General features: G+C 60.3%; 46 protein-coding genes (2 of these 46 cut by a window edge). 19 read left to right on the plus strand and 27 right to left on the minus strand.

Features of this window, described 5'->3' with window-relative positions:
- From ASG68_RS13890 to ydiK, 5 genes are all read right to left on the minus strand, one after another.
- Window positions 1–425: the 5' portion of a VIT1/CCC1 transporter family protein gene (locus ASG68_RS13890; protein WP_162243582.1), read on the minus strand. It extends 181 nt beyond the left edge of the window; only the first 425 of its 606 coding nucleotides appear in the window; its start codon is at window positions 423–425; its stop codon lies off the left edge, out of view.
- A gap of 92 nt (window positions 426–517) precedes the next feature.
- Window positions 518–3070, minus strand: a complete 2553-nt coding sequence (locus ASG68_RS13895; RefSeq protein WP_244484234.1) for an SH3 domain-containing protein — start codon at window positions 3068–3070, stop codon at window positions 518–520.
- Window positions 3071–3187: 117 nt separating this feature from the next.
- A complete protein-coding gene (locus ASG68_RS13900) occupies window positions 3188–4414 on the minus strand; it encodes an HlyD family secretion protein (RefSeq protein ID WP_062583773.1) in 1227 nt (408 codons plus the stop codon).
- Between the two features lie 2 nt (window positions 4415–4416).
- A complete protein-coding gene (locus tag ASG68_RS13905) occupies window positions 4417–4872 on the minus strand; it encodes a hypothetical protein (protein WP_062583774.1) in 456 nt (151 codons plus the stop codon).
- A gap of 92 nt (window positions 4873–4964) precedes the next feature.
- A complete protein-coding gene (gene ydiK / locus ASG68_RS13910) occupies window positions 4965–6053 on the minus strand; it encodes an AI-2E family transporter YdiK (protein WP_062583775.1) in 1089 nt (362 codons plus the stop codon).
- A gap of 818 nt (window positions 6054–6871) precedes the next feature.
- Between ydiK and ASG68_RS13915 the strand changes: the two genes are divergently transcribed.
- Together ASG68_RS13915 and ASG68_RS13920 are read left to right on the plus strand one after the other, a co-directional pair.
- Window positions 6872–8536, plus strand: coding sequence for a SulP family inorganic anion transporter (locus tag ASG68_RS13915; RefSeq protein ID WP_062583776.1), 1665 nt, complete (start codon window positions 6872–6874; stop codon window positions 8534–8536).
- Window positions 8537–8624: 88 nt separating this feature from the next.
- Window positions 8625–10298: a SulP family inorganic anion transporter gene (locus ASG68_RS13920; RefSeq protein ID WP_062583777.1), complete on the plus strand. Its 1674-nt coding sequence runs from the start codon at window positions 8625–8627 to the stop codon at window positions 10296–10298.
- A gap of 99 nt (window positions 10299–10397) precedes the next feature.
- On the opposite strand, the gene ASG68_RS13925 is transcribed toward ASG68_RS13920, so the two are convergent.
- Window positions 10398–10835, minus strand: coding sequence for a hypothetical protein (locus ASG68_RS13925; protein WP_244484236.1), 438 nt, complete (start codon window positions 10833–10835; stop codon window positions 10398–10400).
- Between the two features lie 229 nt (window positions 10836–11064).
- On the opposite strand from ASG68_RS13925, the gene ASG68_RS13930 reads away from it, so the two are divergent.
- The 10 genes from ASG68_RS13930 to ASG68_RS13975 all read left to right on the plus strand — a co-directional run bounded on the left by ASG68_RS13930 (window position 11065) and on the right by ASG68_RS13975 (window position 26115).
- Entirely contained in the window at window positions 11065–12003 is a 939-nt protein-coding gene (locus ASG68_RS13930) for a polyphosphate kinase 2 family protein (protein ID WP_082478430.1), read from the plus strand.
- 127 nt (window positions 12004–12130) lie between these two features.
- Window positions 12131–12580: a potassium channel family protein gene (locus ASG68_RS13935; RefSeq protein ID WP_062583779.1), complete on the plus strand. Its 450-nt coding sequence runs from the start codon at window positions 12131–12133 to the stop codon at window positions 12578–12580.
- 895 nt (window positions 12581–13475) lie between these two features.
- Window positions 13476–15683, plus strand: a complete 2208-nt coding sequence (locus ASG68_RS13940; protein ID WP_156373855.1) for a sensor histidine kinase — start codon at window positions 13476–13478, stop codon at window positions 15681–15683.
- A complete protein-coding gene (locus ASG68_RS13945; protein ID WP_062583781.1) occupies window positions 15680–16372 on the plus strand; it encodes a response regulator in 693 nt (230 codons plus the stop codon). The genes ASG68_RS13940 and ASG68_RS13945 overlap by 4 nt, the downstream gene beginning before the upstream one ends.
- 315 nt (window positions 16373–16687) lie before the next feature.
- Window positions 16688–19765 carry a calcium-binding protein gene (locus ASG68_RS32770; protein ID WP_082478431.1) on the plus strand — a complete coding sequence of 1026 codons (3078 nt, stop codon included), beginning with the start codon at window positions 16688–16690 and terminating at the stop codon, window positions 19763–19765.
- Between the two features lie 231 nt (window positions 19766–19996).
- Window positions 19997–21010, plus strand: coding sequence for a sugar ABC transporter substrate-binding protein (locus tag ASG68_RS13955; RefSeq protein ID WP_062583782.1), 1014 nt, complete (start codon window positions 19997–19999; stop codon window positions 21008–21010).
- A gap of 86 nt (window positions 21011–21096) precedes the next feature.
- Window positions 21097–22650 (plus strand): sugar ABC transporter ATP-binding protein, encoded by a 1554-nt coding sequence (locus ASG68_RS13960; protein ID WP_062583783.1) that lies wholly within the window; start codon window positions 21097–21099, stop codon window positions 22648–22650.
- On the plus strand, window positions 22640–23668 hold the full coding sequence (locus ASG68_RS13965) for an ABC transporter permease (protein ID WP_062583784.1): 1029 nt from the start codon (window positions 22640–22642) through the stop codon (window positions 23666–23668). Before ASG68_RS13960 ends, ASG68_RS13965 begins: the two co-directional genes overlap by 11 nt.
- A gap of 3 nt (window positions 23669–23671) precedes the next feature.
- Window positions 23672–24670 carry an ABC transporter permease gene (locus ASG68_RS13970; protein WP_062583785.1) on the plus strand — a complete coding sequence of 333 codons (999 nt, stop codon included), beginning with the start codon at window positions 23672–23674 and terminating at the stop codon, window positions 24668–24670.
- 83 nt (window positions 24671–24753) lie between these two features.
- Complete coding sequence (locus ASG68_RS13975) at window positions 24754–26115, plus strand: LLM class flavin-dependent oxidoreductase (protein WP_274534217.1); 1362 nt, start codon at window positions 24754–24756, stop codon at window positions 26113–26115.
- A gap of 18 nt (window positions 26116–26133) precedes the next feature.
- Here ASG68_RS13975 and ASG68_RS13980 read toward each other — a convergent pair whose 3' ends face one another.
- The 6 genes from ASG68_RS13980 to ASG68_RS31415 all read right to left on the minus strand — a co-directional run bounded on the left by ASG68_RS13980 (window position 26134) and on the right by ASG68_RS31415 (window position 31847).
- Window positions 26134–26790: a methionine ABC transporter permease gene (locus ASG68_RS13980; protein ID WP_062583786.1), complete on the minus strand. Its 657-nt coding sequence runs from the start codon at window positions 26788–26790 to the stop codon at window positions 26134–26136.
- Window positions 26771–27853: a methionine ABC transporter ATP-binding protein gene (locus tag ASG68_RS13985; RefSeq protein ID WP_062583787.1), complete on the minus strand. Its 1083-nt coding sequence runs from the start codon at window positions 27851–27853 to the stop codon at window positions 26771–26773. Before ASG68_RS13985 ends, ASG68_RS13980 begins: the two co-directional genes overlap by 20 nt.
- A gap of 100 nt (window positions 27854–27953) precedes the next feature.
- Window positions 27954–28802, minus strand: a complete 849-nt coding sequence (locus ASG68_RS13990) for a MetQ/NlpA family ABC transporter substrate-binding protein (RefSeq protein ID WP_062583788.1) — start codon at window positions 28800–28802, stop codon at window positions 27954–27956.
- A 194-nt stretch (window positions 28803–28996) separates the two neighbouring features.
- Complete coding sequence (locus ASG68_RS13995) at window positions 28997–30037, minus strand: ABC transporter permease (protein WP_062583789.1); 1041 nt, start codon at window positions 30035–30037, stop codon at window positions 28997–28999.
- Entirely contained in the window at window positions 30037–31512 is a 1476-nt protein-coding gene (locus ASG68_RS14000; protein ID WP_062603245.1) for a sugar ABC transporter ATP-binding protein, read from the minus strand. Before ASG68_RS14000 ends, ASG68_RS13995 begins: the two co-directional genes overlap by 1 nt.
- Window positions 31500–31847 (minus strand): hypothetical protein, encoded by a 348-nt coding sequence (locus tag ASG68_RS31415; protein ID WP_156373856.1) that lies wholly within the window; start codon window positions 31845–31847, stop codon window positions 31500–31502. The genes ASG68_RS14000 and ASG68_RS31415 overlap by 13 nt, the downstream gene beginning before the upstream one ends.
- On the opposite strand from ASG68_RS31415, the gene ASG68_RS14010 reads away from it, so the two are divergent.
- The 3 genes from ASG68_RS14010 to ASG68_RS14020 all read left to right on the plus strand — a co-directional run bounded on the left by ASG68_RS14010 (window position 31847) and on the right by ASG68_RS14020 (window position 34818).
- Window positions 31847–32893, plus strand: a complete 1047-nt coding sequence (locus ASG68_RS14010) for a substrate-binding domain-containing protein (protein WP_062583792.1) — start codon at window positions 31847–31849, stop codon at window positions 32891–32893. The genes ASG68_RS31415 and ASG68_RS14010 overlap by 1 nt on opposite strands.
- A gap of 87 nt (window positions 32894–32980) precedes the next feature.
- Window positions 32981–34192 (plus strand): acyl-CoA dehydrogenase family protein, encoded by a 1212-nt coding sequence (locus ASG68_RS14015; RefSeq protein ID WP_062583793.1) that lies wholly within the window; start codon window positions 32981–32983, stop codon window positions 34190–34192.
- A 236-nt stretch (window positions 34193–34428) separates the two neighbouring features.
- Window positions 34429–34818 carry a DUF5071 domain-containing protein gene (locus tag ASG68_RS14020; protein WP_162243583.1) on the plus strand — a complete coding sequence of 130 codons (390 nt, stop codon included), beginning with the start codon at window positions 34429–34431 and terminating at the stop codon, window positions 34816–34818.
- 58 nt (window positions 34819–34876) lie between these two features.
- On the opposite strand, the gene ASG68_RS14025 is transcribed toward ASG68_RS14020, so the two are convergent.
- Together ASG68_RS14025 and ASG68_RS14030 are read right to left on the minus strand one after the other, a co-directional pair.
- Complete coding sequence (locus ASG68_RS14025) at window positions 34877–36277, minus strand: LLM class flavin-dependent oxidoreductase (RefSeq protein WP_062583795.1); 1401 nt, start codon at window positions 36275–36277, stop codon at window positions 34877–34879.
- Between the two features lie 32 nt (window positions 36278–36309).
- Window positions 36310–37527, minus strand: a complete 1218-nt coding sequence (locus ASG68_RS14030) for an SfnB family sulfur acquisition oxidoreductase (protein ID WP_062583796.1) — start codon at window positions 37525–37527, stop codon at window positions 36310–36312.
- A gap of 223 nt (window positions 37528–37750) precedes the next feature.
- Here ASG68_RS14030 and ASG68_RS14035 point away from each other — a divergent pair, with 223 nt between their 5' ends.
- Complete coding sequence (locus ASG68_RS14035) at window positions 37751–38371, plus strand: RBBP9/YdeN family alpha/beta hydrolase (RefSeq protein WP_062603282.1); 621 nt, start codon at window positions 37751–37753, stop codon at window positions 38369–38371.
- A 35-nt stretch (window positions 38372–38406) separates the two neighbouring features.
- Here ASG68_RS14035 and ASG68_RS14040 read toward each other — a convergent pair whose 3' ends face one another.
- The 4 genes from ASG68_RS14040 to ASG68_RS14055 form a co-directional block, all read right to left on the minus strand.
- Window positions 38407–39249: an ABC transporter permease subunit gene (locus ASG68_RS14040; protein ID WP_082478432.1), complete on the minus strand. Its 843-nt coding sequence runs from the start codon at window positions 39247–39249 to the stop codon at window positions 38407–38409.
- On the minus strand, window positions 39246–40031 hold the full coding sequence (locus ASG68_RS14045; protein ID WP_062583797.1) for a taurine ABC transporter ATP-binding protein: 786 nt from the start codon (window positions 40029–40031) through the stop codon (window positions 39246–39248). The genes ASG68_RS14040 and ASG68_RS14045 overlap by 4 nt, the downstream gene beginning before the upstream one ends.
- Before the next feature lie 57 nt (window positions 40032–40088).
- Window positions 40089–41096 (minus strand): taurine ABC transporter substrate-binding protein, encoded by a 1008-nt coding sequence (tauA, locus tag ASG68_RS14050; RefSeq protein ID WP_062583798.1) that lies wholly within the window; start codon window positions 41094–41096, stop codon window positions 40089–40091.
- 194 nt (window positions 41097–41290) lie between these two features.
- Window positions 41291–41833: a flavin reductase family protein gene (locus ASG68_RS14055; RefSeq protein ID WP_062583799.1), complete on the minus strand. Its 543-nt coding sequence runs from the start codon at window positions 41831–41833 to the stop codon at window positions 41291–41293.
- A 208-nt stretch (window positions 41834–42041) separates the two neighbouring features.
- Here ASG68_RS14055 and ssuD point away from each other — a divergent pair, with 208 nt between their 5' ends.
- Both ssuD and ASG68_RS14065 read left to right on the plus strand, forming a co-directional pair.
- Window positions 42042–43211, plus strand: coding sequence for an FMNH2-dependent alkanesulfonate monooxygenase (ssuD, locus tag ASG68_RS14060; protein ID WP_062583800.1), 1170 nt, complete (start codon window positions 42042–42044; stop codon window positions 43209–43211).
- Window positions 43212–43244: 33 nt separating this feature from the next.
- Window positions 43245–44720, plus strand: coding sequence for an FAD/NAD(P)-binding protein (locus tag ASG68_RS14065; RefSeq protein WP_082478433.1), 1476 nt, complete (start codon window positions 43245–43247; stop codon window positions 44718–44720).
- A gap of 138 nt (window positions 44721–44858) precedes the next feature.
- Here ASG68_RS14065 and ASG68_RS31420 read toward each other — a convergent pair whose 3' ends face one another.
- Window positions 44859–48341, minus strand: coding sequence for a beta strand repeat-containing protein (locus ASG68_RS31420; RefSeq protein ID WP_062609875.1), 3483 nt, complete (start codon window positions 48339–48341; stop codon window positions 44859–44861).
- A 630-nt stretch (window positions 48342–48971) separates the two neighbouring features.
- Window positions 48972–50306, minus strand: coding sequence for an aspartate aminotransferase family protein (locus ASG68_RS14075; RefSeq protein ID WP_062583802.1), 1335 nt, complete (start codon window positions 50304–50306; stop codon window positions 48972–48974).
- A 142-nt stretch (window positions 50307–50448) separates the two neighbouring features.
- Between ASG68_RS14075 and ASG68_RS14080 the strand changes: the two genes are divergently transcribed.
- Window positions 50449–50997 (plus strand): cupin domain-containing protein, encoded by a 549-nt coding sequence (locus ASG68_RS14080; protein WP_062583803.1) that lies wholly within the window; start codon window positions 50449–50451, stop codon window positions 50995–50997.
- A gap of 58 nt (window positions 50998–51055) precedes the next feature.
- Here the strand turns inward: ASG68_RS14080 and ASG68_RS14085 are convergent, their stop codons facing one another.
- The 7 genes from ASG68_RS14085 to ASG68_RS14115 form a co-directional block, all read right to left on the minus strand.
- Window positions 51056–52864 carry an ABC transporter ATP-binding protein/permease gene (locus ASG68_RS14085; RefSeq protein ID WP_082478434.1) on the minus strand — a complete coding sequence of 603 codons (1809 nt, stop codon included), beginning with the start codon at window positions 52862–52864 and terminating at the stop codon, window positions 51056–51058.
- Between the two features lie 192 nt (window positions 52865–53056).
- Window positions 53057–53785: an esterase family protein gene (locus tag ASG68_RS14090; protein WP_062583804.1), complete on the minus strand. Its 729-nt coding sequence runs from the start codon at window positions 53783–53785 to the stop codon at window positions 53057–53059.
- On the minus strand, window positions 53782–54747 hold the full coding sequence (locus ASG68_RS14095; protein ID WP_062583805.1) for an acetylxylan esterase: 966 nt from the start codon (window positions 54745–54747) through the stop codon (window positions 53782–53784). Before ASG68_RS14095 ends, ASG68_RS14090 begins: the two co-directional genes overlap by 4 nt.
- Window positions 54748–54804: 57 nt before the next feature.
- The gene (locus ASG68_RS14100) at window positions 54805–55563 is read right to left on the minus strand and encodes an ABC transporter ATP-binding protein (RefSeq protein WP_062583806.1); all 759 of its coding nucleotides are present in this window, start codon (window positions 55561–55563) and stop codon (window positions 54805–54807) included.
- Window positions 55560–56501 carry an iron chelate uptake ABC transporter family permease subunit gene (locus tag ASG68_RS14105; protein WP_062583807.1) on the minus strand — a complete coding sequence of 314 codons (942 nt, stop codon included), beginning with the start codon at window positions 56499–56501 and terminating at the stop codon, window positions 55560–55562. Before ASG68_RS14105 ends, ASG68_RS14100 begins: the two co-directional genes overlap by 4 nt.
- Window positions 56494–57471: an ABC transporter permease gene (locus tag ASG68_RS14110; protein ID WP_062583808.1), complete on the minus strand. Its 978-nt coding sequence runs from the start codon at window positions 57469–57471 to the stop codon at window positions 56494–56496. Before ASG68_RS14110 ends, ASG68_RS14105 begins: the two co-directional genes overlap by 8 nt.
- Window positions 57468–57671 carry the end of a siderophore ABC transporter substrate-binding protein gene (locus ASG68_RS14115; RefSeq protein WP_062583809.1) on the minus strand. 702 nt of this gene lie beyond the right edge of the window, so the window shows 204 of its 906 coding nt (coding positions 703–906); the start codon falls outside the window, past its right edge; its stop codon occupies window positions 57468–57470. Before ASG68_RS14115 ends, ASG68_RS14110 begins: the two co-directional genes overlap by 4 nt.

Genomic DNA, 57671 nt, shown 5'->3' on the forward strand with positions numbered 1-57671 from the left:
AAGGGTAGGCTGGGTGGCAACGTCGAGAGGACGACCAATGCGAAAATCAACAGTGCCGCCTTCAGGTCATGAACAACGAAAAGCTGCTTATTCGGCTGCACCCGTTGGTCGCGGAGGCGCGCCAGAAGAGACCCGGCTTCTTCCTCGGAGAATACGTTACGAACCTCCTCCGGCAGGTTTTCGCGAATGGCGGCCTGCGCCTGAGGCGCCGGCAAGCTTCGAACGGCGGCCATGAAGTTGAAATGCCGCCGCCGTTCGATCACAGTCGCGAGCACATACATGACAGCGTCGACGATCCCCCAAGCGATATTGCATCCCAATGCAGCGGCGAGCACACTGCGAACCTCATCGCCCCCGGCTACCGAGGCACTCATCGTTCCGGTAAACGACAAGGCCATCAGTAGCCCGAAGATGATCTCCGACATCCGGTCTATCGGCTCCAGCACGGGTTTCTTGGAGGCCTGTAACGTCATGCTGTGCCTTTTAACTGCAGCCGTCTGAAGTCTTCACTCCATCATCAGCGCCCGCGCCCGCCGCCACCACGACCGCCACCACCGCGTCCACCGCCGCCGCCATGGAATCTAGGACCTCCACCTCCTCCTCCCTGGAAGCTTCTTCCGCCGTAACCGCCGCCGCGATTATAGTTCTGGAAGTTGCCGTAGTTTTGCGGAACGCGTTGGCCATAGTAGCGCCCGATGTCGCCGCGGTTGCCGTATTGGCGCGCAGCGCGGTCAATGGCGAGGTGATCCGGTGCGCGCTGGCGGGTTTTCGCACGTTGCTGAGGACGCTGCTTCTGCGCCGGCCGGTTCTGTATGCGCTGGACAGCCTTGTCCTTGTTGCCGGCGCTGCGGGCCTTCGCCTTCAGGTTTTCACCGTCCGGCTTCTGCACGGGCTGCCAGCCGTCCTCGCCGCGTTTTTCCCATTGGCCGTCATTGCGGCGATAGACGTTGCCGTCCCGCCCGGCGTAGATATCGCCACCCTTGCTGCCGGCGATGAAGCCCTTGTCGCCACCGGTATTGCTCCAGCGCAATCCGCCACCATTCTCAGTCTTTCCCCCACTGATGCGTGTGAGTTCTCCCCCGTGCTTGACGACGGCCTTGCCCCAGGAGCCATAGACATTTCGTCCGCCTCGCGCGGCAAGTGCATTGCCGGTGCGTGGATTGTAGGCGGCGACGAAACCACGCGCACCATCAGGCCCAACTGCCACGGCGCCGCGGGCACGGGCACCCGTCTCCGGATTGTACGCGCCTCCGCCGATCAGTCCGCGCTCGGGGCCGTAGACGTAACCATAGCGCCCATATGTCCCACGGGCCGGATTGTAATATGCGCCAACGCCATAGCTGATCGGGTTGGGATAATAGTCGTCATCATCCCAATAATCGTCGTCGTCATACCAGTAGGGCGGATAATACCAGCCGCTGCCCCAAACAAGGCAATCCCAGGCGAGGTAGGCGCCCAGATAACCATCGGTATATCCGTACCAGACGCCTTCCGGCTCGCTGTCATAGGCTCGAACATAGGTTGCGTTGTAGACCGGCGACGACGGCGGAATGCTGTAGATTTCCTCCGCAACCGACGTGGCCACGACAAATGGGCCTGTCGGCGTATCGCCGACGAACCAGACACCGTCCTTGAGAACGAAATACTTCTCACCGACCTTGATGACCTGTTCGCTGGCATTGACGGCATAGGAAAGCGAGGTGCCTTGGATCGGCTCGAACTTGGGTTCTCCGTTGTAGCTGACTTGAACTTTCACGGACCCGTCGGTCGGAACGAGTGCCATTTTCGGAATGCTTGCCTTCAGCCGGGCTTCGGCTGCTTCCGATGTCCCGGGGATTGAAGCCCGCACCGCGTAATAGGGCGAGTCATCGGGGATGTTCAGGAAGTCTTCTGGAAGGTTCGGCGTTGCGAAAACCCAGGGGCCGTCCAGTGAAGCTGACGAGAACCAGCGGCCCGAGAACAGCACGTACCAGGTTTTCGTTGCCGTGTGGAAGAACACGGCGCCCGTCGTGTTGGATGCCCATTCGAGACCCGTGTCTTCGACCCGCTCAAGAGCAGGCTTTCCCTCGAATACCATCAGTTCCGACGGTTTGTGGGAATAGAACACCTTTGGCACGATATTGTCGGTGAAGGGCTTAGGCGGGATCGCTGTTTTCACGTCCTTCCAGTTGCCTTCGTCCGGAAGTTTGGAAATGAGATCCGGAAGCGTATCGGCCTTCGCCCAGCCGCTTTCCAGAGCTTTCGACGTCAGCCAGCTTCCGTCGTCGCGCAGATAATAATCGCCGCTCGCGTCGACCTTCAGGATATCCCAGTTGGTGTTGATCACGGAGGAAAGGCCAGGGACGCCTTTCACAGAGGAAAGCACGGCTTTGCCATCGGTCTGAACCAGCACCGCCGGAACTTCGCTGTGAAAGATTGGCGGCGGATCCGCCTTGATGTCGCTGACATCGGCGAGCCGTTTGAAATCGGACAGGCTGGCGGTCAACCGTTCCTGGGAAACGGTCAACGGATCGGTCGGCAAGATCTTGCCGACACCAATGGCAAGCTTGTTCAACTGCTCGCGATTAAGCGTGGAGAATTCAACCCGAGTGAGGGTGATGTCACTCAGGGCGACGTTGTCGGTTTCATCCTCTGCAACGGTTTTCGCGGCAATGCCGATCACACCGTAGATCGGCTTGGCATCGGCCGAGGTCTTCAGTTCGCTGGCGACCAATGCCTCGATCCGGGAAAAATCGATCCAGTCCGTGACCTGAGGCTGGAACATCGTCAGCGTCGCTCCATTCTCCCCGGTAAAGACACGCGGCCAGGCGGGTGTCTGTTCGCTGGACTGGGAGAGATATTTACCGCTGACGAAGCCGTTTTTACCGTCGTAGGTGACGGCACACCATGTGCCGCCGGCATCGCATTGCTGGATATCGACCTGCTCATTCTGCTTGATCTGACCGAACGCCGGGAAACCCGTTCCGGGGCCTTCACGGAAATTGACGTTGGCCGTCAGGATGGCTGGATCGGCCAGGGCCGATGTCGAGACGAAAGAGGCTATCGTCAGATAGGCAAGAATTTTACGCATTGTCGTGATCCTCCGAATTTTGATATTCTCTCGATCCGTGACGGTGGGCATACATCTTGTCTAGCCGCCGGGTATTCCCGGCCGCGGTTCGATATGACCGCGGCCGCATTCTCCTTCTTAATGTCCCGTCAGGACGAGGGTCTGGACGGGAAGCAGCATGGCCTGCAGGCGCAGGATCATCGCATGCACGAGCCCGACCGTATCGACGACATGCAGGTAGGCCCATTTCAGGGTGCCAATGTTGGGATCGGCAAGCGCGTCGTGGTTATTCGTGTAGGCATTGGCGATGCAACTGCTACCCGGCGGAACGTCATCCAGCCCGCCGGGAAAAAGTGGCTGCAGGAAGACGGTGAGCGTGCCCGGCTTTGCCAGTTGCTGGACGTCGATCAACTGGTCGGTCGGACGCAATTGCCCGGCGGCGATGACGTCCTGAACCTCGGTGACAACGAGCGGAATGATGGTGAACGGCTTACCGATGCAGGTCGCCTCCGCGATCATTCCGGGTTTCATCACCTGTGCTTCGATTTGGCCGAAACCGGCGATCAGCGTTCCGCGCCCCGCCTGCTCGGGCACGAGAATCCCGGCCGGACGTATCATCGTATTGACGACGTCACCGACGCGAAGGGTGAATTGCTGGACAGTGCCGGCAACACCGGCGCGCACCGTGGTCTTGTCCAGATCGACCTGCGCCTGGGCAAGAGCCGCTTCGGCACTGGCCTTTTGTGCCGGCAGGAGCGTGGAGATCTTGGTTTCCAGCGTGGTCTTGTTGGCTTTGACCGCCGCGACAGCCCCTCGGCGGCCTTCGATGGTCGTTTCGAGACGCTCGACTTCCCGTCTGGCCACCGCATCTGTTTTCAGAAGCTGGGCCTTCATCTCGTATTCTTCCACGGCATTCTGATAGGCGCTTTCGGCCTCCTGGATCTGACCGTCGACAGTTATCAGTTCGGTCTTGGCGACTTCCAATTCCGCATCGACCTCCGAGATACGGCGGCGGGCCGTTACGATTGCGGCATCCTGTTCTGCGCTGTCGAGCCTGAAGAGCGGATCGCCGGCCGCGACCTTCTGATTGATGCCGACATAGACTTCGTCAACCCGGCCGACGGCTTCCGGCAGGATCGTCACCGTGCGGAACACCGCCGTTACGCTTTTGGTCGACGGATGGAAGTAGAAGATCAGGGTGATCAGCGAAATCGTCAGCACGAGGCAGGCGGTAATCCCCCATCGCAACTCGTACCACATCGTGTAGAGATTGATTTCATAACCGATCCGCTTGCCCTGGGCATATCTGCGGAAAAGATAGTCCGGCAGGACCGTCAGCATGGAGCACAAGATCAACTCGAGCATTGTCAGATACCTCCACCATGCGTATCTGGGCGGGCTTCCGGTTGTGGTTCCGGCTTGACCCTCGGTTCCTCATGTTTCGGGTGGGAAGGGTCTTCAATCTCGGTATCGACCGGCGGCCGACCGGAGAGCTTCGCCAGTGAATCCGCGATGGAATAAAGCGGTGTCGAAAAATCCGGGATGTGCACGAAGGCCAGCAGCAGGCCTGCGATCCAGAACAGATGGTTGTGGGTAAAAAGTGAAATCAGCGCGAGGACAGCGACGATCTCCATCTGCACCTTGCTCGTCCGGTGCGCCATGCGCTCCGGCACGGCGTGCAACTGAAAATAGAGGTTGCCGAGGATCAGAACGAAGGCGATCAAAAAAATGATGACCCCGACCATAAGATAGTCTGTCTGCCCGGGGGCCGTGACAAATGGAGGTAAGTGTTCAATCGCTGCCGGATGTGTTGCGTCTGCCATCCAATCGTTCCTTCAAACTGTTTTCTTCTTATGCTTGAGCCGGACCTGCAAGACGTCGGGGGGCCGATGATCCATCAGACCCGACCAAATTGTCATGAGGCGGGATCGGCCCCCGTCGGCATTTCGGACGTGGTTTGCTCGGAGTCCTCGTCCATCCAGGCGTTCAGCAATGTGTAGGCCGTGGCGAGAATGACCGGGCCTAGAAAGATACCGAGAACACCGAACGCGATCAGCCCGCCGATGACACCGGCGAGGATCAGCAGAAGAGGCAGGTCCGCGCCCCGGCGGATGAGAACCGGCCGCAGAAATCCATCCAGCGTCACCGCCAGTACGGTAAACAGCAGAAGCACCGTTCCCCAGAGATTCTCACCGGAATAGTAGAGCCAGATCACCGCAGGGAAGAGCACCAGTCCCGGGCCGATCTGGATGAGGCATAGAACGAACATCAATGCGGTGAGCAGCGCCGCGAAGGGCATGCCTGCCACGGAGAGGCCGATGCCACCCAGGGCACTTTGGGCAACTGCGGTAACCATGACGCCGAGCGCAACGCCGCGGATCGCCTTGGCCCCCAGACTGACGGCCATTTCGCCGCGATCACCGCCGAGGCGACGCCCGAAGCGCAGTGCTGTCGCCGCTCCCGTTTCGCCGCTCGAATACATGACGGCCGCAATTGCAGCCGTCAGGACGAATTGCAGAAACATGCCTGAGAGATTGCCGGCGGCAAGCGCGAACCATTGCACCGTGGCGCCGGCATAGGGCATCAGCTTCGGTGCGATCGTGTTGAAGCTGGACGCGGCAAGCCGGGTCCAGGCATCGGCCAACGGTTTCCCGACAAGGGGAAAGCTGGCTACCCAGTCAGGCGGCAGCGGGATCTTGAACGTCAGAATATTCTGGGCGAACTGCGTAATGCTGTCCAGATTGGCAAGGATCGTGCTGACAGCAAGCCAGAATGGAACGATCAGCACGAAGAGAAGCGCAAGCGTCATGATGAGCACCGCTATGCTGCGGCGATGGCCCGTGTGGCGCTGAACCCAGAGCATCAGCGGCCATGTGGCGATCACGAGCGTCATGGCCCAGAGGATGGCTGGCAGGAACGGCTGCAGAACCCAAAAACTGGCCGCGATCAGGCCGCTGACGAACATCACGCTCAGCGTAATCTGGGTGAGGTCTCTATGCACCATGTCTTTCCTGCTTCATTCGCATTACCGTCGCGGGGCATCCGATATCGGCGGTCTGCCCATGCCTTTTCATGTTGTAGCGTGCTCACGGCTTGGCTGTCGCTGTGCCGATTTTAAAGAGAGGCGATCCGCAAAGCCGAGGGAGAAGAAGGTGTCGCTTTCGACCGGGCGGAAGCATGTTTGCAAGCCAGACGATCATCGTGAATACCCCGGAGCCATTGGCTCAGCCACCGCAAGATATACAGCCGGAAGTGTAGAAAAGGTGTCTTTTCGCTCCTCCGTTATGCCCGAACATGATGTCCAAAAGTTGAATAAGCCATTGATAAGATACACTGTTGCCTGCCCGTTGCAAGCCTAGAAATTCTTTCTCGCGGCCGGGAGGCTGAACTTGAATCGTCGCGGTCCTGACATTTTTGGGCGCAATTCGTTTTTTATTCCGAGATTAAAAAGAATAATTCAAATTCTTGTCAATTATTTTCTCAGTTATATTAGTATAATCATTTATATGTTGTGATTATTTTAGCATAAATATATTTATCAATGGTTTTTTGGGGAGATATACGAAATTACATTTTTCAGCATTCGGAAAGTGTCCCGATAAAGTGGACGCCGCTGACCTTCGGTGCATGGCGTGGAAAATTTGTAAAATCTCGTACTTTATTGCAACCGGCACTTCGCGATGAACCGGCATGTATGCTAGGCATTCATTTGTCGGCGGCTTGGTCAATCATGGCATTCCTGGCTGAACACGCGACGGTGGGACTGGATGTCTGGCGGGCAGGGCACGCCTTTCTAAAACTGTAGGCAGATTGGGGTAGGTCATGTCCGGAGGATCTGGTTCTGTTCAAATCCCGGTGGTGCCGAATGCCACCTTGCGCCCGGACATCATCGCCGGCCTGACGGCTTCCGCCGTCATTCTTCCCAAGGCAATGGCCTATGCGACCGTTGCCGGTCTGCCGGTGAGTGTGGGGCTTTACACTGCCTTCGTCCCGATGGTGGTTTATGCGCTTCTGGGGACATCGCGGGTACTGAGTGTCAGCTCCACGACGACGCTGGCGATCCTCACATCAGCGCAGCTTGCCCAAGTGGTCCCGGATGGCGATCCCGCCAAATTGATCGTGGCGACAGCGACCTTGACCCTTCTTGCCGGACTGTTGCTGCTTGCGGCTTCGGCCCTGCGCCTCGGATTCGTCGCGAATTTCATCTCGGCACCGGTGCTGACGGGATTCAAGGCCGGGATAGGGCTCGTGATCGTGCTGGATCAGATTCCCAAGCTTCTGGGACTTCACTTCGCCAAGGAAGGCTTCTTTCGCGATCTCGTCAATCTCGCCAGCCATTTGCCGGAAGCCTCGACATTGACGGTGCTTATCGGCGTAGCGGCGCTGGTCCTGCTCATCCTAATGGAGCGGGCTTGGCCCCATTCGCCGGCTCCGCTTGCCATCGTGGGTGGAGGCATCGCGATTTCCTGGCTGGGCAGTCTGGCCGCAAATGGCGTATCCGTCGTTGGCCATATCCCGCAGGCGCTTCCTTCCCTGACATTGCCGAGTGTCGACCTGGTTATCCAACTGCTTCCGGGGGCGATCGGTATCGCGCTGATGAGCTTTACCGAGACGATCGCCGCCGGCCGTGCTTTCGCTGCGCCGGGCGAGCCGCCGATCCGGGCCAATAGGGAATTGATCGCCACCGGCGCAGCCAATATTGCCGGTGCATTGTTTGGGGCAATGCCTGCCGGTGGCGGAACCTCCCAGACTGCGGTTGTGCGCGCCACGGGCGGACGGTCGCAGAAAGCGTCTCTTGCCGCTGCGGCGATTTCGGTCGCGACGATGCTCGTGCTTGCGCCATTGCTCGGGCTTTTGCCGCAGGCGGTGTTGGCGGCCATCGTCATTGTTTATTCCATCGGCCTGATACAGCCGGCGGAATTCCTGTCCATCCGCAAGGTGCGGAGAATGGAATTCCGATGGGCGTTGGCCGCGTTTGTCGGCGTCCTGTTTTTCGGCACGCTTCAGGGAATCGTCGTTGCCATCATTCTGTCGCTGGTGGGGCTTTCCAGTCAGGCCGCCAATGCTCGGATCCATGTCATCGGTCGCAAGCGCGGTGAGGATTTCCTCCGTCCGATCGAGGGAGGGCAGGAAGACGAGACTTTCGAAGGGTTGTTGATCCTGCGTCCGGAAGGGCGGCTGTTCTTTGCCAATGCGCAGCAGGTTGTCGACCGCATTCGCGAACTTGCGCGCGAGGCCAAGCCACGTGTTCTCATGCTTGACCTCAGCCGGGTCGTCGATATCGAGTATTCCGCACTTCAGGCTATCATCGAGGGTGAGCGCAGTCTGGCGGAGGAGGGAATCGTGCTCTGGTTGGCCGGGATGAATCCCGATGTCGAGGAATATGTCAGGGCTTCCGGCTTCGCCGAAACCCTGGGAGCGCAGCGCATGTTTTCCAATACGCGCGCCGGTATCCGTCACTACCAGGAGATCGGCGCAGGGACTTGAGACGGGTAGCTGCCTTTGCTTGTCCTCGATCACAGGAGCTTCAGCAGAAAGTCGTTGGCGGGACCTGGCTGCATATCAAGGGGGGGACATGCTGGCAAGTTTGAGGGGCTATCAGCCCGGATGGCTGCGCTATGACCTGACGTCGGGCCTGGCGATTGCCGCAGTCGGTTTGCCGAGTGCCATCGCCTATCCTGCCATTGCCGGCCTGCCACCACAGATCGGGCTCTATGCAAGCATGCTTTCCGTGATCGGTTACGCGCTCTTGGGATCATCGCGCCAACTGATCGTCGGGCCGGACGCGGGCACGGTCACGGTTCTGGCCGCCGTGCTTCTTTCCTTCAATCTGCCAACCATGGAAGACCGGGTGGCAGCCTCGGCTGTGCTCGCCGTGACTGTCGGCATCCTGTGTTTCATCGCCAGCGCCTTGCGGCTCGGCTTCATCGCCAATTTCCTGTCGCGACCGATCCTGACCGGGTTCATGACCGGCATTTCGCTCTCCATCCTGGTCGGGCAGATCGGTCGCGTCACCGGGCTGAAGATCGAAAGCGATGGTTTCATTCGACCGGTTATCGAGCTCATTGCGAAAGCCGACCTCATCCATTGGCCGTCGATGGTGCTGAGCACAGCACTATTTGTCCTCTTGCGCATGATCGGCAAGTGGGCGCCGCTCATCCCCGGTCCTCTTGTTGCTGTCGTCCTGGCGACTGCGCTTTCGGCGTCGTTCGATTTTGCAAGCGTCGGCATCGGGGTTGTCGGCAAGATTCCGTCCGAACTGCCTGTCCCGATGCTGGCCCTGCCGGCGGGCGCGCCGATCGGCGACCTGATCCTGGGTGCAATCGCCGTGCTGATCGTCAGCTTCGGTGCCGGCATCGTCACGGCCCGCAGTTTCGGGGCGAAAAACAGATATCCGGTGGATGCCAACCAGGAACTGATGGGTTTCGGCGCGGCCAATGTCGCCTCCGGCCTTTTCGGTGGCTTTGCTGTGACCGCCTCGGATTCGCGCACGGCCGTGAACGACATGATGCGCGGCAAGACCCAACTGGCGGGTCTCGTCTCGGCGGCGGCGCTCGCCTTCACCGTCGTCTTCCTGACCGATGCTCTGTCGCTTCTGCCGACACCGGCGCTCGGCGCCATTCTTGCGTCCGCCGCCATCAGCCTGATCGATATCAGAGGTCTGGCAGAGCTGTGGCGCATCAGTCGGATTGAATTTGTCTTCGCGCTGATCAGCATTGCCGGCGTCTTCGTTCTCGGTGTGCTGCAGGGCGTGATCGTCGCGATCAGCGCGACGTTGCTCTATGTTCTGATGCGCGAGTTGCGCCCGCGCGATGCGCTGCTCGGCAGGGTTCCCGGCCGCGAGGGCTTCTACAAGCTGCACCGCTATCCCAACGGGCAACCAATCGCCGGCATGGCGATCTATCTCCTGCAGGGAAACCTGCAGTTCTTCAATGCAGACTATGTCCGTCTGCGCATCGAGGAGACCATCAAAGCGCTGCCGGAGGGAACGCACTGGTACATCTTCGATGCAGGTGCCGCGGCTCATATCGACAGCACTGCTGCGGCAATGCTTGACGATCTCTGCTCATTTATCGAGGAGCGGGGGCTGAAATTCGGGATTGTCGAGTTGCACAGCGCGCCGCGTGACATCCTGACGCGCTCCGGCGTCATCGACCGGATCGGCGAAAACATGGTCTTTGATGACCTGGAAGATGCCGTCGCGGCGTTTTCTGCCCGCGAGGGCGATACTGCAACTCGAAAAACCTGACCGCCGGGAAAGTGGCCGTTTATTCAAGAGGCTTCGGACGTGAAAATCGGGATTTTCCGGCCCCGCGATCAACCGCGGAGCCGGGTAAAACGCGCCCGCTCAGTATTTGCGGACTTCACCCCATGCCAGGAAAAGGCCGACATCGCCAGGCATGCCATGCGGCCATTCCACGATCATCGCCGAGAGGCGGTATCCCGCGGGTTTCAGCTTGTCGCGCCAGATTTCGTAGGCCTGCCGCGGCACGCCGGTCAGCGTTTCCGGCCATTCCGCTTCGCTGTTGTTGATCGCGCGTCCACCATCGGTGCAAAGCTCGACCGGAAACTGCATCACCATCAGGTCCGTACGGCCGTCTTTTGCAGCCTGCTTCAGTCGTGACAGAACCCTGTTGCGGATTTCATCCGTGACTTCGACCGGCTTGGAGAGGCGGGCCAGGAGTTCCTTGCGGGCGTCTTCCGCTGATTTCATGCCCTGAAACGCCTGGGAAGCCCGCGCGGTATCTATCTTGTCGGCATAGTCGCGCAACTCATCCGCGGACATGAACAAGCCATCATTCGATTTCCCGTCATTCTGTTGATTTTGCGCAGACATACTTCCTCCAATTCCGGCCCTCGGCCCAAAAAGTTTGCGGTCCAATCGACGGTAACATCGTACTAAGGTGTTGACGAAATGCAATTTTTATCTTGGTATAATGGCATCAGAAATCTTTAAATCAACCAGTAATAAACACGAAGAATCAAAAAAAGAGTCCGATCTCTGAGGAGGGCACATGAAGATCGAGGTGGATCTGGATAAGAAGCGTGAGATCGAAGTCGGGGATGGCGGCCGTGTCAAATTCCGGCTCCGCGATATCGCCGTCGAGCCGGGCAGCAAGGTGAACCTCAAGAAGGATTTCGATCCGGACTTCACCGGAGGTTATGAAGACAAGGCCGGCGCACTGGAGCATGTGGCGAAAAACGTCGAGCGCCTGTCGGCGATGCAGGAAACGCTGTACGCGCAGGATATCTATTCCGTCCTTTTCATCTTCCAGGCCATGGATGCGGCCGGCAAGGACGGCGCGATCCGACATGTGATGTCGGGTATCAATCCGCAGGGCTGTCAGGTCACGAGTTTCAAGGCGCCCTCGGCAGACGATCTGGATCATGACTATCTGCGGCGCGCGTCGGTTGCGCTTCCCGGGCGCGGGATGATCGGCATTTTCAACCGCTCATATTACGAGGAGGTGCTCGTCGTCCGCGTTCATCCGGAATTGCTGGTCAAGCAAAAGCTGCCGCCGCAGGCGCGCGGCAAGGACGTTTGGGAAAAGCGATACAAGGAGATCAACAATTTCGAAAAATACCTTCGCAGGAACGGTACGATCGTCGTGAAATTCTTCCTGAATGTCTCGAAGGAGGAACAGAAGAAGCGGTTCCTTGCCCGTATCGACGAGCCAGACAAGAACTGGAAGTTTTCTCCGGCTGACTTCGCCGAGCGCAAGCACTGGGACGATTATCAAGGGGCATTCGAGGACATGCTGTCCAACACGAGCACGGATTGGGCGCCCTGGTTTGTCATCCCGGCCGACAACAAATGGTTTGCGCGCCTCGCCATATCGGAAGTGGTCACGGCCGTCTTCGAGAAACTCAACCTGAAAATGCCTGAGGTTGATGATGCGCGGAAGGCGGAACTGGCGTTGATCCGGGCGGAGCTTCTGGCCGAAAAGGATTGAACGCGCCGGCGGCGATGTTCCGCCGTCGCGGGCGGAAATGTGACTGCCGGGAGCCGCGGGCCAATAGCCCGGATTTCCCGGCGGCACGAATGATATAAGCGGGCTTATAGCCCTTTGGAGAGAAGTCGTGCTTCTGGTGATCATAGTCGCAACTGCGCTGCTGCTGGTCACGATCGTCATCCATGGTGGGGCGGTTCTGCTGCTCTACCGTGTGGGCTTGCAGCCACTGAGCAATGCGACCGGCATGTCGGCTCTGCAGCGCCTGAACTGGAGCTATTTCTTCGTCATCGGTTTCGTCGTTGCTCACCTGATCGAGATCATGATCTGGGCTTTTGCCTACTGGCTGACGGGGGAGCTCAAGGACATGGAGGAGGCCACCTATTTCTCCGCGATCACCTTCGCGACCATTGGCTATGGTGACATTACACTCTCCGGGAAATGGCGTCTCGCGAGTGCCATGGAGGGTGTGAATGGCATCCTGCTGTTCGGCTGGACAACGGCTTTCCTGTTCAAGGTGTCGGGGATGCTCTGGTTCACCAAGAAGCCGTCCGGAACCTATCGCGCTGGCGACGATTAGGATTTCCGGCGATCGGCGGCACGCGTATCTGGTGGGGTTTGCCCCGAGATATTCGGGCAGACATGATTGTCACTGGAATGTCGCTCCGGGTGCTGTCGCAAATCTCTCTTCGTCGTCGGGAGACGGTCGCGGCAAAACCGGGCGGCATCGGTTCTCATGGTGGTTGCCCGGTCTTGCCCAATCGGCGGGTTAGTAACCCGGGCTTGTGCCGCCGGAACGGATGGTGGCGAAATTCGGCTCTGGAGTTGCTCCTTGCCATTGCGCATAGCTTGTATTGCTCCCTTACGTCGCACATCCTGAAAGCGCTATGAGTGCGATTGTTATGCCAGCCATCAGATATTTTCGAGACATCGTTCTCTCCGGTCGCCTGAACTTTGGGGCAAATGGCCCGATGGCAATTCTCTTTTAAATTGCGAAACATAGCAATACTGAGAAATTCTCTTGCGAGATTTAAGTAAGGTCCTGCGATGGCATTTTTCCTTCCGAGAACGCGGTGAAAAAGGCTTTACCGTCCTCCGAACGGCTGGCCATGCCCCTTGATGTGCCGCATTTCTCATGATGGTGAAGTTTGTTGTGGGGGGCGAAATCACAACCGGGCGAGCTGTCCGGATTTCTTCATGATGAACAAATTGAAAAAAACGCCGGCACGTCGCTCTGTGTCATGCGTCGCCTACCAATGGTCTTGTGAGCGCAGTCAATAAAAATCGAACAACGCGTTCCGCGACAAGAAATACAACGCCCGGTCGTCGCTGGTCACCCGAGTTCCAAGATGCGAGCTGCCCCCGCTTTGATGCTCGCCAAGTACTTCTATATGCCGATATATTCGGTATAGTTGGGGCTCTGTTTCTCGATCTCGTGGCTGTCCTCAGTGCATCTTCGCGCACCTCTGTTCCGGTTGACAATCTTTCTTAGCGTGATTGTCGTCATCTGCGCCGCCGTGCTTTACGTCACGCTGGCCCAGAGAGTTACGGATATCCAGCGTGTCGAAGTTTCCGACGGAAAAGCTTTGGTGGAGCTGGACGGCCAGCGTCTGCAACTGGTCGCACTGCTCAGATCGTTGCCGGAATTTTCCGAAAAGCTGATCGATCGTTCGGCGTTGGAACAGCATCTTGCAGGTGCTCCGGCGGATGGCGTTTTCGTCGATAGCAGCGATTTGGTCGAAGAGCCGGACATGCTGCCAAGCTATACAGCACTCAATGCCTTCTTCGATCGTCAGAGTGTGATCAACGGTCTTCTGGAGGCAGACGAGATTGCCTTGGCCGTGCGCGATGCTGACAGCGCGGAAAATCAGGCACTGAGGGTTGAAACTCTGCCTGTAATGCCATCCCGCCCGATCGGTTCGCTGCCCTCGGCATTCTGGATACAATTCGGCGCGGGGTTCCTGACGCTGACGATCGCGGCTTTCTTCATGGCGCTCAAACCATCGCATCCACCCGTCGTGGCTTTCGCGATGGCCGGCGTGGGCGTGGCTGGTGCAGCGTTCTCTGCCGGTATCTACAGTACCCGCCATATGGCGCTTGATCCGGCGCTGTTCGTGCCGCTTTCGGCGATCAACCAGTTTTTCACATTCACGTTCGGTGTCGCGACCATCTATCTCTTCGCCATCTATCCCGTGGTTGTGATGCGGAGGAAATGGCTCTGGCCGGTCTCTGTCCTGAGCTTGGTGTTCCTGCTGCTCTACCGCATGCAACTGGCGCCCCATGACGTGGTCTCTACCCAGAATGTCATCATGCTGATGCTGGTCGCCATCGTCGCGCTCGTGATCGCGCAATACCGGGCCACACGGCAGGATCCGGCAAGCCGGGCCGTTCTTCTGTGGCTCGGGCTCTCCGTCATCATGGGTGCCGGCGCGTTCGTCATCTTCGTTGCCGTGCCCGTCGTGCTCGGCTTCGACGTCTTGGTCACCCAAAGCGTTGCCTTCATCCCGTTGGCAGGTATCTATGTCGGTACGGCACTGGCCATCGCGCGGTTCCGGTTGTTCGATCTCGGCCGCTGGGCCTATCGCATCCTTCTCTATGCCGCGACGATCGGCCTGCTCTTCGCCATCGATGCGTCGATGATCATGCTGCTCAGAATCAGTCCAACGACATCCCTGGCGATCGCGGTGGCGCTCGCCGGTATCGCCTACCTGCCCCTGCGGGATTTCTTCTTCGACCGGATCTTCCGGTCCGGTATGCCGGATCTCGCGGAACTGTACCGGCGAACCGTCTCCGTTGCGCTTCAGCCGAACGCCGTAGCGCGGGATGCTGCGTGGATTGCCGCGCTCGACACCACGTTCAGCCCCATGCATATCGAGCGAACAGGAGGATCGGCAGAGAATGTTTCTCCGGTCATTCTGGATGAGGGGGAAAAGATGCTGGTTCCCTCCATCGGCGGACTGCCGACGCTGACGCTGAGCTATGCCGCACAGGGCCGGCGGCTGTTCAACAATCAAGATGCGGCGCTTGCCGGCGAACTGAGCGCGCTGATCGTGACGACCATCGCTGATCGGACATCCTATGAGCGCGGGGTCGAGGAAGAGAGACACCGGATCGCTCGCGACCTGCATGACGAGGTGGGTTCAACGCTCCTGTCCGGCCTGCATGCGACGGAGGAAGCCCGGCGCCAGGAATGCATCGTCGATGCGCTGTCCGATATCAGGCAGATCGCCAGCGGGCTGGCAGGGCGGGATGTCACGCTGGCAAGCCTCGTGGCGCAGATGCGCCATGAAAGCCGGACGCGTGCCGAACTGCAGGGCTTCACGCTGGACTGGCCGCTTAATGAAACCGATGAAGGCGCGTTGACACTGCCCTACCGGCTGCACCGGAATTTTCATGCAATCCACCGGGAGGCCCTGTCCAATGCGCTGAACCATGGCGTGCCGGGTGTCATTCGGGTGCGATCCAGCCTGCGGGAGCAGGTCCTTTCGCACGAAATTGTCAATACGTGTTCAACGGATGAGCCCACGGGTTCTGATAGGCGCAGCAACGCGCAGTTCCGCCGCATGGGATCGCGCAACATGCAGGCCCGCGCCGAGCAGTTGGGCGGAGCGCTTCAGACATGGCAGTCCGGCGGGCAGCATGGTGTCCGGTTGGAATTTGCCGTTTCGGAGCCTGCACAATGAATACGGTGCCGCGCCTGTCGACGCAGTCCGTTCTTGTTGTCGAGGACAATCGCGAGGTGCGCGGCTGGATCTGCGAGACATTGAGGACCGCGTTCGAGGGGGTTGCCTGCGCGTCGGTCGGCACCTGCGCCGAGGCCGAGGCGCTGTTGTTCGGCCGCGATGGGGTTCGGCAGAGTTTCGATCTGGTGCTGGCGGATATCGGCCTGCCGGATGGCAGCGGCATCGAGATCATCCGCAAGATCGCCGACAATCTGCCGCAGACGCTGCCGATCGTCATCACCATCTTCGATGATGATCGCACGCTCTTCGATGCATTGGCGGCGGGCGCGAAAGGCTACATCCTCAAGGGTGTCACGATGGCAAGCCTGGTGGAGCAGTTGCGCCGCATCGACCGGGGAGAGCCACCGCTTTCGCCGCAGATGGCGCTGCGGATGATGGCGCATTTCAAGGCGTTTTCCCGGTTGCTGCCGCCGGACGCGGAGGCCTCGGCGGATGGCGAAGCGCTGACGCACCGCGAGGAGGAGGTGCTGAGCCTGCTCGGCAAGGGCCTGACGGCACAGGACATCGCCGGCAAGCTCGGCGTTTCGCGCAATACCTGCGCCACGCATATCAAGTCGATCTACCGCAAGCTCAGGATCGCATCGCGTGCCGAGGCTGCCCTTGAGGCGGACCGGCGCGGGCTTCTGTAAGCCACCGCTTTCCCGGGTTTTTCATTCCGCCTCACCCATTCAGGGGATGGGCGCCGCCCGCCCCGTCGCCGATAAGTTCTGCGGGATTTTTCGGGATTCCCTGCTCGCGCAGGATTCCGAAAATGGGGACGGGGGGACTTCAATGCATTTTCCTGCGCAGAACCTATTCAAATGGCGGGTCTGTCTATCCGGCGATGCCTTGGCCGACGGGCCGGCAAGAGCAGCTACATCTGTATTTCACGCATATTCTTAGCGATTTAAGGCCGGCGCTTCCGCACGGCGGAGCCATGGTCGGCCAGCACACTGGAGAACGAAATGGCTTACAAATACGGCACGCCTAAGGGCGAAACGCTGACCGGGACTGACGAATATCTCGATTTCATTTATGCCTATGCTGGAAACGACACTGTCTATGGTCGCTTCGGCCTGGATTACATCTATGGCGGTGACGACAAGGACATCCTGAACGGCGGCTTTCAGGGTGATATGCTCTATGGCGAGAATGGTGACGATACCCTGAACGGCAACAGCGGTGGCGACACGCTGTCCGGTGGTCTCGGCAAGGACAAGATCAATGGTGGCAGCGGCGCCGATGTAGTCAGCGTCGGAACCTTTACAGAAGGCAATGGCGACGTGGTCGATGGCGGTTCCGGCATTGACCGGCTGACGATCGATTATTCGACCTCCTCGACAAAGCTGTCGATCAAAGTCATCGACTGGATTTCGACCTTGACCCTGACGGGCAATATTAAGGTCAAGAACGTCGAGGCCTTCAATATCGTCGGCTCTGGCAAGGATGACACGCTTACGGGGGGCGCTTTCAACGATGTCTTCAACGGGGGTCTTGGCAAGGATGTGCTGAGCGGCGGCGGCGGTTCGGATATTCTCAACGGCGGCGAGGGCAATGACACCCTGCGTGGCGGCTCCGGCCAGGATAATCTCAACGGCGATAATGGTAATGATCTGCTGTATGGTGATGGCGGTGTGGACAAGCTTATAGGCGGGTTCGGCGACGACAAGCTCTACGGCGGCGACCTCAATGATGAACTCCAGGGTGATGACGGAAAGGATACGCTGGATGGCGGCACCGGTGACGACACCCTGATGGGTGGCGCCGGCAATGACACGCTCACAGGCGGTTCCGGGAACGACATTCTGTCAGGTGGCCTTGGCAACGACACGGTCAGCGGTGGCTCCGGCAATGACGTCTATACCTATGCATTCGGCGAGGGGAAGGATGTCATCAAGGACACGAGCGGCAGCGACCGCATCCAGATCTACGGCTTCAAGGGTAACTTCACGAGCAAGGCGGCAAGTGCCGTAACGACCCTGACGGGCGGGACCACCTTTACCGGGATCGAACACTACACCATCAGCACGGCGGACACGGTCGGGAACAAGATCACCACCGGAAGCGGCGATGACATCGTCAACAGCTATGACGGCAATGACACGCTGAACGGCGGCGGCGGCAAGGACGTGCTCGATGCAGGCCGCGGAGCGGACATCGTTTCCGGCGGGACCGGCGATGACGAAGTCACCTTCGGCGAGGGCGGCAACGACAAGGGCGATGGCGGGACCGGCATTGACCGCGTGACCCTCCTTCGCGGATCGGACACGGTAGCGCGCACGCTGACGATCACCGGCACGACCGCAACTTTCTCCGACGGCACCAGCCTGAAGAATTTCGAGAACTACTGGGTCAATTTCGGCAAGGGCAACGACATCATCAAATCGGTCGGCTCGGCGCTCAGTATCAACGCATTTGGCGGTGACGGCAACGATACCCTGCTTGGTACCAAGGGTGCCGATCGGATAAACGGTGACAACGGCAATGACACGATCAAGGCCGGCGCAGGCGATGATACCATTGATGGCGGCGTGGGAGACGACACGCTCGAAGGTGGTGCAGGCAACGACTTCATCAACGACAATGGTGGGAACAACAAGATCGATGCCGGTTCCGGAAACGATTCTGTCTACCTGCAGGATTACAACACAGCGACCCCCAGCAAGAACACGGTTTTGCTCGGCACCGGCGACGATAACCTGACCGCCGGTTATGGTGGCGGTAGCGTGACGGCCGATGGTGGCTCAGGCATAGACTTTGCGACCCTCAATCTGGCCTATTCCACGAAAAACCTGACATTCACGCTTTCGGCAAATGCCAAGGTCACGAATGCGCCGGTTACGCTGACGAACTTCGAGCGTATTTCAATCTCCGGCGGCACGGGCGCCGACAAGTTCACCGGTGGCAAGCTGGATGACACGCTGAATGGCGGTGGCGGTGCCGATACACTGACGGGCGGCGACGGCAACGATACGATCACCGGCGATGATGGCAACGATACGGTCAAGGGTGGCGCCGGCAACGACACGATCTATGGCGATAGCTACGTGTTCAACACCGGTCGTGACAAGATCTATGGTGAGGCCGGTGGCGACGTGATCTTCACCAGTGTCGGCGATTTCGCCGATGGTGGCGCCGGCAATGACCGATTGATCGTTCTGCTTTCGAACCAGACGAAGAATTTCACGCTGAAATTCACCACCGGTACCATCACGCTGGATTCGACAACCACCTTCAAGGCGTTTGAATCCCTGCAATATCTCGGCGGTTCGGGCAAGGATACTGTGACAGGAAGCGCCGATAGCGACATGATCGATGGCGCCGCCGGCAATGATATCCTGCGCGGCGGCAAGGGCATCGACAACATCACCGACGGTGAGGGTGCGGATCAGGTCTTCGGCGATGATGGCAACGACAATCTGTATCGCATCGATAGCGGCGCCAACAAGGACCTCTTCGATGGTGGCGCAGGCACCGATAACTTCTCTTTCTCCGGTTATACCACATCGGCTGTTCTCGACCTCGAAAACCAGACCAAGAACGATGGTCTTGCCAAGGGACTGACGCTGAAGAATATCGAAACCATCAACGGCAGTTATGCCGATGACGATCTGCGTGGTGACTCCAAGGCCAATACGCTCAACGGCAGCGGCGGCGACGACGTCTTGCAAGGCCGCGGCGGCAACGACATCCTGAATGGCGGCGGCGGCGACGATTGGTTGACCGGCGGCACGGGCGCCGACAAGTTCCAGTTTTCCTGGGACAGCCGTGGTGGTGAAGGCGATGTCGTCACCGACTTCACGCGCGGGACGGACCGTCTTCTGATCGACCCATACACATTCGGCGTCATCGACAACAAGGTGCTGGTGGTCAATGGCACCGACCCGGTGGCGACGACGACAAAGGGCACGTTCCTGTTTGAGACCGACAACGGCCGGCTCTGGTATGACGCCGATGGCACCGGCACCTTTGCCGACAAGGAACTGATCGCCATCCTGCAGAACGTGACCAAGCTCGCTGCGAGCGACTTCGTCTTCAGCTGATCGGCCCGCCGAAACGCAGGCATGACAAGACGGCGGATCTCAGCGAGGTCCGCCGTGTTTCGTTGTCATGATGAAGAGTGAGCGGTGGCGCTTTTCCGGCCCCCGCAAGAGGTCTCATTTTTTCCTTCTGGACTTCGTCATTTGAAATTCCATTCCTCGGAAACTTCTAATGTCCATATAATCTATGGACATTATTCATTGAGCCGATGGCTCGTTTCTGAGGGGTGGGTTATGACGGACATCGAAAACAAGGCTGGCCTTGGCCGGCGTGAATTGTTGAAATTCTCGGCGATTGCCGGTGCGGTGGTTGCGGGTTCCAGCCTGGTGGCATCGCGCCCGGCCGTAGCGGCCGGCGAGGAGTTGTCGCTGAAAGGCAAGCGCATTGCCATCAGTGCAACCGGAACCGATCACTTCTTCGACCTGCAGGCCTATAATGCCCAGATTGAGGAAGTGAAGCGTCTGGGCGGCGAACCGATTGCCGTCGATGCCGGCCGCAACGACGGCAAACTGGTCGCGCAACTGCAGACGCTGATCGCCCAGAAGCCGGATGCGATCGTCCAGCTGCTTGGCACGCTCACGGTCATCGATCCCTGGCTGAAGAAGGCGCGCGATGCCGGCATTCCGGTGCTGACCATCGATGTCGGCTCGAACAACTCGCTCAACAATGCGACCTCGGATAACTGGGGTATCGGCAAGGATCTGGCGTTGCAGCTGGTTTCCGATATCGGCGGCGAGGGCAATATCGTCGTGTTCAACGGGTTCTACGGTGTGACGCCCTGCGCCATCCGCTACGACCAGCTGGTCAATGTCGTCAAATACTTCCCCAAGGTGAAGATCATCGAGCCGGAACTGCGCGACGTCATTCCGAACACCGTGCAGGATGCGTTCGCCCAGATCACCGCCATCCTCAACAAATATCCGGAAAAGGGGTCGATCAAGGCGATCTGGTCGGCCTGGGACATTCCGCAACTCGGCGCGACACAGGCGCTCGTCGCGGCCGGCCGCACCGAGATCAAGACCTACGGCGTCGATGGCAGCCCGGAAGTGCTGCAGCTGGTCGCTGACGCAGCCTCGCCAGCCGCAGCCGATGTCGCGCAGCAGCCGGCCGAACTCGGCCGCGTCGCCATCCAGAACGTTGCCCGCCTGCTCGCCGGCCAGACCCTGCCGCGCGAAACCTATGTTCCGGCGATCCTCGCCAACAAGGCGAATGTCAACGAGGTCAGCAAAAAGCTCGGTATCGGCTGATCCTGCCGGTATTCGACGCGACTGCCCGGGCGCCTCCGTGCCCGGGCAGTTTTATCTGAATCAGCCAGGATGTTCGAGGTGTCGTCGTGAGCCAATCTTCTCCTGAGACAGACGCAGGGCTTGCCTTGAATTTTCAGGGCATCGTCAAGCATTTCGGCGGTGCGCGTGCCCTGTCCGGCGCCTCGCTTTCGGTTCGGCGCGGCACGGTTCACGGGCTCGTCGGCCAGAACGGTGCCGGAAAATCCACCCTGATCAAGCTGCTGGCCGGGCTGCACCAGCCGGACGCCGGGCTGATCGAAATCGATGGGCGCGCATACGATACGGTCACGCCGCATCTGGCCGAGGAACTCGGCATTCATTTCATTCATCAGGACCGGCTGCTGGTGCCGACATTCACGGTCGGCGAAGCGCTGTTTCTCGGCCGCGAGCCACGGATCGCCGGGACGCCGTTTCTCGACCGGCGTGCGATGCAGAGGCAATCCGCAGAAATCCTCGATCGCTACTTCGGTGTTCGCTTGCCGACGAGTGCGCTGATCTCCGATCTGACGACGGCCGAAAAGCAGATCGTGCAGATCACCCGCGCGCTCCTGCACGGGCCGAAAATTCTCGTCTTCGATGAGCCGACGGCGGCGCTGGTGCGGCGGGAAGCGGATATTCTTTTCAATCTCATTCGCCGGCTGAGGGCGGAGGGCATCACGATCATCTATATCTCCCACTATCTGGGAGAAATCGAAGACCTCTGCGACGAGGTCACGGTCCTGCGCAACGGCACCAATGTCGGCACGCTGGCGGTCAAGGATACCTCGGCTTCGGCCATCGCATCGCTGATGATCGAGCGCGACATCGGCGACATGTTTCCCAAACGGGCGGTTGAGATCGGTGACCCCGTCCTGTCGGTCAGCCAGCTGTCCCTGACCGGAAAATACCAGGACGTCTCGTTCAAGGTCGGCCGCGGCGAAGTCGTTGGGGTGACAGGCCTGCTTGGGTCCGGCGCCAAGGACCTGCTGCGCACCCTGTTCGGTCTGGAAACGCCGACCTCAGGCGAGGTCGTCAGCGATGGTGAAACCGTGCGCTTCCGCCGGCCGGCCGATGCGGTGCGCGGTCATCTCGCTTTGGTGCCCGAGGATCGGCGCGGCAATGGCATCGCGCTCGATCTCAGCGTCACCGAAAACATCACGCTTGCCAGTCTCGCACGGTTCACGCGCCTCGGCTTTCTCGACCGCGACGGCGAACGAACGGAAGTCGATGGGCTGATCGACCGGCTGCAGGTGAAGACGAGCGGGCGTGATGCGCTGTCGCGCACGCTTTCCGGCGGCAACCAGCAGAAGGTGGCGATTGCCAAATGGCTGAGCCGGCAATCGGAAATCTATCTGCTCGACGAGCCGACTGTCGGCGTCGATATCGGTTCGAAAGTCGAAATCTACAAGCTGATCGGCGATCTGGCCGCGCGCGGTGCCGGCGTCCTGGTCCTTTCCTCTGATCTCGCCGAGCTTGTCGGGATCACCGACCGCATCCTAGTGCTTTATCGGGGCAAGGTCGTCCGGGAGTTCAAGTCTTCGGAGGCGACACCGGACGCGGTGCTCGCAGAAGCAACCGGATCGCTCGCCAGATCGTCGGAAGGACGCCGCCATGTCGGTTGATACATCGTTCACGCCCGCTTTCGCTCCCGAGGATACGACGGAGCCGAAGCAGCGCAACTGGGGCAGTGATGCCGCAGCCTTTGCTTTACGGGCAGGATCGTTTCTCGCCTTCGGGGCGATCCTTCTTTATTTCTCGCTGGCAGCGCCTTACTTCTTCACCATCGGCAATATCGGAAATGTGCTGGGTCAATCGGCCATTCTCGGTGTGCTGGCGATTGGTCTGACCGTGGTTATCATCGCCGGTGGTTCGAATGTCGTGACCGGCGGCATCGACCTGTCAGTTGCTGCCAATATGGGCCTGAGCGCCGCTGTTTATGCGACGCTAATCCAATTGGGGCATAGCGATCTGGTTGCGGCAGCCGGTGCCCTCGCCACCGGCTCGTTGATCGGCGTGGTCAACGCCTTTGCCGTCGTGCTGGTCGGTGTCGTACCGCTCTTGGCGACACTGGCGGTGATGAACATCGTCGCCGGTCTCGAACTGGTGCTCACGCAAAACACGGTGGTGCCGGCAACGACAGACTTTCTGTCATATCTTTCGGCAACCGGCCCGTTCGGTCTGCCGGTTCTCGCCTATGTCCTGCTTGGCTTCACCGCAATCGCGACGGCGATCGTGCAGTTCACGGCGACAGGTCTGCGGCTTTACGCAACGGGCGAATTTCCGGATGCAGCGCGGGCGGCGGGGCTTCCCGTCCGCAGGCTGATTGCTGGGTCCTTCGTCGCGAGCGGCTTTTGCGCCGGTGCTGCCGGCATCCTCTCGGTCTCCTATCTCAGCGGCAGCACGACAGGGGCCGGCGAAATGCTGCTACCCGTCGTGGTGACGGCGCTTCTCGGCACGGTCTTCTCGCGCCGTCTGGTTCCGACCGTCACCGGCACGCTGCTCTCGGCGCTCCTCGTCGGCTTTCTGATCAACGGCTTTCAGCTGTTGAACATTTCCAGCACGCTGGTGAACGGCGTCCAGGGCATCCTCATCCTTCTCGTGGTCTCCGCCACCACGCTTCTGCGCAAACAGGAGAGCTGATCCATGACCTTTGGCCTTGTTTCCGGTGGCGCGTTTTCCGGACGCCTGATCGTCGGTCATGTCGTGCGATATGCGCTGGTGGTTGCCATCATCGGGGTCTTCGCGGCCTTTTCCGTGGCGGCACCGACCTTTCTGGCGCCGGCCAATCTGCAGAGCATCCTGGTCAACAATTTCACTCTGCTCGCGATCGTCGCCATTGCCATGACCTTTGCGGTTTCCGCTGGGGGCATCGATTTGTCCGTGGGCACTGCCGTGGATTTCGCCAGCTTCGCCTTCGTTTCCCTCGTCCTTGCCGGGCAACCGGTGCCGCTGGCCTTGCTGGCAGGGCTTGCCGGCGGCGCGCTTGTCGGCGTGTTCAATGCGATCCTGATCGTCGGCATCGGCATATCGCCGTTCCTCGCCACGCTCGGCACGTTGTTCATCGGGCGCAGCATCCAGCAGCTTCTCACCAATGGTGGCAACCCGGTCTATCTGCCGCCTGCAGGCGTCCCCGAGGCCTTCCGTTTCGTCGGTCATGGCACGGTGTTCGGCATTCCCTTTCCGCTGGTCGTCGTCCTCGTTGTCATCGTCGCAAGCGCGGTCATTCTGTCTAAAACCCGCTATGGCCGCGTCCTGACCGCGATCGGCATCCAGGCCAGCGTTACCCGCTATTCCGGCGTTGCCGTTCCCGCTCATGTCGCCGTGACCTATGTGCTCACGGGCATTATTGCGGCCATTGCCGGACTGATCCTGACATCGACAGTGACCGTCTACATTCCCTCGTCCGGTAACGCCTTCCTGCTCAACGCGATCGGCGCGACCTTTATCGGCACGACGCTGAGCCCGCTCGGCCGCCCCAATATTCCCGGAACCGTTCTCGGCGTCCTGCTGCTCAGCATCGTCGCCAACGGCCTGCTGCTGACCGGCCTGAATTTCTACTGGCAGCAGGTGGGCACCGGCCTTCTGATCTTCGGTGTTCTGTCGATCAGCTTCCTGAACCAGAAGGCGAAGCGGCGGGGGTAAACTCCGTCGCCGCTTGACGCCGGATGAGCGATGTTGAAACTCCGTCGCAGCAATCGGCTTAACCGCACCCCGCCCGGATCATCGTGACCAGACAGCTTCAGCTCTATGCCTTCGACATGAATTGTGTCGGTCATATCAATCACGGCCTGTGGACGCATCCGCGCGACAGTTCGCTTCGATATACCGACCTCGACTACTGGACGGGCCTTGCAAAAACCGCCGAGCGGGGAAAGCTCGACGGCATTTTCCTGGCTGATATCGTCGGGGTCTATGATGTCTATGAGGGCGGCCCGCAGGCGGCCATTCGCGGTGGTGCGCAAATCCCGGTCAACGATCCGCTGATTCCGCTCTCGGCCATGGCTGCGGTGACCGAGCATCTCGGCTTCGGCGTCACTGTCAACACGACCTACGAGCCGCCCTTCCTGTTTGCCCGCCGGATGTCGACGCTCGATCACCTGACGAAAGGTCGGATCGGCTGGAACATTGTCACCGGCTATCTCGACAGCGCTGCCCGCAGCATGGGCCTGCCGCAGCAGCCTGATCATGATGCGCGCTATGAGGCGGCGGAAGAATATCTCGAGGTTCTCTACAAGCTCTGGGAAGGCAGCTGGGCTGACGATGCCGTTCTGCGCGACCGGGAGAAGGGTGTCTTCGCCAATCCCGATCGGGTTCGTGCAGTCCGGCATGAAGGCCGACATTACCGGATGGACGGCATTCATCTCAGCGAACCCTCGCCGCAACGGACGCCGGTCCTGTTCCAGGCGGGTGCGTCCAACCGCGGACAGGATTTTGCGGCCCGGCATGCCGAAACGGTGTTCATCGCCAGTTCGTCACCGGTATCGGCGCGTGGGCTTGTCGATGGACTTCGCGCCCGCGCCGTCGCATTCGGCCGTTGGGCGGATTCGGTCAAGGTCCTGAACCTGGTGACGGTTGTCACCGGCCGCAGCGAACGGGAGGCGAAGGACAGGTTGGAGGACTATCGCCGTCACGCCAGCGTCGAGGCGTCGCTTGCGCATTATTCCAGCTCGATCGGCATCGACCTGTCGCAGTTTTCACTCGATGAGCCGATCCTACAGACCAGGACGAACGCCAATCAATCGGCACTCGCGGCCCTCACCGATGGCAAGGAAAATGCGACGATGCGGCAAATCATCGACCAGATGGTGCTGGGCAGCCGGCAAAAGCCGATCGTCGGCAGTCCGGAGCAGATTGCCGACCATTTCGAGGTCTGGATGCGCGAAGGTGATGTCGACGGCTTCAATCTCGCCCGTACAGTCGCGCCGGAGAGCCTAACGGATTTTGTCGACCTGGTCGTGCCTGTCCTGCAGGAGCGCGGGCTGTTCAAGCGGGACTATGCGCCGGGCACCCTGCGGCAGAAGATTTTCGGTGGTGAGAGTGGTCGTCTGCCCGAAAGCCATCCGGCAGCCGCCTCCCGTTTCCGATAGACGGCCGCCGGTCGATTGTCAGGCTCGGTGATCGAGACGGGCGACGAGCCGGTCGCCCAGCCACTGGATGCCGCAGACCATGATGATCAGCACGATGACGACCGCGATCATGATGTTGGTCTCGAATCGCTGGTAGCCATAGCGGATGGCGAGATCGCCGAGGCCACCGGCACCGATGGCGCCCGCCATGGCCGATGCGCCGACCAGTGTCACCAGCGTGACGGTGAAGCCGGCGACAATGCCGGGCAACGCTTCCGGTACCAGCACTTCACGGATGATTGTCCAGCGATTGCCGCCCATGGCGCGCACGGCTTCGATCAGGCCGCGGTCGACCTCGCGCAGCGAAACCTCGGCGATGCGGGCATAATAGGGGGTCGCCGCGATCGCCAGGGGCACGATCGCCGCCCAGGTGCCGAGCGCGGTTCCGACAATCAGCCGCGTCACCGGGATCAACGCTACCAGCAGGATGATGAAAGGCACCGAGCGGAAGCCGTTGACGATGGCGCCGAGCAGCCGGTTTATCCAGAGATTTTCCGCGATGCCGCCGCGATCCGTGGCGATCAATGCCAGGCCGAGCGGCAGGCCCGCCAGAAGCGAGATCAGGCCGGAGGCCCCGGTCATCAGAAGGGTTTCCCAGATCGAGCGAAGGAGCAGATCAAACAGAACGGGTGTCATAACCAAGGACCTCCACGCGAGCCGAGCGGCCCTTCAGAAATTGCAGAACGGGATCGAGTCGGGTTGGATCGGGTACCCCGATGAAGAAACGGGCGACCGGCTGGTCCTGGATATGGTCGATGCCGCCATGGATCAGCCGGAATGCGTTGGGCAGCGCGGCCGAGAGATCGGCAAACAGCGGCGCGTTGGCGTCCGGGCCTGCGAGATCGACGCTGAGCACGGCTTCGCCGCCGGGCGTCTGGCTGAGGCGTTGTGCGATATGCGCTGGTAGTTGCGGGCGGATGGTATTGAGCAGACTCTTCGTGGTCTCGCTCTGGGGATCGGAGAATACGGACCAGACCGGCCCTTCCTCGATGATCCGCCCACCATCGATCACGGCCACCCGATCGGCGATGGTGCGCACGACTTCCATCTCGTGGGTGATCAGCAGGATCGTCAGATCCAGCTTGCGGTTGATGTCCTTCAAGAGGGCAAGGATCGCATGGGTCGTTTCCGGATCGAGCGCCGAGGTGGCCTCGTCGGACAGCAGCAGCGCCGGCCGACCGGCGAGCGCTCGGGCAATGCCGACGCGTTGTTTCTGGCCGCCGGACAGCGATGACGGATAGGCCTTGGCCTTGTCCGACAGGCCGACGAGTTCCAGCAGTTCCGCTGCACGCTTCAGCCGGGCCGCTTTCGGCAAGCCCTCGATCTTTAGCGGCAGTGCGACGTTTTCCTCCACGGTCTTTGCCGACAGCAGATTGAAGTGCTGGAAAATCATGCCGATCTTGCGCCGCAACGGTTGGAGCTGTTGTTCGGAAAGGCCGGTGATATCGCGACCTTCGATCAGGACCGAACCGGAATCAGGCCGTTCCAGTCCGTTGAGGCAGCGGATCAGCGTGGATTTTCCCGCGCCGCTGCGGCCGATAATGCCGAGGATTTCACCCTTCTTGACGGAGAGCGAGACGCCGTCGAGCGCGGCGGTCTTGCCGAAGTGGCGCCGGACATCCGTCAACCGGACGACATCCGGGCTGTCGGCCTTGTTTCGCGACGTGGCAACCGGAGCCACGGTTGTGTGGGAATTCATGGAACGTCCTTTCCGCTTTCGCGGCACTGTCTGGTCAACGCCAAAGGCGGCCCGGACAAAAGTCCGACAGCCGCCTTCGCAGTCTGCATGATGGTTCGGATCAATAGGCGCTGATGCCAGTGCCCTTGTAGACCCGGTCGAATTCAGCCTTCACCGTGTCGTTCTGGTAGGCGGATACGAGCGTCTTGACCCACGCTTCGTTTTCCTGACCGGCCTTCACGGCGATGAAGTTGCGGTAGGGATTGTCGGCAACCGGCTCCTGAGCGATGCGGTTTTCCGGTGTCAGGCCGCTCTTCAGCGCCCAGTCGGTGTTGACGACGGCGGCATCGAGGTCGTCGATGGCACGGCCGACGACGCCGGCGTCAAGTTCCTTGATCTCGATGTTCTTCGGGTTCTCGACGATATCGGCGATGGTCGCCAGGATGCCGGTGCCGTCCTTCAGCTTGATCAGGCCTTCATTCTGCAGCACGCGCAGCGCGCGGCCTTCGTTCGACGGATCGTTCGGCACGCCGATGATGGCGCCATCCTTGATCTCATCGAGCTTCGCGAACTTCTTCGAATAGAGCCCGATCGGCCAGACGCCGGTATAGCCGACCGAGACGATCTTGTAGCCGTGTGTCTTGATCTGGTTGTCGAGATAGGGCTGGTGCTGGAAGGCGTTGGCGTCGATTTCGCCGCGCTCCAGCGCTTCGTTCGGCTGGGTGTAGTCGTTGAAGACGACCGTTTCGATCGTCAGGTTCTGCTTGGCCGCTTCGGCGGTCACGACGCGCCAGACGTCTTCGTCTTCGCCACTGATGATGCCGACCTTGATTGTCTTGGCATCTTCGGCAAGCGCGTTTCCAGGCATCGTTGCGAGGCCGGTTGCGAAGGTCGAGGCGAGCAGGGCCGTCAGCACGGCACGGCGTGAGAACGAAGCCGTCTTGAGGAGGGTGGAAACGATGCGTGTCATGGCGGGTCCTGTATAGTCCGGGGAGGATAAGATCAGAGGCGAGTAAAGTTCGTCTCTGGGTATCAAGATCGCAAATGCACAAAACATAAGCGAAGGATGATTATGTTTTGTGCATCGCAATGCGGGAAAAAACTTCTGCCCATATCAGCAAGCGCAAATCAATTTTCTACTGAATTTATGTACTACTGTCTGGTTCAGCGCGTATTGCGGCCAAGCCCATAGGTCAGCGCTAAGGCTCCGACGAGGACGGCACCCTTGACGAAATCCTGGGTGTAATAGGGTGCGTTCAGCATGGTCAGGCCGTTTAGCAGGATGCCGACGAAAACGGCGCCGACGATCGTGCCGAAGACATTGGGGCGGCGCAGGCCGAGGACGGCGAAACCGATCAGCGAGGCGGCCACCGCATCCATCAGCAATGATCCGCCGGAGGAAATATCGCCACGCCCGACGCGTGCGGCGATGATGATGCCGCCGAGGGAGGCGAGCGTGCCGGAGAGCACATAGGCCAGCGTCTTGAGGCGCGGCACCGATGCGCCGGCCAGCCGCGTCGCCACCTCGTTGCCGCCGGTGGCAAACAGCAGGCGGCCGATGCGGGTATGTTCCGTCAGGATATAGAGCGCGATGGCGATCAGGATCATGATCACGACCGGGGTCGGCACCACGCCCAGCAGGGTCGAGCGCCCGATGCGCAGGAAAGCGGGATCGTAGGCGCCGGTCGCGGTCGTCCCATCGGGCAGGATGAGGCCGGCGGAGATCGACCGGCCTGCCGTTGGAATCAGCTGCAACCCGGTCAGCAGGAACATCACCGCCAGTGTCGCCAAAAGGTCCGGCACCCGCAGGCGAACGATGAGGAAGGCATTGAACAGGCCGACAAGGGCGCCGAAGGCCAGCACCAGCGGCACTGTCGTGAAGACATCGAGGCCGAGCACAATCATCGCATAACTTGCCGCCATGACGCTGGACGCGGCCACCGCCCCGATCGACAGGTCGAAGCCGCCGACGGCCAGTGTCACCGTCACGCCGGCACCGAGGATGGCGACGACGGAGACGGCCTGCAGGATGCTCATCTGGTTGGCGAGATTGATGAAAGCAGGCTCGGCGATGGTGAAACCGACGATCAGGACCGCCAGCAGGATGAACACCGCGCTGTTGCGGACGGTCGTGCGAAGCTGTTCCAAGGCGATCCTGGGTTTGGCTGCCCCGACGGTGGATGCTTGGTTTTCGATCGATGTCATCAGTGGGCTGCCTCGAAACTAGGGGACGGTGCCGGGCGCGCACTGCCCAGCGTATGGTGATCGATGAGTAGGATGCGGTCGGCGACTTCGAGCGCTTCTTCCGGATCGGATGTGGCGATCAGCGTGGCGCGTTCCGTATTGGCGCGGATGGCCGTGATGATATCGTGGCGTGCGCCGACATCGACGCCCTGGAACGGTTCGTCGAGCAGCAGCAGGCGGCTTGGCTCGACGTCCCAGCGGCCGAGGATGACCTTCTGCTGGTTGCCGCCGGAGAGCGAAGCCATTGCGGCATTCGGGCCGGACGCGCGGATGCCCAGCCGGTGAATGGCCCGTTCGGCCTCAGCCTGTTCCCGCCCTCCGAGCAGAAGACCCGAGGAAAACCATTTGGCGAGATGCGGCAGGCTGATCGTTGCCGCGAGAGAACTGCCCGGCCAGTCGGCGGGCATCAGCGAGGAGCGGTGCCGGTCCTCGGCGGCCATGAAGACTCCGGCGTCGATGGCGGCACGAACCGAAGCGGGCGCGTAGGGTCTGCCGTCAAGACGCATCGTGCCGCCGGCCAGCGCCGCATTGCCGAAGATCGCCGAGAGAAGACGGCTTTTCCCGGCACCCAGCACTCCGGATATGGCGACGACTTCGCCGGCATGAAGATCGAGGTCGAACGGCTTGGCGCCGGGGATGAGGCTGATATCCCGCATTTCGAAGATCGGCGCGCCGACAGGCAAGCGCGCATCCGGCCGGGCCGACCGTAGTGAGCGGCCGATCATTGTTTCGACGGCCGTGTCGAAATCGACGGGCCGATTGAAAGTGCCGACAACCTGACCGCCGCGCAGCACGACAACGCGGTCGGCGAGCGCCTCGAGGTCGGCGATCCGGTGCGAGATATAAAGGATGGCGAGGCCTTCGCCTCGCAGGCGTTTCAGGATTGCATAGAGCCGCTCGGATTCCGGGCCGGAAATGCTGGCGGTCGGCTCATCGAGAATGAGCACGGACGCCTTGCGCGCGACAGCGCGGGCAATCGCCACCAGTTGCCGGTCGGCGGCCGGCAGGTCGGCGAAATCGAGATCCAGCGGCAGGTCGAAACCGGCTTGGGTGAGGATGTCTTGTGCCTTTTTGCGGATCGAGCGGCGGTTGAGGAAGAACGGTGCGGAGCCGTCCGCATAGCCGTTGAGCAATAACGCATCCGCGACGCTCAGGCCCGGCGCACCGACCCGGTCCGTCGATTGATGTACCGTAACCACGCCCGCATCGGCCGCTTCAGCGGGGGATTCTGGAGCATAGGGCCGACCGGCAAGCGCGATGACGCCGCTATCCGCGTCCAGCGTGCCGGAGAGGATGTTGACGAGGGTCGATTTGCCGGCGCCGTTCGCTCCCATCAGGGCAACGATTTCGCCGGCGTTCAATTCGAGGCTCGCACCGGCAAGCGCGCGGGTTGGCCCGAACGAGCGGCTCAGTCGGTCGATCTTCAAAAGCGGCATCTGCGAACCAAGGCTTGAAATTGTCTATACAGTTTATGTATTTTATACTTATCTGCTGCGATGTCTCGAAACGGCTTTCCAAACTTGCCGGTCAAAACGGCAAAATCGTTCGGGGTAAGCAAGGCCTTTGGGATTTGCGGGGCATCAATGTCATCGGCGGCGGGAAGATTGGACCGTTCTTCCGCGCGGCCTATTCGCGGATGGAATTTCTCCGGCAGGCCGGAAAAACAGAAGTCCATATTTATCCATAAAATCCATAAAATATATAAATTAAAGAAGCCGGATCCGGAGGCGGATCGACGCTGTTCGCAAGCGATCAAGAAGGGATCAAACAATGCGATATCTGTTCAAGGGATTGGCATCCGCGGCATTCATCACCTTTGGTCTCATGGGCGCCGCCCAGGCCGACGGGCTCGCCGGCGCGCCGGCGCCGTTCGACAAGGGTGGCGTCAAGGTGGCGCTGATCGCCTATATTTCCGGTGGCGATTTCTTCCAGGCCTATCAGGCTGGAGCCGAAGCGCAGGCCAAGGCGCTGGGCATCGACCTGCGCATCTTCCCGGGCAAGCAGAATGCCGCCGAGCAGCGCGAGCAGATCAGCCAAGCGATCAATCTCGGCGTCCAGGGCATCGTGATCGACCACGGCCAGCCGGAAGCGATCAGTGATGTGGCGCAGCAAGCGATTGATGCCGGCATCAAGGTCGTGGCGTTCGACGTGAACCTCAACAACAAGGCCATTCCGCAGGTCGAGCAGAGCGACCACGAATTGTCGCGCCTCGCGCTGGAGCAAGTGGTCAAGGACAATGGCACCAGCTTCAATGCAGGTTACGCCTATGTTGCAGGCTTTGCACCGCTCGACCGCCGCAACGAGGTCTGGGAAAAGTTCAAGGCCGACAACAAGGGTGTCGTCGAAAAGGCGAAGTTCGGCGTGGTCAACGATACAACCGCGACGAGCACCGCCGACCAGGCGAAGGCTGTCCTCACCGCCAATCCCGACATCAGCGTCGTCTTCGCGCCCTATGACGAGTTCGCCCGTGGCGTGAAGCTCGCCGCCGCCGATCTCGGCGTGTCGGACAAGCTCAAGATCTATTCGGCCGACGTCTCCACCGCCGATATCCAGGAGATCACCGAGGAAGGCAGCCCCTGGGTCGCCACCGTGGCGACCAATCCGGCTGTTGTCGGTGCTGTCTCGGTTCGCGCCGTGGCGTTGCAGATCGCAGGGCAGGAGGTTCCGTCCCAGATCCTCGTGAAGCCGGCGCTGCTGACGCAGGCGCAACTGCGTGAAGCGGGGGTCAAGACGATCGAGGAACTGGCGGCCAAGGTGCCGGCGTTCAGCGAGAGCGACGCTGTCACCGCCGACTGGATCCCCGCCAAGCTCTACTGAGCCATCTGATGCGACCGGCAGCGGGTGGATCACCGCGATTGCTGCCGGTCGCCTTTCCGCTTTCAAGGACAAATGGAGATACAGGCAATGAGCGACGTGCAAGTCCTGCGCAGCCCGAGGTATGAAGATGAACTGGCCGGCTTGTTTGCCCGGGCGGAAGAGATTGCGGCCGATCTCACCGCGCGCGGCGCGGCGCTAGACGCCGCCGGGCGGCCGCCGATCGAGGAAATTCAAACGCTGAAGGATGCCGGGCTTCTGAACGCCCTGCATGCCCGCGAGATCGGCGGAAGCGGGATCGACTGGGTCGATGCCCTGAAGCTCGTGCGTATCCTGTCACGCGGCGAAAGCTCGATCGGCCAGTTGCTCGGCTATCACTATGTCAACAGCCAGTACATCTACTGGGGGGCGTCCGACCCGGCCAAGGCCAAGGCACTCGGCATCGAGACGGTGGCCCGCAATCTCTACTGGGGTGCAGCGGTCAATCCGCGCGATCCTGGTCTTGTGCTGACCAGAAAGGGCGACGGGTATGTGCTGAACGGCCGCAAGACCTTCTCAACCGGTGCGCGCGTTTCCGACCGTATCAATGTCAACGCCACGATCGATGGTAAGGTCGCCAATTTCGTCATCCCGACCGACCGGCCGGGCTATATCACCAATGACGATTGGGACAATATCGGCCAGCGCCTGTCGGATAGCGGCAGCGTCGAGTTCCGCGATTTCCCGGTCTCGCAGGATGATTTCATCCAGCCACTCGCCGACCCCACCGACAAGCCGCCGGTACTGGCGACATTCAACACTCCGTTCATTCAGCTTGTCTTCGTGAACTTCTATCTCGGAACGGCGGAAGGCGCTTTGGCCGCCGCGCTCGACTATGTCCGCACCACAACTCGGCCCTGGGTTACCTCCGGTGTCGATAAGGCTTCCGAAGATCCCTACATTCTCGAACGGATCGGCGAATACTGCTCGACGCTGAAGGCGTCCGTCGCGCTCGCCGACCAGGCGGCCGGTATCGTCAAGGACGCTCTGGCACGCGGCAAGTCCGTGACGGAACGGCAGCGCGGCGAGGCAGCAATCGCCGCCTATGAGGCCAAGGTCCATTCCACCCATGTCGCCCTCGACATCACGTCGAAGGTGTTCGAACTGATGGGCGCCCGCGCCACGGCGGCCCGCTACGGCTTCGACCGCTACTGGCGCAATGTCAGGACACATACGCTGCACGACCCGGTCTTCTACAAGGCGCGCGAAGTCGGCGAGTTTGCGCTGAACGACCGGATTCCGGAGGTCAGCCTTTACAGCTGATGTAAGCTGATCCGCTTCGGTTTCCCAAATTGCAGATAAAGACCTCGGGAGGTGAGCTTGCCGAGGTTTTTTGTTTGCTGTGGAATTTACGGAATCATTTGGCCATCATGTGCCTGGACGCAACGGGTAACGTACCCTTCCGTCAAGATACTGACGTGTTGCTTGATACCGCGAGACATGGCTATACCCGCTCGCACCGCGTTGATATCTTAGACTTCGCGTACGGAGCTAGCACCATGAACGGGGCCGAAAACTTAATACCCAAAAGCAAACACGACCTTCGTGCAGTCAAAAATCTCCAGGATGTCGATCCTGCTTCGGTAATGACGATCTTGGATCAGCTCCTCGATTGGACAGCAGATGGCAATTGGCCGGTTGCCAAACCCATGGCAGATTTTCTTGTGCTGTTAGGCGAGCCTATCGTGCCTTCATTGAAAAAAATACTGAACGGCGATGATGCGACACAAAAATACTTCTGTCTTGATTTGATTGTACGACAGCTACCAGCAGATTTGTTGCAAGACTTGTCCCCAAATCTTGAGCGCCTAGTGGAAAATCCGAATCCAGAGGAAGTCGCGGAAGGTATCCCTGAACTGATTGGTGAGATGACCAGCGGACGCATGTAAGCGAATCCGTTTTGCTGAGAATCTGGCTTTCCGTTTCCGCAAACGACAAGCCAAGGTCTCAATTCTGCCCCGCAGCAATCCGCGTGTCCCGTCCCGAAAGATCGCGGAAATTGACGGCCGGATGTGGGGCCTGAAGCCGCGGACCCTGGCCGAACAGTTTTTCGCGCAGGGTGCCCTTGGTATAGTCCTTCTTGTAGACGCCGCGCTTCTGCAGTTCCGGCACCAGCAGATCGACCGTGTCCTCGAAGGTTTCCGGCGTCACGGCATAGGCGAGGTTGAAGCCATCGACATCGGTATCCTCAACCCATTCCTGCAAGAGGTCGGCGACCGTTTGCGGCGAGCCGACGAAGACGGGGCCGAAGCCGCCGATGCCGACCCAGTCGGCCATTTCGCGCACGGTCCAGACCTTGTCCGGATCGATCGTGGTGAAGGTCTCGACGGCGGATTGGACGGCGTTGGTGTAGCGATGGCGCAGCGGCTCGTCTGGCGCGAACTGGCCGAAGTCGATGCCAGTCCAGCCGGAGATCAGGGTCAGTGCGCCCTCGTAGGAAATGTGCTTGCGATACTCGTCGAACTTCTTCTTCGCCTCCGCATCGGTCTCGCCAAGGATGACGGTCTGCAGGTTGAAGGCGAGGATGTCGCGCGGGTTGCGGCCGGCGCGTTCGGCGGCTTCGCGGACATTCGAGACATAGCGCTTCAGCACCGGCTTGGACGGTGCCGCGACGAAGATGCATTCCGCATTGGCGCCGGCGAAATCCTTGCCCCGGCTCGACGCGCCCGCCTGATAGAGCACCGGCGTGCGCTGCGGTGAGGGTTCGCTGAGGTGAATGCCGGGAACCTTGAAATACTGGCCCTCATGGCGGATCGGATGGACCTTTTCCGGATGAGTGAAGATGCCGGTTGCCCGGTCGCGCACGACCGCGTCCTCTTCCCAACTGCCTTCCCAGAGCTTGTAGCAGACCTCCAGATATTCCTCGGCGACGTCGTAGCGGTCGTCATGCTTGACCTGTTGTGCTTGGCCGATGTTGAGGGCACCGGAATTGAGATAGGAGGTGACGATGTTCCAGCCGACGCGTCCCTTGGTGAGATGGTCGAGTGTCGAGATCCGTCGCGCGAACGTGTAGGGATGCTCGAACGAGAGCGATGCCGTCAACCCGAAGCCCAGGTGTTCCGTGACATAGGCCATGGTTGGAACGAGCTGCAACGGATCGTTGACGGGAACCTGGGCGGAATGCTTCAGCGCTGCATTTGTATTGCCGTTCAGGACGTCGTAGACGCCGAGCACGTCGGCTATGAACAGGCCGTCGAACTTGCCGCGCTCTAGAGTCTTGGCCAGATGAACCCAGTAATCGAGATCCTTGTATTTGTGCGACTGGTCGCGCGGATGCGTCCAGAGGCCTGGGGACTGGTGACCGACGCAGTTCATGTCGAAGGCGTTCAGGCGGATTTCGCGGCTCATGTTCGTTCCTGCAATCGGTTCGGGAGGCGGTACTAAAGGGCACCGTTGCGCGGCGGCACGGTATCGTTGAGATGGTAATCGCCGACCACGTGATACTTCCAGCGCACGGGATCGTGCAGGGTATGAGTGCGGGCGTTGCGCCAGTGGCGGTCGAGATTGAGGCCGACCTTGGTTGAGGACGTGCCGGCAAGTTCGAACAGGGTGTTGGTGGCTTCCAGCGCGATCTCGGTGGTCAGCACCTTGGCGCCGGCGACGGCAAGCGTCGCCTCAAGCGCGGTTTCGGGCGTGAGGTTCACTTGGGCGATATCGACCTTGTGCCCGGCGCGTTCGACGAGGGCGGATGCCGCATCAAGGCGAATGGCGAGATTGCCGATCTTTGAAATCGTCAGCGGATCCTGTGACGCGCGCTCGACGCCGCTGTTCATCCAGGGGCGTGCCTTGTTGCGGACGAAATCCACGGTTTCCCTGAAGGCTGCGCGAGCGATGCCGAGGTCGATGCCAGCATGGATGATCTGGCCGACGGAACCGATTGTCGTCGCCCGCTCGAACCCCTTGTGATGATGCACGACGGCATCGGCGTTGACGTAGACGTTTTGCAATACGGTCGTGCCGCTGCCCGTGGTGCGCTGGCCGAAACCGTCCCAGTCGTCGATGATCTGCAGGCCTTCGGTGTTGCGCGGCACGAAGGACATGGTCAGCCGATCTTCGCTGTCCAGCGCGAAAACGGTAACCCATTCGGCAAAAAGCACGCCGGTCGAATAGAACTTGCGGCCGTTGATCCGGTAGCCGATGCCGTCCTCAGTGATGCGCGTGTTGTAGTCGCCGACCGTCTTCGTTCCGGTTTCCGACAGGGCATTGCCGAAGCGGTCGCCGGCGAGCGCACGGGCAAAGAAAAACTTCTTCTGTTCCTCGCTGCCATCCGTGCGCAGCGCCTCGAGAATATAGAAATGGTTCTGCGGGATCTGGCCGATCGAGCCATCGGCTTCCGACAGGATTGCGATGATCTCGGCGAGAACCGCGTTGGAAACGTCGGCGCCGCCATATTCATCCAGCACGGTAATGCCAAGCAGGCCGGATTGCGCCAGCAGATCCATCTCCTCGTAGGGAATGATCCGGTTGATATCCCGCTCGCTGGCGCGTTCGGCGAAGGTGATTGCCAGCTGGCGGGCCACATCCAGGGCCTCTTCTTCCGTCTTGAGCCTGTGTGCCGCAGGGCGGGCACGCTCGGAGAAATGTGACACAGTTGCCATAAACGCTTCCAATCCTCTCAGGGTGGACAATGAGTGCAGCATAGGTCAATCGACTTGAAGGCAGCATATTCTATCGATTTTATCGATATTGAATTTTCTTTTCTTACTGAAGTTTTTTGCCGCCTTCATAGTTGTGAACAATATGAGTGGGCGCTTATTGGGCATCTCCAACAGACTGCGCGGTCGCGGCCACTCTCCGCTTGTTCTTCAGGAGTTCCACGCCGTGACGCGTACACTCATCTTGCCGGGGTATATGGGGTCGGGACCGGATCATTGGCAGCAGCATTGGTTGAACGACAATCCGGGTTCAGAATTTGTCGAACAGGATGACTGGGAGAGGCCAGACCTCGATACCTGGCTGGCGCGTCTGGAAGACAGGCTGGATGTATCGGAAGACGTTATCCTGGTGGCGCATAGTCTTGGCTGTCTGCTGGCCGCGCGTCTCGCCGGCCGGGCGTCTGCGGAAAAAATCCGTGGCGCACTGCTCGTCGCGCCCTGTCATCTCGATAGGACTGAGCAGCTTCATCCGGATGCCATCGATTTTGGGGAAATGCCGGAAAAGCGCCTCCCATTTCCCAGCCTGCTGATCGGTAGCCTGAACGATCCCTACATGCCGTTCGAGCAGTGCCGGCGTTATGCCTCGCTTTGGGGCAGCGATCTGATCGATCTCGGCTATGCCGGTCATATCAACGTTGCGAGCGGCTTTGGCCGTTGGACGAATGGCTATGGATTCCTGTCGCTCTTCAAGCGCAATCGCCCGGCGGGGTTTGCCGGGCGATTGCCGGAAATGGCATCGCATCGCGCCTTTCGCGGATTGGTCAGAGACAGGCGACTGCTTCCATAACGTATCGGGCGTTTGAATCTCGGCGCCACTGTACTTTACAGCCGGTCACCCCAAGGAACGAAACGGCGCTCGATCAACCGGGCAATGGTCTCCAGCAGGAAAGCGATCACCGCGATCGCAAGAATGCCGCCGATGACGACATCAGTCACCAGAAATTGTGCCGCTGCCTGGATCATGAATCCGAGACCCCGCGTCGCCGCGACCAGTTCCGCCGCGACCAGCGTTGACCAGCCGGCGCCGAGCGCGATCCGCACGCCGGTCAGGATCGAGGGCAGGGCGCTCGGCAGCGTTACATGGCGCAATACCTGGGCCGGCGTGGCGCCGAACGCGCGGGCGGCGTTCACCCGGTCAGCAGAGACGGATTTCACACCAGCAACAGTCGACAGAATGATGGCCGGAAGCATGGCGAGCGAGATGACGACGATCTTCGAGGTTTCCCCGATGCCGACCCAGATGATGATCAGCGGAAGATAGGCAAGCGGCGGCAACGGGCGCAGGAACTCGACGATCGGATCGAAAATTCCCTTGCCGATCCGGCTCGTCGCGATCGCCAGCCCGACGGGAATGCCAATCGCAACGGAAGCCGCCAGTGCCGCGAAGATGCGCAGCAGGCTCGCGAGCGTATGTTGCGCCAGCGTCGAATCCACGAAGCCGGTGGTGACAAGGTTGACGAGCGAAACGGCAACGGTGGCGGGCGAGGGCAGAAAGATCGGCGATACGACTTGATAAAACGAGGCCGCCCACCAGACGGTCAGAAGCACGGTGATGGTCACAGCGGATATCAGGCCGGTGGACGCGCCGCGCGGGGTTTTCGGATCGCGCTCGCTCGTGTGCGGAATGGCACCGGTGGCGCCCATGGTTTCCGTCGGAAATGTCATGCGGCGTTGTCCATCCGTGTGTCGTGAATGAGGTCCGTCAGCGTGTCGTGAAGCGTCTGGAACTCGGGATACTTCTTGATTGTCCGCGCCTGTTCTCCGGCGAGGAGGGCACGTCCGAAGGATACCGGGATATCGGCGGCGATCCGGCCGGGATTGGGCGAGAGAACGACGATCCGGGTGCCGAGGAAGAGGGCTTCTTCGATGCTGTGGGTAATCAGCATGACGCCGGCGCCACTTTCGGCCCAGACGTTGAGAAGGAAGGATTGCAGCTTTTCACGGGTCAGCGCATCGAGCGCGCCCAGCGGTTCATCGAGCAACAGGAATTGCGGTTTGGAGGCGAGCGCCCGGGCAATGCCGACACGCTGGCGCATGCCGCCCGAGAGTTCCCAGATTTTCTTGTCTCCAGCGCCCGGCAGGCCGACATGGGCGAGCAATTGGTCCGCAATCCGGTGCCGCTCCGCCTCCGGCGTGCCACGCAGGCGCAGGGGGAAGGCGATATTGTCGCGCGCATCGAGCCAAGGGTAGAGGGCGTCGTCTTGGAAGACCACGGCGCGGTCGGCACCGGGTTTGGTGACGGGAGTGCCATCGATCGCGATGCGGCCCTTGCTGGGCGTGAGAAAACCGGCGGCGAGATTGAGGAGGCTGGTTTTTCCGGAACCCGAACGGCCGATGACGGCGACGAATTCGTCGGATCGGATGCCGAGGTTGATGGCATCGAGAACCGGGATTGCGCCCGATGTGCCGTATTCCAGCGAAACGCCTTCAAAGGTCAGTGTACTCACGGCGAAACCTTTCGCAGGGAAAGGCCGGGCGCTCTGAGCGCCCGGCGTTCATCGATCTCAGAACGACAGCTTTGCTGCGTCCTTGACCCAGCGGGTCGAGACATAGGGTGCATAATCCGGCAGGACCGACGGGATCTTGCCCTGTTCGAGCAGGAAGGCCGAAGTTTCCGCAACGGCCTTGACCGCACCGCCACCGAGCAGCTTGTCGCTTGCCTGTTCGTCGAGCGAAGGGAAGTAATAGCCCTTGAGCAGGGCCGGAACTTCGTCCTGCTTGGCGCCCGTCAGCTTGGCGATCTTTTCGGCTTCGGCGGATGTGCCGTTCCATGCATCCGGATTGGCCTTGTAGGCGGCATAGGCGTCACCGGTCACTTTGACGAAGGCTGTGACGACGTCCGGATGGGCTTCGGCAAATGTCTTGCTGACGACCCAGGCGTCGAATGTCGGGCCACCCCACTCGGCAACGTCGGCGGAGGTCGCCAGAACGGTTCCGGACTTCTTCAGCTCGGCCAGGACCGGATCCCAGACATAGGCGCCATCGATATCGCCACGCGACCAGGCAGCGGCGATTTCCGGCGGGCGCAGGTTGAGGATTTCGACCGACTTCGGATCGATATTCCAGTGCTTCAGGGCGGTGAGAAGGCTGTAATGGGCGGTCGAGACGAACGGCGTTGCGATCTTCTTGCCGGCCAGTTCTTCCGGCTTGGTGATGCCCTTGACGGCAAGTGCTTCCGCCTCGCTGATCAGGCCGACGACGAAGATCGTCTCGATGCCGAGGCCACGGCTTGCTGCAGCGGCGAGCGGCGAGGAGCCGACATAGCCGATATCGAGCGAGCCCGATGCGATGGCCGCGATCACGTCGGCGCCACCATCGAACTTCTGCCAGTTGACCTTAGCGCCCGTGACCTTCTCGTAGGTGCCGTCGGCCTGCGGAACGCGGGAGGGCTCGACGATCGGCTGGTAGCCGATATTGACGGTTACGTCGGCGGCGTTCGCCAGACCGAGATTGGAGCCGATAAGGACGGCAGCCGCGGCCACCGTTACGAAAAGACGTCTTGTAATGGACATGATGATCCTCCTGCCGTGGTTCAACTTCTGTTTCCGGCCCGGATCCCCCAGGATGTGATTTCGGAAACATCACACCCTAAACATCACTTAGTCTATATAAATAATGCAGATATATTGTTCTCTGAATGTCTGTCTTTTCGCAACGGTGTTCTAAAGTTCAACGGCTGACGGGTTCAACCGTTGAACATTGGCGACTAAAGCTGTGCGAGGAAGCGTCCGTACTGGCCATTGTTGTAGACCAGCGAATGTCCGTCGCCCGCAACTATCGACACGACGCGGCCGATGATGATGCCGTGGCTGTGGCGCTCGATGATTTCCTCGACTTCACAGTCGATGGCGGCAAGGGCGCCCAGCAGAACGGGAGCGCCGCTGGCAAGCGTCGTCCATTCGGCACCATGGTAACGGTCAGCGCCTTTCAGGCCGCCCTTTCCGGCAAAGCGGTCGGCAATGTGCTGATGGTCTCCGGAGAGGATGTTGACGCAGAAATGACCGTTGGCCTGGATGACCGGGTAGCTCGACGACGTCCGGTTGATGTTGACGATCATCGTCGGCGGCTCGACCGACAATGCCGTCGCTGAAGTGACGGTGGCGCCGGTGCGGTCATTGCCCCGGCCGGCGGTGATGACGGACACGCCGCCGGACATGCGCCGCATGGCCAGTTTCAGCGTGAGATCTTCGACGGCGGATGCAATTACGGATGCAGCGGGAACATCGCTTGTTCTGAGTGCAAGGGTCATGGGCCTTCCTTTTCGGCACTGAAAACGGACAGGCGTTCGCGTCCTGCGGGGCGGCGAAACACCTCAATTTCCCAAAGCCTGCATGCCGATTTTTCCATTGTCAACTAATTTTATAGATTATATTGTTTTGAATGATCTGGCGCATTCGATACAATCCAGTTCATCAATGATCTTGCCATCATTTTGAAAGAATGGAGTTTTTTTGCCCATGTCCCTCGTTCCCGAAAAGATCGACGTTCTCTGGTTCCTGCCGACACATGGTGACAGCCGCTATCTGGGCACCTCCGTCGGCGGGCGCAACGTTGACCTCAAATATCTGAAGCAGATTGCTCAAGGTGCGGATGCGCTCGGCTATTACGGGGTGCTCATTCCGACGGGCCGGAGTTGTGAGGATAGCTGGGTTGTGGCTTCGGCGTTGGCGCCGTTGACCGAGAAGCTGAAGTTCCTCGTGGCTGTCCGCCCGGGTCTTCTTTCGCCGACACTGGCGGCGCGCATGACCGCGACGCTCGATCGTATTTCCGAAGGCCGGCTGCTGATCAATGTCGTGACCGGCGGTGATCCCGTCGAGAACAAGGGGGATGGCATCCATCTCTCGCATCAGGATCGCTACGAGGTGACGGAGGAATTCCTGAACATCTACAAGGCGGTTTTGCGCGGCGAGGACGTCAATTTCAAGGGCAAGCATTTCGACATCGAGGACGGCAAGCTGCTGTTCCCGCCGCATCAGCAGCCGCATCCGCCGCTCTATTTCGGTGGTTCATCCGGCGTCGGCCAGCAGATCGCGGCCCGCACGATCGACAAGTACCTGACCTGGGGTGAGCGCCTGGAGGACGTGGAAAAGAAGATCGCCGAGGTGCGGACACTGGCTGAGCAGGAAGGCCGCGAGATTACCTTTGGCATCCGCTTGCATGTTATCGTGCGAGAAACGGCCAAGGAAGCCTGGGCGGCGGCTGACTCGCTGATCCAGTACGTGGACGACGATACTATTGCGGCCGCCCAGAAGGTCTTTGCCCGCATGGACTCGGTCGGCCAGAGCCGGATGAGCCAGCTGCATGGCGGCCGTCGCGACAAGCTGGAAATCAGCCCCAATCTCTGGGCGGGCGTTGGTCTCGTGCGTGGCGGCGCCGGCACGGCGCTGGTCGGCGATCCCGATCAGGTCAAGGCCCGGATCGAGGAGTATCGCCAGATCGGCATCGACACCTTCATCATGTCCGGATATCCTCATCTGGAAGAAGCGTATTCGTTCGGCGAGCTTGTCCTGCCCAACCTGCCGCTGAACAATCCCGTCAAACTCAAGGGCGCAAGCGCGAATACCGGGCCGTTCGGTGAGACCATCGCCGGCGACCATCGGCCGAAACTCAAGGTTTCGCAGTCCTGAATGACGGGACGCGGGCGCTGACAGGGAGCATGCATGGCAGATCGTGAAACAGGATTGACCGTTGCGATTGTCGGCGGTGGTTTCAGTGGAGCTGCCGTTGCCGCCCACCTGGCTCGCCATCCCTTTTTCGGGAATGGAAAGATCGTCGTTTTCGAGCCGCGCGATCATCTCGGCCGGGGGCTGGCCTACGATACGGACAATGACGCCCACCGCGTCAATGTCCCCGCCAGCCGCATGAGTTTGGTGATCGGCAATGACGACCATTTCCTGGAATGGCTGGATCGGAACGACGAGATTTCACGGGATGAGGGCGCGCTGGCGGATGATGGAAAGCTTTATCCCCGTCGCGGCGTCTTCGGCCGCTATGTCAGCGATTATGTCCAGCCGCATCTCACCAGCGGTGTCATTCGGCACGAAAAGAGCCGTGTCATCCGGGTCGAGCGGCAGCAGGCGGGCTGGCTCGTCAGCGCCGAAAACGGTCATCAGCTCCGTGCGGATATTGTCGTGATCGCCACCAGCCATCCCGCACCGCAGGCGCCCGAGAGCCTGGACCGCGCCTTGTCGGGGCATCCCCGTTATGTTCCCGATCCGACCGTTGCGGGGGCCCTTGCGGCTATCCGGCCCGATGACCGCGTTCTCGTTGTTGGAGCCGGATTAACCTCGGCGGATATCATCTCAACGCTTCATCTCGGTGGGCACAGGGGGCTGATTACCGTTTTCTCTCGTCGAGGACTGCGCTCGCGCGGCCATACAACCGCGGTTCAGGAGCCCTATGGTGACTTCTCTTCTGACCCCGCGCGGACCGCTCTCTCGTTGCTGCGTCGCGTGCGAGCGACAATCCGCGAAGCCAATGCGGAAGGCCTGACATGGCATGCGGTGCTGGATGCGCTACGAAGCCAGGGCGGTTATATCTGGAGACGCTTGCCGATCCGCGAGCGTCGCCGCCTCGTCCGGCATCTCCGCCCCTTCTGGGATGTGCATCGGTTCCGTATCGCGCCGCAGCTCGAACAGGTCATCGATCGGGGGCTGTCGTCCGGCCAAATCTGTTTGCTCGCCGCTTCGATTACTGATGTCGAACGGCGGGGGGAAACGATCTCTGTGCGCCTTTTCCGGCGTGGCGGCGGGTTCGTGCAAGGGGATCATGATGCGGTCATCGTCACCACCGGCCCGGCGCATGGTGGGATTCTGGCAAGTCAGGCATGGTTGTCGGAACTGGCGGATGCCGGCTTTCTCAAGCTTGACGAGACCGGGCTCGGTCTTGCGTGTGATGATGAAAGTCTCGCCCTTGATCGTCACGGCCGCCGCATTTCCGACCTGTTCATTTCCGGCCCCTTGGCGCGCGGCACCTTCGGCGAATTGATGGGACTGCCCCAGGTCAACGAGCATGCCATTCTGGTAGCCAATGGCATCGCCCATATCGCTGCCGGTCTTTGCACGCAGACCGCAAATCGCCCTGCTCACGCTTCTCCCGTTCATCAGGTGGTTCGTCGTCCTGAGAAAGTGATCTGAAGCAGAAAGGGATCAGAAGTTTGCGCGGCTTGATGTGGTTCAATCGTTGCAGAGCATGTGGTTGTCGGCAGATGCAGATGAAGACGCCGGGAGCAGAACTCCCGGCGTCTTCATTTATCGACTCGCGTAAGAAAATACTTACACGATAACGAAATCGGTGTTGGTAACACCCAGACCTGCGCCGATATTGGCAAACAGTGTCGAACCGCCGACCGCGTTGCCGTTGGTGTCGTAGAACAGGTTGCCGGTATCGGTTTCGTAGATGATGCGGTCGTTGCCATCGGCGGCAGTACCGCTCGCATTCGCGACGAACTGTCCAACAGACAGGGTTCCCGTCCCGCCGGCGATGGCGTTGAAGATCGCATCGTCCAGCCGGATCGTGTCTCCGACGACGTCGAAGTCCGTGATGGTATCGACGTTGGTGGCGCCAAGCGTTGTATTGAACAGGAAGTTATCATTCCCGCCGCCGCCGGTCAGCGTGTCGTTGCCCAGCCGACCATTCAGCGTATCATTGCCATTGCCGCCGAGCAGGGCGTTGATCGAACTGTCACCGGTCAGCGTATCGTTGAAGGCAGATCCGGACAGGTTCTCGATCGAGTTATAGACATCTCCGGCCGCTTCACCGGTGTTGCTTGCTGGGGTTGTCAGCGAGACAATCACTGCGGCAGCAGCGGTGGAGTAGGAAGCACGGTCAGTACCGTTGCCGCCGTTCAGCGTATCCGCCCCGGCGCCGCCGACCAGGATGTCGTTACCATCCTGTCCGAACAGTGTGTCGGCATCAGCCAAGCCGAAGATGACATCAATGCCCGCGCCACCCAGGATCAGGTTGACGTCCGAAGTGCCGGTCAACGTGTCATTGAAGGAGGAGCCTGCCAGATTCTCGATCGAGTTATAGGTGTCGCCCGCAGCGTCGCCGGTATTGCCGGCAGGGCTGGTGAGCGAGGCTACAACGGCGGCGGCCGCCGTGTCGTAGCTGGCGCGGTCGGTGCCATTTCCGCCGTTCAGCGTATCGGCGCCGACGCCGCCGGTCAGGGTGTCGTTGCCATCCTGACCGAACAGGGTGTCGTCACCGGCCAGGGCGATGATGGTATCGTTGCCCGCTCCGCCCAGGATCAGGTTAATACCTGAATTGCCTGTCAGCGTATCGTTGAAGGCGGAACCGGCCAGATTTTCGATCGAGTTGTAGGTATCGCCCGCAGCGTCGCCGGTGTTGCCGGCAGGGCTGGTGAGGGAAGCGACAACGGCTGCGGCCGCCGCTTCGTAGCTGGCACGGTCAGTGCCGTTGCCGCCATTCAGCGTATCGGCTCCGACGCCGCCGGTCAGGGTGTCGTTGCCATCCTGCCCGAACAGGGTGTCATCGCCATCCAGGCCGTTGATCACGTCATTTCCGGCGTCACCGAGGATGAGGTTGGCGCCCGAGTTGCCGGTCAGGTTATCGTTGAAGGTGGAACCGGCCAGGTTTTCGATCGAGATGTAGGTATCGCCCAGAGCTTCGCCGGTGTTCTGGCCCTCATCCGCCAGGTTGACCGTGAGGCCCGCCGCCGAGTTGATGTAGGTGACCCGATCGGCACCTGCTCCGCCGTCGAAGGCATCGTTGCCGAGGCCGCCGTTGAGCACATCATTGCCGTCGCCACCCGACAGTTCGTCGCGGAAGGTTGTGCCGCGGATCGTATCGTTACCCGTGCTGCCGTTTACGATGATCCGGTCGTTTTCCGTACCGGCTGCATCGAAGTCCTGAATCTGCAACTGGGACAGGTCGACACTTGTCGAAGCCCCCAACTCGACGATGAATTGGTCGGCACTGCCGATGGCGGCGAAGTCGACGACCAGGTTGTTGGCGAGACCGTTTCCAATCTGCGCAGCGGCAATCGTGACGACCCGCGGGCCGACACCGTTTGCATCGATCTCAATTTCCTCGATATTGATAAACGTCGCATCGACGAAGCTCGTATCCGTCTGCACCAGCACCCTGTCGGCATCGGCACCACCGTCGATCGTTTCGCCGAATTCAGCTTCACCGGTATTGTAGACGAAGGTGTCGAAGCCGGTTCCGCCATCGAGATCGTCAACGCCGAAGCCGCCAGTGATCCGATCGTCGTCTGCATCCCCATTGATAATATCCCCGCCACCGGAGCCGGTGATCGTATCATTGCCGTTGCCGCCGGAGATTGTATCGGAAACGCCCGATCCACTGGGATTAGCTTGTGTCATGGCGAAGATCGTGTCGTTGCCGTCGTCACCAAAGATTGTATCGCCATCGAAGCCACCTTCGATCAGGTCGTCGCCGCCACGTCCATGGATCGTGTCGGCGCCGTCCTGACCTCGTAGCGTGTCGCCGAAAGCACTGCCGAAGAGGGTATCGTTTCCACTACCGGCATCGACCGTTCCGCCATCCGCGAAGGCGGTGATGACTTCGCCCGTTGCGTCACCCGTGATGGTGACTTCGCGGGGATCGTAGATCGCGAACTGGACGTCGTTGTCGCCTCCGGAATTGGCCGTCCAACCGACAAGCAGGCGACCGTCGTCCGTCAGCGAAATGGTGGGGGTATCGTGAGTGACGCCGCCGCCATCGCTGACGACAATTTCTTCGGTGCCAACGAGGACGCCGGTTGCACTGAACCGCTTCAGCGCGATCGTGCCGGCTTCATTGTTATCCCAGACGACGACGAAACCACCGTCACTCAGGCCGACGACATCGGGAGTACGGTCGTTGTCCGTGCCGCTGTCGTCATCGACATTGACCTGGCCACCCTGCGCAACGCCGGCAGCATCGTAACGCTGGAACAGGACATCCGTGTCACTGGCATCGGTGTTCTGCCAGACGACGACGAAGCCGCCGCCCGATAGCGCGGTCACTACCGGTGCAACGTCCGTTTCGCCATCGCCGAGCGTGTTCGAGACTTCGGTGAAGCCCAGAACGTTGCCGCCCGTCGAGTTGACGATACGCATGTTGAAACCGTTGTCGCCGTTGAACTGGCGGGCGATAATGACGTAGTTCCCATTGGTTAGCATCGTCACATCGACCTGCTGGCCGTTGGCGCCGAGATCGCTGGAGAGCCCGCCCGCCAGCAGCAGGAACGGCGAACCGGCGACGCCGGCCGTGTCGACGATCGTCGCAAACGTTTCCGTGTTCGAGCCGACATTTCGTTGCTGATAGGCAACGAGGAAGCTACCGTCCGTATTGATTGTGATCGAAGGCGCGCCGAGATCCTGCGCTCCCGGATCGGGCGCGATCGTGCCCGTCGTGACGTTGACGCCATTGGCGTCGAGGATGTTGTATCGGATCGCCGTTCCGCTGCCGTCGGTATCCTCGTAGGCAATCACGAAGCCGCCGCCCGGCAAGGCTGCGGCGGTGAAATCGCCTTCATCATCTACGAAGAAGCCCTGATTGGCGCGGAATTCGCTGCCGATGGCATTGCCTTCGGCATCATAAAGCTGGCCGATAATATCTGTCCCGCTGTCGGCACCGGCGCCGTCGTCTGTATTGGATTCCCACAGTGCAACGAAGTTACCGTTGGCAAGCCCGACCAGTTTGATGCCGGTTTGATCGTCGGCAGTGGTGCCGGTATCGGTGGTATTGGCCTGCTGAAAAATGCGCCAGATTCTCGGAGTCGTGGTCATGAATTCCTCCTTTTGATGATTAAGATTTATGGATGTGAATGCGCGAATATTCGGTCACTGTGACGACGCACCTGTGCCGCAAGCATTATGTATCAGGCTCTTTCGTCGGCAGATGTAACGTTCGGAACAGCGGGAATATTCGGATCGTGTATTCAAGCGATATGCTGATGATGTGAATCGAAAAATCGAATAATAATCAGGGTATTATATGGATGTACGATTCTCTGGCGAATTTCCCTGCCAACATTTCGCACATGCAAAAATATTGGCATTTTCGGCGTCTGTCATAATTATGAAATAATTGAATTATTTCCATACGCTAAACTACGGGAATGATAAGTACAAGAAATTTGTTTGCCGTCGATTTTGACGGAGTGACATCGAAAAATCGCCGAATGGCGCGCGGCACAAGGACCACGCCTGTCACGATATGCGCCATCTAATCGGTTCAACAGGCTCTTTCGAGCCGCTTCCGTTAACGAATACGCGCAAGCCGCCTCGCTGCGGAGGCGGTGACGGCGCAGGCTCGACGGGGAATTCCCAAAGAGGACATCGCGCAATTGCTGCCCTTGATGGCATGCGGACGCGGAACAGGCCCGGAAGGTTCGCTTCCGGGCCTGCCGAGGGGGTTCAGGCGGCGCGCTTCAGAGCGTCGCCAAGGATGGAAACGAGCTTGCCAATCTCGTCCTTTTCGATGATCAGCGGTGGCGAGAGGGCAATGATGTCGCCGGTGACGCGGATCAGCAGGCCCTTCTTGAGGCAGTCGACGAAGACGTCGTAGGCGCGCGTTCCCGGTGCGCCATCGCGCGGTGTCAGTTCGACCGCGCCGACCAGGCCGAGATTGCGGATATCCGCGACGTGTGGCAGGCCCTTCAGCGAATGAAGCGCGTCCTGCCAGGTTTCCGCGAGGCCGGCAGCCCGGGTCAGCAGGCCTTCTTCCTCGTAGATTTCCATGGTCGCGAGACCCGCCGCGCAGGCGACCGGGTGGCCGGAATAGGTATAGCCGTGGAACAGTTCGATCTGGTTGTCCGGGCCGGTCATCAGGCCGTCATGCACCTTGCGGCTGGCAAAGACCGCGCCCATCGGCACGGCGCCATTCGTCAGGCCCTTGGCGGTGGTAATGATATCGGGAATAACGCCGAAATAGTCGGTCGCAAACGGCGTGCCGAGCCGTCCAAAACCGGTGATGACTTCGTCGAAAATCAAGAGGATGCCGTATTTGTCGGCAATGGCGCGCAGGCGCTCCAGATAGCCCTTCGGCGGCAGGATGACGCCGGCGGATCCGGACATCGGCTCGACGATGACGGCTGCGATCGTCTCGGCGCCGTGCAGCGCCACCAGACGTTCCAAATCTTCCGCGAGTTCGACGCCATGATCGGGCAGTCCCTTGGAAAAGGCGTTGCGGTCGAGATCGAGCGTATGGCGCAGGTGATCGGCCGGGATCTGCGGGAAAATACGACGGTTGTTGACCAGACCGCCGACGGAAATGCCGCCGAAGCCAACGCCGTGATAGCCCTTCTCACGGCCGATAAGGCGCGTGCGGGTGCCTTGTCCGATTGCGCGCTGGTAGGCGATGGCGATCTTCAGGGCCGTATCGACGGATTCGGAGCCCGAACCGGTGAAGAAGACGCGGTCGAGCTGCGCAGCAGGACCGCCGGGAGAATGCTCGGCGAGCTTGGCGGCGAATTCGAAGGCGATCGGATGACCCATCTGGAAGGTTGGGGCGAAGTCCAGCGTGCGCAACTGGCGCTCGACGGCTTCCGTGATGCGCTGGCGGCCGTGGCCGACGTTGACGCACCAGAGGCCGGCCGTACCATCGAGGATCCGATTACCGTCCACATCGGTGTAATACATGCCCTCGGCGCTCGCCAGCATGCGTGGGGCGGCCTTGAACTGCCGATTGGCGGTAAATGGCATCCAGAAATTCTCGAGGGACGGGCTGTTGCGCTTGCTGATGTGATCCATGGCTCTCTCCTTGGGATTGCCGCCAATGTGTGCAATTTTCAATGTTGAACAAGTCCTTTTCTATGATTCAGTAAGCCATTGAAATAAATGGAACCGTGTGACACGGTTTGCTGTATTTCAAACAACCGAAACAGGATTGGTCATGTCCGTCGATATCGGCAGCCGCTTGCGTCATCTGCGGTCGCTGCACAATCTGTCCCAGCGGGAGTTGGCGAAGCGCACGGGCGTCACCAATTCGACAATCTCGCTGATCGAATCCAATTCATCCAATCCATCCGTCGGGGCGCTCAAGCGTATCCTGGACGGTATCCCCATCGGTCTGGCGGAATTCTTTGCCTTCGAACCGGAGAAGCCGCGCAAGGCATTCTATGCGGCCGAGGAACTGGTCGAGATCGGCAAGGGACCGATTTCTTACAGGCAGATCGGCGACAACCTGTTTGGTCGCAGTCTGCAAATCCTCAAGGAATGTTATCAGCCGGGCTCTGATACCGGGAAAGTTCCGCTCGTTCACGAGGGGGAGGAGGGTGGTATCGTTTTGTCCGGGCGGCTGGAGGTGACCGTGGATGAGGACCGCCGCATTCTCGGCCCGGGCGATGCCTACTATTTCGAGAGCCGGCGACCGCACCGGTTCCGTTGTGTCGGGCCTGTGCCTTGCGAGGTCATCAGCGCCTGCACGCCGCCAACGTTCTGAATGCAAAAGGCCAGACGATACCGTTATCGTCTGGCCTTCTATTGACGATTAGCAGGGATCAATCCGCCGGTTGTGGAGCGGATGTGCGCAGGCTCTTCGGCCGCAGCAGCCGCAGCGCCTTGCCGGTCGGGTTGCCTTCAAGTTGCAGCACGCGGGTAAAGAAGCGGGTTCCCGGTTCCTGCCGGCCGATGTTGACGATCGCTGCAGTGCCGACTTCCTTCTCCAGAAAGTTCAGCACACGCTTGTAGGAATCGCTCTCCAGCGTATCCAGCGCCTCGTCGATGATGACCCAGCGCGGCTTATGCAGGCCGAGCCTTGCGATGGCGAGAAGACGCAGTTCGACTTCGTTGAGCTTCAGCTTTGTCTTCATGTCCTGGTCCAGCTGTCCCTGCAGACGGGCGAGGCCCACGCGCGACAGGACCTTCACCAGATCGACCTTCGCGAAACTGCCAGGATTTTGCGGATAGGACAGCACCTCTTCCAGCGTGCCGGGCGGGAAGTAGGGAGAGCGCGGAATGAACGCCATCTGGGCGTCCTTGGGCAGCGCGATCTTTCCGTGCCCCCAAGGCCACAGGCCGGCAATGGAGCGGAAGAATGGCGCTTTTTCCACGCCTGTTGCACTGGTGACAAGCACACGGTCGCCCGGTGCGATTTCGACATGCGGCTCGGCCAGCTTGATGCATCCGGCCGGCAGCGCGATTTCCAGCCCGTCGATGGTCATGCGCTGGCTATCGCTCCGGGTGAAGTCGATCCGCTTGCCGCTTTCGTGGCTCTCATCGGTCATCAGCATGGCCGAGCGGAAGGCGGCAACACGCAGCAGAGTCGCCCGCCAGTCAGCGAGCGTGTCGATATTGTCGACGAACCAGCGAAGCGAGGTGTTCACCTGATTGAAGGCCCCGACGGCCATCATCAGACCACCGAAGCTGAGGCTTCCGGAGAAGTAGACCGGCGCTGCAATGATGATCGGTGCGACGACGGTGATCCAGCCGTAACCGGACGTGACCCAGGTGAGGCGGGTGAGTGCCAGCATCAGCCTGTTGCTGATTTCCATGACCGACGACAGATCGCGCTGCAGGCGGCGCTTCTCGTTCGGCTCGTCGGCGGAAAGCGAGATTGCCTCGATATGTTCATTGACCCGCATCAGCGAGAACCGCAGCGCGGCCTCGCGCGAATAGTGTTCACCATTGATCTTGACCAGCGGGCGTCCGACGAACCAGCTGAGGCAGGCGGCCGTACCGGCATAGAGGATCGCAGCCCAGACCATATAGCCGGGGATGTTGATGTCGTGCTCGCCGATATGGAACACGAAGCCTTCCGACAGCGACCAGAGAACGCCGATGAAGCTGGCGAGGAGAATGCCGGACTGGAACAGGCCGAAGCAGATGCCGGACGTCAGGTCCGCCAGATGGCGCGCATCCTCATGCATGCGCTGGTCGGGGTTGATGCCGATGGAGCCGGCATTGGCGAGGCGGAAGGCGCGGGCCGGCCGCATCCATTCGGTAATCAGGTCGAGCGTCAGGCCCTCGCGCAATTTGATCCGGATCCACTGGTTCAGCCAGGTCTGGACGACGTTGAGAACGAGAAGACCGCCGGCAATCTGGGCGAAGATCAGCAACTGATGCAGAAAGGCGGAAAAGTCCCTGCGCTCCAGCGTGTCGTAAAACGGTTTGTACCAGCGATTGAGAAGAACCTGACCGAAGGCGGTCACCAGGATGACCGAGACGATGCCGAGGGCAAGCCAGATGATGACGTTGCGGACGGGCGAAGCCATGAAGGCGTTCTGCATCATCTTCAACTGATGGCGAAAGGGCTGCTCATCGTCCGGCTGTATCCGGTCGGGTTTCTTCATGTCTTTCTGCTGCGGCATCGGTAAAGAATCTCCACCACTTGCTTTGATCGCTCGCGCGTCCAAAATGCTCCCTGAGCCAAGGTAACAACGGGGGATGGGGCGAAACTGTCTAAAAACCGCGTTTATCTCCTACGCGGCGACGTTTTCCACACAACATGGGTGAAAACCCAAATCATAAAGTGATGTCACCACTGAAACGATGGCGGATCGTCAGATATAGAGCGGCGCCATTTTCCGCCAGGCGCCTGCCCGGTGGGCGCGTCCATCCCAGACATGCAGCTGATGCCCGACATTCTTGTCCAGAAGAAGACGGCTGAGATAGCGGTTGTTGTCGAGGAAAGGATCGGCATCACCGATCGTCAGGACGATATCGAGGCGGCGCAATCTTTCCAGCCGCCATTCGCACACCAGGTTGGGCAGGAAATGGCTTGGCGTATGGAAATAGACGTCGTCGTCGTAATAGCCGTCGAGCAGGTCTCCGAACGACTCAACCTTCATCGTCAGGTCGTAGCGGCCGGAGAAGGCGACGAGCTTGCTGAACAGATGGGGGTGGCGGAAGACGAGGCTGGCGGCCTGAAAGGCGCCGAGGCTGCAGCCTTGCACGACGATACTGTCGTGCGGATTCATCTGCGCCATCAGCGGCAGGACTTCCTGGAGAATATAGTCCTCGAAGGCGGCATGGCGGCGCATGCGCTCGGCCGGATGGCGGTGGAAGCCGTAGAAGGTTTCTGCGGCGAGGCCCTCGATGCAGTAGAGTTGCAGGTGACCCGCGTCCAGTTTGTCGGCTAGGCTGTCAACGATGCCGAGCTCTTCATATTCCCAAAAACGGCCGTCCCGGGTCGGAAACATCAGGACCTTGGCGCCGGCATGGCCAAACACCAAGAGCTCCATGTCTCTATGAAGACGCTGACTGTACCAGCGAAGATATTCGCGTTTCATGGGACCTTGAAGAGCCGCCTGACCTTTTCGCGCAGGATGGCATCCTGTGCTGGACCTTCAGGATAGTCGAAATGCCCGGCATCAAGGATGAAGATTTCATTAAATTTTGATGGCGGCAGAGCATTCGCCACGGAGAACTGGCAGGGCGGGGCGACGGCCGGATCGAACAGGGCTGCGGCAACAAGCATCGGCACCTGAATGCGCTCGGCAGCGTTGGCCGCATCGAACAACCGGAGGGTTTCCAGCACGCTGCCATGGGTCTTCTGATAGGCTTGAACAGACTCCGCGCTACCGACCGTCGGCAGGCTAAGCCAGAGCGGCCGGTTTCCGAATGAGGGCACGACAAGATGCCCGCGATCAATGCGCCGGTCGTAAGGGATCGCCATGGCGCCGATCCCGCCGCCGAAGCTGCTGCCGCTATAGCCAATGTGGCCGTCTATCCACGGATAAAGCGTAGTGAGTGCCGATACCGCGAGCCATACGTCCTCGACACATCCGCCGATGATGTAGTTGCCGGGGTTCTCGATGCCGTAAACCACATGACCGGGCGGATCCGGGGAAATCGGCGGGCGGGCGCTGAGCGATAAGCCGCGAAAACACGGAAAGAGCACGGCGGTTTCTTCCACCGGTATCTCGAAATCCGGCTGGTCGCGGCCGCCATAACCATGGCCGACGACAAGGCCACGGCGCACCTGGCCTTTGCGGGGTAACAGCAGCCAGCCACGGATCTGGAAAGCGCCGGTCGAGGTATAGGTGATGTCGAGCACATGCCAGCCGGGATGGCTTGCCTTGCTTTGGCGCAGCACTGGTTGCGGATCGACGGCCAGCGCCTGCTGGTACCGCTTTTGCCAGAACGTGTCGAAATCTGCGGGGGCCTCGGGCGCTCTGATCTCTCGCAACTGATCAAGCTGCAAGCCATAGGTTGGGTCGAATGTGAAAGGATGGACTGTCGGAACGCTCATTGGATGGTTGTCCCGTGAAAATCCGGGCAATGCAAGGCGGCGCCGGACATGCGTCCGTCAAAGGTGGTGGAGCACGAAGGGTTTTCCACCCATCTGCTCGATCTGCATACGGTAGCCGAAGATCGCTTCAAGATTGTCTTGCGTCAGCACGGCGTCTGGCGTTCCATCGGCGATGACCCGTCCATCGCGCATCGCAACGATCCGGTCGGCATAGGCGGCGGCCTGGTTGATGTCGTGCAGGACGATGATGGCAGTGCGCTGGCGTTCATCGGCAATGCTCCTCAGCGAGCGCATCAATTGCCGGGCATGGAACATGTCGAGATTGTTGAGCGGCTCATCCAGCAGCAGATAGTCCGTGCCCTGGCAGAAGGTCATGGCGACCATGGCCCGTTGCCTCTGGCCTCCCGACAGCGTGTCGATGAACCGTTCCGACAGGGCCTTCAGTTCGAACTGCTCCAGGGCTGCATCGACAAGGGCCAGATCCTCGACGCCAGGGTGACCCTGGTGATGCGGGAAGCGGCCGAAGCCCACGAGTTCGCGCACTGTCAGGCGGCTGGCCACGGCGCCGTCCTGGCGCAGAATGGCGAGGCGTTGCGCCAGTTGCCGGCTCGGCGTGCGATCGACCGGCAGGTCGTCGATGGTGATCCGGCCGGATTGCAGCGGTTGCAGCCGCGCCATCAGGGAGAACAGGGTGGATTTGCCGGCGCCGTTCGGGCCGACCAGCGCGATGATACCGCCCCTGTCGAGCGACAGCGTTATATCGCGCAGGATCGGCACGTCGCGATAGGACAGCGATACGTTTTCGATCCGGATCATTTACGGCTCCCGAGGATGAGCAAGGCGAGGAAAAGCAGGCCACCGGCAAATTCGATGACGACACCGAGCGTCGACGCGCCGCCCAGGCCGTGTTGCAGGATGGTCTGGCCGCCGACGAGCACGATGATGGCGATGAAGGACGCCGCCGGCAGCAGCAGCGCATGACGTTGCGTCTGCATCAGCCGCTCCGCCAGTGCCGCGACGAGCAGGCCGAAGAAGGCGACCGGTCCGACAAGTGCGGTGGAGACCGCCACCAGAACCGAGACGAGGAGCAGGAGGCCTGTCGCGGCCCGGATCCAGTGAACGCCGAGCCCGATCGCGGTTTCGCGGCCAAGTCCGATAATGTCGAGCACATGGCGCTTCTGCCAACAGAGCAGTGCCGCGCCGAGTGTGATGATCGTGCCGATGATCGTCAGGTCGGCGCGCAGCATGTTGAAATTGGCGAAACTCGCGGTCTGCACGATGGCGAAGTCATTGGGATCGATCACCCGTGACAGAAGCGCCGACAGGCTGCGAAAGAGCAGCCCCAGCGTCACGCCCATCAGCAGCATCAAGCTCATGTCCATCCGGCTCCGCAGCATCGGCCAGAGCAGCCCCATCGCGAGCGCGATCATGACGATAACCTCCGCGCCGAATTTCAGCCCGCCATTAAGGCTCGCATAGCCAAGGCCGCCGAGTGCAAAGACAAGGGCCGTCTGACCGAACAGGTAGAGCGCATCAAGCCCCATGATCGAAGGTGTCAGGATGCGGTTCGCGGTCACCGTCTGGAAGAGCACGGTCGAAAGAGCAATGGAGACGGAAACCTGGATCAGGGCCAGGAGCTTGAGCCCGCGCAGTTGCAAGACGAAGACCATGTTGCCGCGCAGCCCGATCGTCATGAAGGCGATGATCGAGGCACACGCGATTGCTGCGAGAATGATCAGGCGTCGGTCAGGCATGTTTTGTCCGCATGAACATCAGCCGCAGGAACAGGATGGCGCCGACGACGCCCATGACGGTTGCAACGGGTATCTCGTAGGGGAACCGCAGCAACCGGCCGAGCACATCGCAGCCGAGCACCAAGGTCGCCCCGCTCAAGGCAACCCAGGGAATGGTGACGCGCAGATTATCGCCCAGCGCACGCGAGACGAGATTGGGAACGACGAGCCCGACAAAGGGGATGATGCCGACGATCACCACCGTCAGCGCCGATATGACGGAGACGATCACGAGACCAAGCTGCAGCGTGCGCTGATAGTTCAGGCCGAGGCCGATGCTGACATCGCGGCCGAGCGAGAGCAATGTCAGCCGGTCGGCCACCCACCAGGCGAGAGCCGCCATCAGCGCAGTGATCCAGAGAAGTTCATAGCGCCCGCGCACGACGCCTGAAAACTCGCCATTGGTCCAGATATCGATGAGTTGCAGAAGCTCGGTCTGCCAGCCGACGAAGGTCACGACCGCGCCGATCACACCGCCATAGACCAGCCCGAACAGTGGCACGAGATAGGGTTGTGTCGGCGGCAGCCGATGCGCGGTCATCAGGAAAATGGACGTGCCGATGAGGGCAAGGGCGCTTGCAAACAGAGTCTTCACGGCAAGTGCGGCGCCGGGGAAGAGCAGGGTCATGATCAGGATGCCGAGTGCGGCACTCTGCGCCGTTCCGGAGGTGGAGGGTTCGACGAACCGGTTGCGCACCAGTGTCTGCATGATCAGGCCGGCAATCGAAAGGGCAGCACCGGTCAGGATCGCCGCCATCGTCCGCGGCAGCCGGCTGACGAGCAGCAGTTGCAGGGATGCCGGATCGTCGATGATCGCCCACAGGGAGAACTCCCCGGCGCCGATGAGAATGCTGAGAACCACAAGCACGACAAAGGCCGCGCAGGCGGCCAGTTTCGTTTTCGATTGTCTGTGAACGCGTATTTCGGTCATTGGGCCTTGGAATATGCGTCGGTAATGGCCGTGAATACACGGCTCATGGCCTGCACGCCACCGGTAGCGATATAGAAGTCACCGGCGGGCAGATAGATGACCTGACCCTTCTTCCATGCCGTCGTGCCGGCCACCAGTTCATTGTCCAGCGTTGCCTTGGCGTTCTGATCTTCCGACCCGATCGCGGCGGCGCGATCCAG

It is taken from the genome of Rhizobium sp. Leaf453 (assembly GCF_001425605.1).
Classification (GTDB): domain Bacteria; phylum Pseudomonadota; class Alphaproteobacteria; order Rhizobiales; family Rhizobiaceae; genus Pararhizobium.

Bases quoted from the DNA above. Each gene is read 5' to 3' on its own strand.
- ASG68_RS13895 (WP_244484234.1), bottom strand. From the start codon at position 3,070: ATGCGTAAAATTCTTGCCTATCTGACGATAGCCTCTTTCGTCTCGACA.
- ASG68_RS13900 (WP_062583773.1), bottom strand. From the start codon at position 4,414: ATGCTCGAGTTGATCTTGTGCTCCATGCTGACGGTCCTGCCGGACTAT.
- ASG68_RS13905 (WP_062583774.1), bottom strand. From the start codon at position 4,872: ATGGCAGACGCAACACATCCGGCAGCGATTGAACACTTACCTCCATTT.
- ydiK (WP_062583775.1), bottom strand. From the start codon at position 6,053: ATGGTGCATAGAGACCTCACCCAGATTACGCTGAGCGTGATGTTCGTC.
- ASG68_RS13915 (WP_062583776.1), top strand. From the start codon at position 6,872: ATGTCCGGAGGATCTGGTTCTGTTCAAATCCCGGTGGTGCCGAATGCC.
- ASG68_RS13920 (WP_062583777.1), top strand. From the start codon at position 8,625: ATGCTGGCAAGTTTGAGGGGCTATCAGCCCGGATGGCTGCGCTATGAC.
- ASG68_RS13925 (WP_244484236.1), bottom strand. From the start codon at position 10,835: ATGTCCGCGGATGAGTTGCGCGACTATGCCGACAAGATAGATACCGCG.
- ASG68_RS13930 (WP_082478430.1), top strand. From the start codon at position 11,065: ATGAAGATCGAGGTGGATCTGGATAAGAAGCGTGAGATCGAAGTCGGG.
- ASG68_RS13945 (WP_062583781.1), top strand. From the start codon at position 15,680: ATGAATACGGTGCCGCGCCTGTCGACGCAGTCCGTTCTTGTTGTCGAG.
- ASG68_RS32770 (WP_082478431.1), top strand. From the start codon at position 16,688: ATGGCTTACAAATACGGCACGCCTAAGGGCGAAACGCTGACCGGGACT.
- ASG68_RS13955 (WP_062583782.1), top strand. From the start codon at position 19,997: ATGACGGACATCGAAAACAAGGCTGGCCTTGGCCGGCGTGAATTGTTG.
- ASG68_RS13965 (WP_062583784.1), top strand. From the start codon at position 22,640: ATGTCGGTTGATACATCGTTCACGCCCGCTTTCGCTCCCGAGGATACG.
- ASG68_RS13970 (WP_062583785.1), top strand. From the start codon at position 23,672: ATGACCTTTGGCCTTGTTTCCGGTGGCGCGTTTTCCGGACGCCTGATC.
- ASG68_RS13980 (WP_062583786.1), bottom strand. From the start codon at position 26,790: ATGACACCCGTTCTGTTTGATCTGCTCCTTCGCTCGATCTGGGAAACC.
- ASG68_RS13985 (WP_062583787.1), bottom strand. From the start codon at position 27,853: ATGAATTCCCACACAACCGTGGCTCCGGTTGCCACGTCGCGAAACAAG.
- ASG68_RS13990 (WP_062583788.1), bottom strand. From the start codon at position 28,802: ATGACACGCATCGTTTCCACCCTCCTCAAGACGGCTTCGTTCTCACGC.
- ASG68_RS13995 (WP_062583789.1), bottom strand. From the start codon at position 30,037: ATGACATCGATCGAAAACCAAGCATCCACCGTCGGGGCAGCCAAACCC.
- ASG68_RS14000 (WP_062603245.1), bottom strand. From the start codon at position 31,512: ATGCCGCTTTTGAAGATCGACCGACTGAGCCGCTCGTTCGGGCCAACC.
- ASG68_RS14010 (WP_062583792.1), top strand. From the start codon at position 31,847: ATGCGATATCTGTTCAAGGGATTGGCATCCGCGGCATTCATCACCTTT.
- ASG68_RS14015 (WP_062583793.1), top strand. From the start codon at position 32,981: ATGAGCGACGTGCAAGTCCTGCGCAGCCCGAGGTATGAAGATGAACTG.
- ASG68_RS14020 (WP_162243583.1), top strand. From the start codon at position 34,429: ATGAACGGGGCCGAAAACTTAATACCCAAAAGCAAACACGACCTTCGT.
- ASG68_RS14025 (WP_062583795.1), bottom strand. From the start codon at position 36,277: ATGAGCCGCGAAATCCGCCTGAACGCCTTCGACATGAACTGCGTCGGT.
- ASG68_RS14030 (WP_062583796.1), bottom strand. From the start codon at position 37,527: ATGGCAACTGTGTCACATTTCTCCGAGCGTGCCCGCCCTGCGGCACAC.
- ASG68_RS14040 (WP_082478432.1), bottom strand. From the start codon at position 39,249: ATGACATTTCCGACGGAAACCATGGGCGCCACCGGTGCCATTCCGCAC.
- tauA (WP_062583798.1), bottom strand. From the start codon at position 41,096: ATGTCCATTACAAGACGTCTTTTCGTAACGGTGGCCGCGGCTGCCGTC.
- ASG68_RS14055 (WP_062583799.1), bottom strand. From the start codon at position 41,833: ATGACCCTTGCACTCAGAACAAGCGATGTTCCCGCTGCATCCGTAATT.
- ssuD (WP_062583800.1), top strand. From the start codon at position 42,042: ATGTCCCTCGTTCCCGAAAAGATCGACGTTCTCTGGTTCCTGCCGACA.
- ASG68_RS14065 (WP_082478433.1), top strand. From the start codon at position 43,245: ATGGCAGATCGTGAAACAGGATTGACCGTTGCGATTGTCGGCGGTGGT.
- ASG68_RS31420 (WP_062609875.1), bottom strand. From the start codon at position 48,341: ATGACCACGACTCCGAGAATCTGGCGCATTTTTCAGCAGGCCAATACC.
- ASG68_RS14075 (WP_062583802.1), bottom strand. From the start codon at position 50,306: ATGGATCACATCAGCAAGCGCAACAGCCCGTCCCTCGAGAATTTCTGG.
- ASG68_RS14080 (WP_062583803.1), top strand. From the start codon at position 50,449: ATGTCCGTCGATATCGGCAGCCGCTTGCGTCATCTGCGGTCGCTGCAC.
- ASG68_RS14085 (WP_082478434.1), bottom strand. From the start codon at position 52,864: ATGCCGCAGCAGAAAGACATGAAGAAACCCGACCGGATACAGCCGGAC.
- ASG68_RS14090 (WP_062583804.1), bottom strand. From the start codon at position 53,785: ATGAAACGCGAATATCTTCGCTGGTACAGTCAGCGTCTTCATAGAGAC.
- ASG68_RS14095 (WP_062583805.1), bottom strand. From the start codon at position 54,747: ATGAGCGTTCCGACAGTCCATCCTTTCACATTCGACCCAACCTATGGC.
- ASG68_RS14100 (WP_062583806.1), bottom strand. From the start codon at position 55,563: ATGATCCGGATCGAAAACGTATCGCTGTCCTATCGCGACGTGCCGATC.
- ASG68_RS14105 (WP_062583807.1), bottom strand. From the start codon at position 56,501: ATGCCTGACCGACGCCTGATCATTCTCGCAGCAATCGCGTGTGCCTCG.
- ASG68_RS14110 (WP_062583808.1), bottom strand. From the start codon at position 57,471: ATGACCGAAATACGCGTTCACAGACAATCGAAAACGAAACTGGCCGCC.